At 35.5% G+C, this 57,671-nt stretch carries 58 protein-coding genes, 1 tRNA gene, 1 rRNA gene and 6 pseudogenes (1 of these 66 cut by a window edge); 23 read left to right on the top strand and 43 right to left on the bottom strand.

Going from position 1 to position 57,671, the window contains the following annotated elements; translation table 11 throughout:
- The 3 genes from OPR43_RS00990 to OPR43_RS00980 form a co-directional block, all read left to right on the top strand.
- Positions 1-889, top strand: partial view of a peptidoglycan DD-metalloendopeptidase family protein gene (locus OPR43_RS00990; RefSeq protein WP_410540916.1) — the 3' portion only. It extends 275 nt beyond the left edge of the window; the window shows 889 of its 1,164 coding nt (coding positions 276-1,164); the start codon falls outside the window, past its left edge; its stop codon occupies positions 887-889.
- A 7-nt stretch (positions 890-896) separates the two neighbouring features.
- Positions 897-1,742, top strand: coding sequence for an SPFH domain-containing protein (locus tag OPR43_RS00985; RefSeq protein ID WP_265035614.1), 846 nt, complete (start codon positions 897-899; stop codon positions 1,740-1,742).
- A gap of 307 nt (positions 1,743-2,049) precedes the next feature.
- On the top strand, positions 2,050-2,178 hold the full coding sequence (locus tag OPR43_RS00980; RefSeq protein WP_265035023.1) for a WPE palindromic element domain-containing protein: 129 nt from the start codon (positions 2,050-2,052) through the stop codon (positions 2,176-2,178).
- 74 nt (positions 2,179-2,252) lie between these two features.
- On the opposite strand, the gene OPR43_RS00975 is transcribed toward OPR43_RS00980, so the two are convergent.
- From OPR43_RS00975 to OPR43_RS00965, 3 genes and pseudogenes are all read right to left on the bottom strand, one after another.
- On the bottom strand, positions 2,253-2,393 hold the full coding sequence (locus OPR43_RS00975; RefSeq protein ID WP_265035022.1) for a hypothetical protein: 141 nt from the start codon (positions 2,391-2,393) through the stop codon (positions 2,253-2,255).
- A gap of 604 nt (positions 2,394-2,997) precedes the next feature.
- Positions 2,998-3,982: pseudogene (locus OPR43_RS00970) on the bottom strand (hypothetical protein); the annotation flags it as partial.
- A 113-nt stretch (positions 3,983-4,095) separates the two neighbouring features.
- Entirely contained in the window at positions 4,096-4,218 is a 123-nt protein-coding gene (locus OPR43_RS00965; RefSeq protein WP_265035020.1) for a hypothetical protein, read from the bottom strand.
- An 18-nt stretch (positions 4,219-4,236) separates the two neighbouring features.
- Between OPR43_RS00965 and OPR43_RS00960 the strand changes: the two genes are divergently transcribed.
- Positions 4,237-5,631 (top strand): malonyl-CoA decarboxylase, encoded by a 1,395-nt coding sequence (locus tag OPR43_RS00960; protein WP_265035018.1) that lies wholly within the window; start codon positions 4,237-4,239, stop codon positions 5,629-5,631.
- Positions 5,632-5,706: 75 nt separating this feature from the next.
- On the top strand, positions 5,707-7,503 hold the full coding sequence (gene lepA / locus OPR43_RS00955; protein ID WP_265035016.1) for a translation elongation factor 4: 1,797 nt from the start codon (positions 5,707-5,709) through the stop codon (positions 7,501-7,503).
- Positions 7,504-8,062: 559 nt separating this feature from the next.
- Here lepA and OPR43_RS00950 read toward each other — a convergent pair.
- Positions 8,063-8,260 (bottom strand): hypothetical protein, encoded by a 198-nt coding sequence (locus OPR43_RS00950; RefSeq protein ID WP_265035014.1) that lies wholly within the window; start codon positions 8,258-8,260, stop codon positions 8,063-8,065.
- A 387-nt stretch (positions 8,261-8,647) separates the two neighbouring features.
- On the opposite strand from OPR43_RS00950, the pseudogene OPR43_RS08460 reads away from it, so the two are divergent.
- A pseudogene (locus OPR43_RS08460) lies at positions 8,648-9,511 on the top strand (transposase).
- Here the strand turns inward: OPR43_RS08460 and OPR43_RS00930 are convergent.
- Together OPR43_RS00930 and OPR43_RS00925 are read right to left on the bottom strand one after the other, a co-directional pair.
- Positions 9,467-9,652, bottom strand: a complete 186-nt coding sequence (locus tag OPR43_RS00930) for a hypothetical protein (RefSeq protein ID WP_265025858.1) — start codon at positions 9,650-9,652, stop codon at positions 9,467-9,469. The pseudogene OPR43_RS08460 and the gene OPR43_RS00930 overlap by 45 nt on opposite strands.
- A gap of 42 nt (positions 9,653-9,694) precedes the next feature.
- Positions 9,695-9,931 (bottom strand): hypothetical protein, encoded by a 237-nt coding sequence (locus tag OPR43_RS00925; protein ID WP_265034406.1) that lies wholly within the window; start codon positions 9,929-9,931, stop codon positions 9,695-9,697.
- 514 nt (positions 9,932-10,445) lie between these two features.
- Between OPR43_RS00925 and OPR43_RS00920 the strand changes: the two genes are divergently transcribed.
- The 4 genes from OPR43_RS00920 (at position 10,446) to OPR43_RS00905 (ending at position 12,174) form a co-directional block, all read left to right on the top strand.
- Complete coding sequence (locus OPR43_RS00920; protein ID WP_265035013.1) at positions 10,446-10,577, top strand: hypothetical protein; 132 nt, start codon at positions 10,446-10,448, stop codon at positions 10,575-10,577.
- Between the two features lie 43 nt (positions 10,578-10,620).
- Positions 10,621-11,151 carry a phospholipase D family nuclease gene (locus tag OPR43_RS00915; RefSeq protein WP_265025859.1) on the top strand — a complete coding sequence of 177 codons (531 nt, stop codon included), beginning with the start codon at positions 10,621-10,623 and terminating at the stop codon, positions 11,149-11,151.
- Positions 11,152-11,260: 109 nt separating this feature from the next.
- On the top strand, positions 11,261-11,803 hold the full coding sequence (locus OPR43_RS00910; protein ID WP_265035012.1) for a hypothetical protein: 543 nt from the start codon (positions 11,261-11,263) through the stop codon (positions 11,801-11,803).
- Between the two features lie 224 nt (positions 11,804-12,027).
- A complete protein-coding gene (locus tag OPR43_RS00905; protein WP_265035011.1) occupies positions 12,028-12,174 on the top strand; it encodes a hypothetical protein in 147 nt (48 codons plus the stop codon).
- Between the two features lie 315 nt (positions 12,175-12,489).
- Here OPR43_RS00905 and OPR43_RS00900 read toward each other — a convergent pair.
- From OPR43_RS00900 to OPR43_RS00810, 19 genes and pseudogenes are all read right to left on the bottom strand, one after another.
- Positions 12,490-12,625 (bottom strand): annotated as a pseudogene (locus OPR43_RS00900) (IS66 family transposase); the annotation flags it as partial.
- Positions 12,626-12,706: 81 nt separating this feature from the next.
- On the bottom strand, positions 12,707-13,405 hold the full coding sequence (gene rnc, locus OPR43_RS00895; RefSeq protein WP_265035009.1) for a ribonuclease III: 699 nt from the start codon (positions 13,403-13,405) through the stop codon (positions 12,707-12,709).
- A gap of 92 nt (positions 13,406-13,497) precedes the next feature.
- Positions 13,498-14,565, bottom strand: a complete 1,068-nt coding sequence (locus tag OPR43_RS00890; protein WP_265035008.1) for a quinone-dependent dihydroorotate dehydrogenase — start codon at positions 14,563-14,565, stop codon at positions 13,498-13,500.
- 130 nt (positions 14,566-14,695) lie between these two features.
- A tRNA-Cys gene (locus OPR43_RS00885) sits at positions 14,696-14,767 on the bottom strand.
- A 5-nt stretch (positions 14,768-14,772) separates the two neighbouring features.
- Positions 14,773-15,669, bottom strand: coding sequence for a class I fructose-bisphosphate aldolase (locus tag OPR43_RS00880; protein ID WP_253309992.1), 897 nt, complete (start codon positions 15,667-15,669; stop codon positions 14,773-14,775).
- 64 nt (positions 15,670-15,733) lie between these two features.
- Positions 15,734-18,040 carry an AAA family ATPase gene (locus OPR43_RS00875; protein ID WP_265035006.1) on the bottom strand — a complete coding sequence of 769 codons (2,307 nt, stop codon included), beginning with the start codon at positions 18,038-18,040 and terminating at the stop codon, positions 15,734-15,736.
- A gap of 204 nt (positions 18,041-18,244) precedes the next feature.
- On the bottom strand, positions 18,245-19,471 hold the full coding sequence (locus tag OPR43_RS00870; protein WP_265025864.1) for a DEAD/DEAH box helicase: 1,227 nt from the start codon (positions 19,469-19,471) through the stop codon (positions 18,245-18,247).
- Positions 19,472-19,506: 35 nt separating this feature from the next.
- The gene (locus OPR43_RS00865; protein WP_064124857.1) at positions 19,507-19,758 is read right to left on the bottom strand and encodes a cold-shock protein; all 252 of its coding nucleotides are present in this window, start codon (positions 19,756-19,758) and stop codon (positions 19,507-19,509) included.
- A gap of 174 nt (positions 19,759-19,932) precedes the next feature.
- Positions 19,933-21,267 (bottom strand): TldD/PmbA family protein, encoded by a 1,335-nt coding sequence (locus tag OPR43_RS00860; RefSeq protein ID WP_265035004.1) that lies wholly within the window; start codon positions 21,265-21,267, stop codon positions 19,933-19,935.
- Between the two features lie 18 nt (positions 21,268-21,285).
- A complete protein-coding gene (atpG, locus tag OPR43_RS00855) occupies positions 21,286-22,149 on the bottom strand; it encodes an ATP synthase F1 subunit gamma (RefSeq protein ID WP_265035002.1) in 864 nt (287 codons plus the stop codon).
- A 206-nt stretch (positions 22,150-22,355) separates the two neighbouring features.
- On the bottom strand, positions 22,356-23,576 hold the full coding sequence (locus OPR43_RS00850; protein WP_265035000.1) for a heme biosynthesis protein HemY: 1,221 nt from the start codon (positions 23,574-23,576) through the stop codon (positions 22,356-22,358).
- A complete protein-coding gene (locus OPR43_RS00845; RefSeq protein WP_265034998.1) occupies positions 23,573-24,304 on the bottom strand; it encodes a hypothetical protein in 732 nt (243 codons plus the stop codon). Before OPR43_RS00845 ends, OPR43_RS00850 begins: the two co-directional genes overlap by 4 nt.
- The gene (locus tag OPR43_RS00840) at positions 24,297-25,526 is read right to left on the bottom strand and encodes a lipoprotein-releasing ABC transporter permease subunit (protein WP_265034996.1); all 1,230 of its coding nucleotides are present in this window, start codon (positions 25,524-25,526) and stop codon (positions 24,297-24,299) included. The genes OPR43_RS00845 and OPR43_RS00840 overlap by 8 nt, the downstream gene beginning before the upstream one ends.
- Positions 25,527-25,806: 280 nt before the next feature.
- On the bottom strand, positions 25,807-27,111 hold the full coding sequence (locus OPR43_RS00835; RefSeq protein ID WP_265034994.1) for a hypothetical protein: 1,305 nt from the start codon (positions 27,109-27,111) through the stop codon (positions 25,807-25,809).
- 128 nt (positions 27,112-27,239) lie between these two features.
- A complete protein-coding gene (locus tag OPR43_RS00830; protein ID WP_265034991.1) occupies positions 27,240-28,553 on the bottom strand; it encodes a sugar phosphate nucleotidyltransferase in 1,314 nt (437 codons plus the stop codon).
- Between the two features lie 115 nt (positions 28,554-28,668).
- Positions 28,669-29,937, bottom strand: coding sequence for a hypothetical protein (locus tag OPR43_RS00825; RefSeq protein ID WP_265034990.1), 1,269 nt, complete (start codon positions 29,935-29,937; stop codon positions 28,669-28,671).
- Between the two features lie 76 nt (positions 29,938-30,013).
- Positions 30,014-30,370, bottom strand: a complete 357-nt coding sequence (gene sdhD / locus OPR43_RS00820; protein ID WP_265025874.1) for a succinate dehydrogenase, hydrophobic membrane anchor protein — start codon at positions 30,368-30,370, stop codon at positions 30,014-30,016.
- Positions 30,367-30,744, bottom strand: coding sequence for a succinate dehydrogenase, cytochrome b556 subunit (sdhC, locus tag OPR43_RS00815; protein WP_010963112.1), 378 nt, complete (start codon positions 30,742-30,744; stop codon positions 30,367-30,369). Before sdhC ends, sdhD begins: the two co-directional genes overlap by 4 nt.
- A gap of 100 nt (positions 30,745-30,844) precedes the next feature.
- Positions 30,845-32,348: ribosomal RNA gene (locus OPR43_RS00810) — 16S ribosomal RNA — on the bottom strand.
- A 153-nt stretch (positions 32,349-32,501) separates the two neighbouring features.
- Between OPR43_RS00810 and OPR43_RS00805 the strand changes: the two genes are divergently transcribed.
- The gene (locus OPR43_RS00805) at positions 32,502-33,116 is read left to right on the top strand and encodes a hypothetical protein (protein WP_265025875.1); all 615 of its coding nucleotides are present in this window, start codon (positions 32,502-32,504) and stop codon (positions 33,114-33,116) included.
- Between the two features lie 478 nt (positions 33,117-33,594).
- On the opposite strand, the gene OPR43_RS00800 is transcribed toward OPR43_RS00805, so the two are convergent.
- From OPR43_RS00800 to OPR43_RS00790, 3 genes are read right to left on the bottom strand one after another with little or no spacing between them, the layout of a single operon-like run.
- Positions 33,595-33,780 carry a hypothetical protein gene (locus tag OPR43_RS00800; RefSeq protein ID WP_265034989.1) on the bottom strand — a complete coding sequence of 62 codons (186 nt, stop codon included), beginning with the start codon at positions 33,778-33,780 and terminating at the stop codon, positions 33,595-33,597.
- On the bottom strand, positions 33,735-33,860 hold the full coding sequence (locus OPR43_RS00795; RefSeq protein WP_265034417.1) for a hypothetical protein: 126 nt from the start codon (positions 33,858-33,860) through the stop codon (positions 33,735-33,737). Before OPR43_RS00795 ends, OPR43_RS00800 begins: the two co-directional genes overlap by 46 nt.
- Positions 33,826-34,011: a hypothetical protein gene (locus OPR43_RS00790; protein WP_265034987.1), complete on the bottom strand. Its 186-nt coding sequence runs from the start codon at positions 34,009-34,011 to the stop codon at positions 33,826-33,828. Before OPR43_RS00790 ends, OPR43_RS00795 begins: the two co-directional genes overlap by 35 nt.
- Positions 34,012-34,419: 408 nt before the next feature.
- Here OPR43_RS00790 and OPR43_RS00785 point away from each other — a divergent pair, with 408 nt between their 5' ends.
- Together OPR43_RS00785 and ltrA are read left to right on the top strand one after the other, a co-directional pair.
- The gene (locus OPR43_RS00785) at positions 34,420-34,560 is read left to right on the top strand and encodes a hypothetical protein (RefSeq protein ID WP_265025876.1); all 141 of its coding nucleotides are present in this window, start codon (positions 34,420-34,422) and stop codon (positions 34,558-34,560) included.
- A gap of 173 nt (positions 34,561-34,733) precedes the next feature.
- Positions 34,734-35,657, top strand: a complete 924-nt coding sequence (ltrA, locus tag OPR43_RS00780) for a group II intron reverse transcriptase/maturase (RefSeq protein WP_320157482.1) — start codon at positions 34,734-34,736, stop codon at positions 35,655-35,657.
- 205 nt (positions 35,658-35,862) lie between these two features.
- On the opposite strand, the gene OPR43_RS00775 is transcribed toward ltrA, so the two are convergent.
- The 3 genes from OPR43_RS00775 to OPR43_RS00765 form a co-directional block, all read right to left on the bottom strand.
- Positions 35,863-36,477, bottom strand: a complete 615-nt coding sequence (locus OPR43_RS00775) for an RlmE family RNA methyltransferase (protein WP_265034985.1) — start codon at positions 36,475-36,477, stop codon at positions 35,863-35,865.
- 76 nt (positions 36,478-36,553) lie between these two features.
- Positions 36,554-37,129: a PopZ family protein gene (locus tag OPR43_RS00770; protein ID WP_265034983.1), complete on the bottom strand. Its 576-nt coding sequence runs from the start codon at positions 37,127-37,129 to the stop codon at positions 36,554-36,556.
- A gap of 19 nt (positions 37,130-37,148) precedes the next feature.
- On the bottom strand, positions 37,149-38,384 hold the full coding sequence (locus tag OPR43_RS00765) for a TolC family protein (RefSeq protein ID WP_265034981.1): 1,236 nt from the start codon (positions 38,382-38,384) through the stop codon (positions 37,149-37,151).
- 132 nt (positions 38,385-38,516) lie between these two features.
- Here OPR43_RS00765 and rplM point away from each other — a divergent pair, with 132 nt between their 5' ends.
- From rplM to OPR43_RS00750, 3 genes are all read left to right on the top strand, one after another.
- Positions 38,517-38,975, top strand: coding sequence for a 50S ribosomal protein L13 (gene rplM / locus OPR43_RS00760; protein ID WP_265025881.1), 459 nt, complete (start codon positions 38,517-38,519; stop codon positions 38,973-38,975).
- A 10-nt stretch (positions 38,976-38,985) separates the two neighbouring features.
- Entirely contained in the window at positions 38,986-39,441 is a 456-nt protein-coding gene (gene rpsI / locus OPR43_RS00755) for a 30S ribosomal protein S9 (protein WP_265025882.1), read from the top strand.
- Positions 39,442-39,587: 146 nt separating this feature from the next.
- Positions 39,588-39,899: an HU family DNA-binding protein gene (locus OPR43_RS00750; RefSeq protein WP_265025883.1), complete on the top strand. Its 312-nt coding sequence runs from the start codon at positions 39,588-39,590 to the stop codon at positions 39,897-39,899.
- Here the strand turns inward: OPR43_RS00750 and OPR43_RS00745 are convergent.
- On the bottom strand, positions 39,892-40,599 hold the full coding sequence (locus OPR43_RS00745) for a pyridoxine 5'-phosphate synthase (RefSeq protein WP_265025884.1): 708 nt from the start codon (positions 40,597-40,599) through the stop codon (positions 39,892-39,894). The two genes, OPR43_RS00750 and OPR43_RS00745, sit on opposite strands and share 8 nt — an antisense overlap.
- A gap of 262 nt (positions 40,600-40,861) precedes the next feature.
- On the opposite strand from OPR43_RS00745, the gene odhB reads away from it, so the two are divergent.
- Complete coding sequence (odhB, locus tag OPR43_RS00740) at positions 40,862-42,043, top strand: 2-oxoglutarate dehydrogenase complex dihydrolipoyllysine-residue succinyltransferase (RefSeq protein WP_265034979.1); 1,182 nt, start codon at positions 40,862-40,864, stop codon at positions 42,041-42,043.
- A gap of 38 nt (positions 42,044-42,081) precedes the next feature.
- Here the strand turns inward: odhB and OPR43_RS00735 are convergent, their stop codons facing one another.
- Positions 42,082-45,060, bottom strand: a complete 2,979-nt coding sequence (locus tag OPR43_RS00735; RefSeq protein WP_264736316.1) for a tetratricopeptide repeat protein — start codon at positions 45,058-45,060, stop codon at positions 42,082-42,084.
- Positions 45,061-45,309: 249 nt separating this feature from the next.
- Here OPR43_RS00735 and secA point away from each other — a divergent pair, with 249 nt between their 5' ends.
- The gene (gene secA / locus OPR43_RS00730; RefSeq protein WP_265034977.1) at positions 45,310-47,970 is read left to right on the top strand and encodes a preprotein translocase subunit SecA; all 2,661 of its coding nucleotides are present in this window, start codon (positions 45,310-45,312) and stop codon (positions 47,968-47,970) included.
- Here the strand turns inward: secA and OPR43_RS00725 are convergent.
- From OPR43_RS00725 to OPR43_RS00710, 4 genes and pseudogenes are all read right to left on the bottom strand, one after another.
- A complete protein-coding gene (locus OPR43_RS00725; RefSeq protein WP_265034975.1) occupies positions 47,954-48,502 on the bottom strand; it encodes a hypothetical protein in 549 nt (182 codons plus the stop codon). The two genes, secA and OPR43_RS00725, sit on opposite strands and share 17 nt — an antisense overlap.
- 102 nt (positions 48,503-48,604) lie before the next feature.
- Positions 48,605-49,389: pseudogene (locus tag OPR43_RS00720) on the bottom strand (IS5 family transposase).
- Between the two features lie 93 nt (positions 49,390-49,482).
- Positions 49,483-50,385 (bottom strand): ankyrin repeat domain-containing protein, encoded by a 903-nt coding sequence (locus OPR43_RS00715; RefSeq protein WP_265034973.1) that lies wholly within the window; start codon positions 50,383-50,385, stop codon positions 49,483-49,485.
- Positions 50,386-50,582: 197 nt separating this feature from the next.
- On the bottom strand, positions 50,583-51,290 hold the full coding sequence (locus OPR43_RS00710) for a class II aldolase/adducin family protein (RefSeq protein WP_406832729.1): 708 nt from the start codon (positions 51,288-51,290) through the stop codon (positions 50,583-50,585).
- A 285-nt stretch (positions 51,291-51,575) separates the two neighbouring features.
- Between OPR43_RS00710 and OPR43_RS00705 the strand changes: the two are divergent.
- The 3 genes and pseudogenes from OPR43_RS00705 to OPR43_RS00695 all read left to right on the top strand — a co-directional run.
- Positions 51,576-51,809: pseudogene (locus OPR43_RS00705) on the top strand (hypothetical protein); the annotation flags it as partial.
- Between the two features lie 60 nt (positions 51,810-51,869).
- Positions 51,870-52,702 (top strand): IS5 family transposase gene (locus tag OPR43_RS00700; RefSeq protein ID WP_265029708.1). Its coding sequence is split into 2 segments (ribosomal slippage): positions 51,870-52,236 and positions 52,236-52,702, totalling 834 coding nucleotides; the frame shifts between segments, so codons are not numbered across the junction.
- Positions 52,703-52,725: 23 nt separating this feature from the next.
- Positions 52,726-53,097, top strand: a pseudogene (locus OPR43_RS00695) (hypothetical protein); the annotation flags it as partial.
- Position 53,098: 1 nt separating this feature from the next.
- Here the strand turns inward: OPR43_RS00695 and tsaB are convergent.
- The 4 genes from tsaB to OPR43_RS00675 form a co-directional block, all read right to left on the bottom strand.
- Complete coding sequence (gene tsaB, locus OPR43_RS00690; RefSeq protein WP_265034970.1) at positions 53,099-53,701, bottom strand: tRNA (adenosine(37)-N6)-threonylcarbamoyltransferase complex dimerization subunit type 1 TsaB; 603 nt, start codon at positions 53,699-53,701, stop codon at positions 53,099-53,101.
- Positions 53,701-54,831, bottom strand: a complete 1,131-nt coding sequence (locus tag OPR43_RS00685; RefSeq protein ID WP_265035728.1) for a dicarboxylate/amino acid:cation symporter — start codon at positions 54,829-54,831, stop codon at positions 53,701-53,703. The genes tsaB and OPR43_RS00685 overlap by 1 nt, the downstream gene beginning before the upstream one ends.
- Positions 54,832-54,916: 85 nt before the next feature.
- Entirely contained in the window at positions 54,917-55,045 is a 129-nt protein-coding gene (locus OPR43_RS00680; protein ID WP_265025894.1) for a hypothetical protein, read from the bottom strand.
- Positions 55,046-56,035, bottom strand: a complete 990-nt coding sequence (locus tag OPR43_RS00675; protein WP_265034968.1) for a ribonucleotide-diphosphate reductase subunit beta — start codon at positions 56,033-56,035, stop codon at positions 55,046-55,048. It lies immediately after the preceding gene.
- A 130-nt stretch (positions 56,036-56,165) separates the two neighbouring features.
- On the opposite strand from OPR43_RS00675, the gene OPR43_RS00670 reads away from it, so the two are divergent.
- Positions 56,166-56,504, top strand: coding sequence for an outer membrane protein assembly factor BamE (locus tag OPR43_RS00670; protein WP_265034967.1), 339 nt, complete (start codon positions 56,166-56,168; stop codon positions 56,502-56,504).
- Complete coding sequence (locus OPR43_RS00665; RefSeq protein WP_265034966.1) at positions 56,501-56,665, top strand: hypothetical protein; 165 nt, start codon at positions 56,501-56,503, stop codon at positions 56,663-56,665. Before OPR43_RS00670 ends, OPR43_RS00665 begins: the two co-directional genes overlap by 4 nt.
- Here OPR43_RS00665 and OPR43_RS08360 read toward each other — a convergent pair.
- Both OPR43_RS08360 and OPR43_RS00655 read right to left on the bottom strand, forming a co-directional pair.
- On the bottom strand, positions 56,616-56,834 hold the full coding sequence (locus OPR43_RS08360) for a hypothetical protein (protein ID WP_265034964.1): 219 nt from the start codon (positions 56,832-56,834) through the stop codon (positions 56,616-56,618). The two genes, OPR43_RS00665 and OPR43_RS08360, sit on opposite strands and share 50 nt — an antisense overlap.
- Positions 56,835-56,875: 41 nt before the next feature.
- Entirely contained in the window at positions 56,876-57,511 is a 636-nt protein-coding gene (locus tag OPR43_RS00655; RefSeq protein WP_265034961.1) for a hypothetical protein, read from the bottom strand.
- Positions 57,512-57,671: the final 160 nt, after the last annotated feature.

Raw genomic sequence — 57,671 nt, 5'->3', positions numbered from 1 at the left:
CAACTGGATTCCAGCGTCAAGCGCTGGAATGACAGGAGAGGATTTTGAGGTGACAGAAAGTAACCATGATAGAAAATTATTATTCATATCCAGTACCATAAAGTCTTCCTTTTTTGCCACGGGAATTGAGCAAGGATTGGCGCCAAATACAGTGGTAAAATTGATCAACATATATAAAGATTTTGGTGTTGATTTTAAAAAAGACATTGTGCCAAAGAGTAAATTGGAGGTTCTTTTTGAGAGATTGCCTAATAATCAGAAGACTGAAGAAAAAATTTTATATTCTTCACTGACAATAAACAAGAAAGCTATTAGTTTATATCATTATAAATCGCAAGACGGCAAAGAAAGGTATTTTAATAATGAAGGAATAAGCTTTAAAAATGGCGAAATTTTTGCAAATCCTTTGAATGGAGATTATCGCATATCCTCAAAATTTGGTAATAGAAAGCATCCTGTTCGCGGTAAAATTGCTTTTCACAAAGGAGTGGATTATGCAGCTAAGCTTGGCACTCCCATATACGCTGCTGCAGAGGGTGTGGTAGAATATATAGGAAAGAATGGTGGCTATGGAAATTACATAAAAATAAAACATAAAAATGAGTATTCAACCTGTTACGCGCATATAAGTAGATTTAGTGGCGATATAAAGTTAGGCTCTAAAGTAAAGCAGGGGCAGGTCATCGCCTATGTTGGTAGCACTGGTGTTGCAACAGGACCCCATTTACATTACGAAGTTATATATAACGGCAAACACATCGATCCGCTTACGATAGCGCATAAAACTGAAGTAAAATTGCCTGATCATGAATTAAGAGAGTTTAAACTATTTGTAAATAAGATAAATAAAACGATCAACAGAGAGGGTTCAAGTGGAAAAGAAGTTTAAAGACAATATGGATAAGAATACGATAAACGATAGAAATTTGAGTCAAATTCGGGCTTTTCCTGTATTAATAGCGCTAGGATTAATTTTATCGCTGCTTTTTTTGGCATATGACAGCACAATTGCACTTGGAGTTGTTGTTGTTTCAATTTTGACTTTTCTTCAAGGATTTTTTATTAATGACCCTAATGAAGCAAGAGTGATAGAGTTTTTTGGTCATTATATTGGAACTTATTTTAAGTCTGGAATATGTGTAACGCTTCCCTTTTCAAACAAATATATAGTTTCCCTAAAATTTCAGAATATTAACACAGAAAAAATAAAAGTTAATGATGCAAACGGAAGTCCAATAGAGATTTCAGCAGTGATTGTTTGGAGAGTAAACAGCCCGGCAAAGGCGTATTATAATGTTAACAACTATCACGAATTTGTTTTTGTACAAAGTGACTCAGTAATAAGAGAATTAGCTAGTAACTATCCGTATGACAGCGAAAGCGATGAGGAATCTTTACGTAAAAATTCTGATAAAATTTCGAGTGAATTGCAGTCAATGTTACAACAAAGATTAGATATTGCAGGAATTGAGATTACAGAAGCAAGAATATCACATTTAGCATACTCATCCGAGATTGCACAAGCAATGTTAAGGCGTCAACAAGCACATGCTATCACTTCGGCAAGAAGGCATATAGTGCAAAATGCAATAGGAATTGTCGAGGAAGTAATAGCTCATTTTGAAAAAAACAAAAGCCTACAATTAGATGGCAAGCAAAAAGTTCAATTGATAAATAATTTGTTGGTTGCCCTAATCTCTGAGCAAGATGCACAACCGACGATTAGTTTGGATAATAATTAGCTTAGGTATACTTTTAATTCTTTTTGGTTGATAGGCCAAACTATGTTATTATTATAATTTAGTAAAGAAATTTAAGATTATCAACATTTTAAGCTTGATATAGCTAATGCAAGTCAGGTTTCCCTCGTCATACCGCCGCGGTATCTCATCCGCTAACAAGCAGCGGGACGATAGCAGTCCTACGTCATACCACCGCGGTATCTCTTAGCCGCTAACACGTAGCGGGATGACTTAACCGTCATACCTTAACATAGATCCCGCTAACAAGCAGCGGGATGACGGTTGTCAGGCTAGCTGTCATCCCAGTTTGGAATCCAGGAAAAAGAATGGTGTCATCCCAGTGCCCAGACACTGGGATCCAGAAAACTTAACTCTACCAAGTAAATGTACAATCAATGGCGTCAATTTAAGGGAAAATATCAGTGATTGTGTATAAAATTTCTCTCTAAATTTTTTATCATTAAATTATCCAAAGAGTGCAATAAACAGCACTTTTGTTTCTGTTTTATTTCAACAAAGAAGTCTAAAATGTGTCCTTAAGTTGACGCCATTGAATGTACAATAAGAACTAGATTCCAGTGTCAAGCACTGGAATGACATCATAGGGGCACTGGAATAACACCTCTCTTGGGCTCTTTTAGCTATAAACATTAAGAAATTTACCAAACGAAAAAAAAGGCAAAAGAAGCCCCGTGGTTGGCTAATTACTTACATTATACTTTCAAGTATGGCGTTTTTTTATTCTAAACACTTAATAACCGCGATTTAGCTGCTTTTAAGCCGCAACTAATCTAAATTATAAACGTTAAGAAATTTACTAAACGAAAAAAAAGGCAAAGAAGCCCCGTAGTGTGAGTTTTGACCCTATAATAATTTAAACTGGCGCTGTAATAATGTTCTAACGCTTAAATTAAGCGCGATTTGGCTGAATGTAGAAAAAATAAAAAAGACATGCAGCCGCTATAATTTTATGTAATCCGCCAATAAATACCCTGAGTTTTTTACTGAATTTTGTCATTGAGCCTGCAGGTCAAAAACAAGTTTTGAGTCATAAATACCCTTATTATCATAATAAGGGAGCTGGCGAAGGGTGTCAAGTAAGTTTTTTGTCTCTATTCCCAATAAAAGTTCGTTATATGGTTATGCAAGAAGTCTAATGTTAGAAGGGTTAGTAATTCTTAACCGCCATGAACATGTCCGTTACTGTGGACAGGAGGTTCCACACTTTCCAGGTGACTGTCTACTTTTAGCGAATTGCCCAAATTATATTCTATTTGTGTGTTCGCTTCGAATTTAAATCCTAATTTTTCACAAAATTTTTGGAAATATTCTTTAATAATGTCAAACAAACTCTTTTCACCCTCTTGATAGTTTTTTAGCTCTTCAGGAGCAGTAAGTGATAATTTACCATCTTTATATGTTACACCATCTTTACTATCTTGAGACTCAAGTGTGAATTCTAATGAGCTGGATAGATCACATATTTTTTCTTCTGGATTATCAAATGTGGTTATAGGTATTGCCATATCAGACTTAATTTTTATGTGATTGTGGTCAATGTAGTAGATATTTAGTGCTTTTTCAGGATCATGTGGAGTTAAGCTGTAACTGCTGAGCGCAGCGTGATACTCATTAAATATACCAGCTCCATACCCTGCTTGATTACAATTAGTAACTAGCTCTTCTAAAATGGGGTCACTTGGAACTTTTGCTCCAGCATATTTGAACATTTCCTTAAAAACTTCTTTTGCAAATGGGCGGTGATTTTTATCTCCCTTTTTTGGTAGTAGGTGATTATGCTCCTTTCCTATGTTGTAAAATCTTTCAAACTCTTTTCTATATGAATCAGTTTTCTGATGATCAGTAGTTTCAGGATTATTGAAGTGGTTCTCCCAAATTTTAGGTAATCTATTCTGATTAAGCTCTTTTAACACTGAATCAACAAAAACTCTACCCTGATCTGTATCTATTTCTCTTTCACCAACTAGAGAATCACTATAAATATCATTCTCACTAAGAAGCTTACTCTCATAGTCCTTCGCTCCTTCTTTCAGCGCAATAATAAGACTTTTATCTATTTTTTTTTCATTAATAACGAAATTCATCCTGTGGAAATCTAAGTACATTGTTTCGCCAGAGTTTGCTTCTTTATTATCCTCTGCAGCTCTTAATTTACTGAAGTCAAATTCTTTAGCTTGAGCGTTTAATGTAACGATTGGATTTTTCTTTGCTTCTGCCATAATCTTGCTCCCCATTAACATTCTGAAATTAATTGTATTACTGAATTATTAATAATCTAGTAATAGTGCCTGCTATGTAGCTAAAATTTTCCTTTAACTTAAGCTACATGTAGCTAAAATAACTTGGGTTTACCGACGATTTGACAAACGACAAATTCGTCATCCCGCTGCTTGTTAGCGGTATCTAGAGATACCGCGGCGGTATGACGTGGGGAAACCTGACTTGCATTAGCCATGTATAATAAAGGGAATCTATGACGAAAGAATCATTGGTAAAAACTGATATAGTGAAAGTTGAAGACAAAAAAGCGGTAAGGAGCTTTTTTAAAATACTAGGTGGAGTGGCAGATGCTGTAAGATCATGGATTGGTAACATCGGTCCTGATTTAAGTAACAGTCGCGATATCGATAGTTTAGTCTTGAAGATGAACGAGTGCTTAAATCCAAAGGGAGGGGAGGTTTCAGCACGTAAGAATGCTGTATCTCTTGGTAATTTGTACTTAAGCTTATCAGAGAAAGGTAAAATAAAATTTCTGCAAACCCTGGCAGAAAAATTTAATCCGAATAAAGAGGAAATAGACGAGAAAATAAAAGAGTATCAAAAGAATCAAAATCCTGAGTTAGGCTATAAGTTTGAGCAAGATTTGATAAAAATTCTTGAATCACCGCGTTCTAAAATATTGAAGCAATTTATTTCTTTACCAGAAGGCCTTAAGTTTATTGTTGATATGCGTTCTGACGTGCTTAAGCTAAAGAACCAATATAGAAGCTTGAATCCACTAGAGAACGAATTAAAAAATATACTCTATACTTGGGTTGATGTTGATCTACTCGATCTTCGTCAAATCACTTGGGATTCACCTGCATCATTGCTAGAAAAACTTATAAAATATGAAGCTGTGCATAAAATTTCCTCTTGGGATGACTTAAAAAACAGGCTGGGTCTCTGTTTTGCTTTTTTTCATTACAAGATACCAAACGAACCTTTGATTTTTGTAGAAGTTGCATTAATGGATAAGATTGCAGATAGCATTCAACACCTTTTAGATGAGTCGGTACCTTCAAATGATCCAAGTAATGCAAGCACTGCTATATTCTATTCAATATCAAATACTCAAGCAGGGTTATCTGGAATCAGCCTTGGTAATTTTTTGATCAAAAGGGTTGTAGAAAAGCTGTCACAAGAGTTTAAAAGTATAAAAACATACGCAACTCTTTCTCCAATACCTGGCTTTACGAAATGGCTAAAAAACAATCTAAACCAAGATGTCACTTTATTGGGCAAACTAAATATAAAACAATCTAGTGCAGAAATTTTAGAAAGTGCAGAGCAATTAAAAACTAACGTTGAATGTACAAATGAAACTAAACAATGCATGCTTAAACTATGTGCACATTACTTGCTCAAGGTTAAGAGCAATAATGGAAGTGCCTATGATCCAGTGGCGCATTTTCATTTAAGCAATGGTGCATCGATAAAACAATTAAACTGGATGGCGGATACTTCTGAAAAGGGTATTAGTCAGTCGGCTGGGATGATGGTAAATTATCTGTATGAGTTGCCTAAAATAGATAATAATCATGAAAACTATATGGTTAATAAAGTGATTTCCTGCTCGAAAAAAGTGTCGTCTATGTTGAAGGAGTAAATAGTCTCTTAATAAATAATTGCCCTCACAACACTTAAAATGTAAAATGGTTCTACTTAAACAAAATAGCCATAAATGAACAACATAAGAAATTTTGCAATAATAGCGCATATAGACCACGGTAAGTCAACGCTTGCTGACCGTTTAATAGAGAAATGTAACGGCCTTGAAGCAAGAGAAATGATCAATCAAATACTCGATTCAATGGATATAGAGCGTGAACGTGGCATTACAATTAAAGCACAGACGGTAAAACTCAATTATACGGCAAACGACGGTAATCAATATTGCCTAAATCTCATGGACACCCCAGGTCACGTTGATTTTTCTTATGAGGTAAGTCGAAGCTTAGCTGCATGTGAAGGTTCGCTTTTAGTGGTAGATAGTAGCCAGGGCGTTGAAGCACAAACCCTTGCAAATGTATATAAAGCTATTGACAACAACCATGAAATAATAGTTGTGCTCAATAAAGTTGATCTTCCTGCTGCAGATCCAGAAAGGGTAAAACTCCAGGTTGAGGAAATAATTGGTATTGACGCAAGTGAGTCAGTTTTAATATCAGCCAAGACTGGTCTTGGAATAAAAGATGTACTGGAAGCAATAGTGGCAAAACTTCCAGCTCCTCAAGGTGATGTAAATGCTCCATTGCAAGCAATTTTAGTTGATAGTTGGTATGACACTTACTTAGGAGTAGTAATTTTAGTGCGAGTTAAAAATGGAGTGCTAAAAAAAGGCATGAGAATTGTTATGATGTCTAATAATGCTACATATCAAGTGGACAATATTGGTATTTTCACCCCTAAAAAAGTTATGACGAGTGAGCTTTCAGCGGGTGAAGTTGGTTTTATAACTGCTTCAATGAAGGAAGTAGCAGACTGCAAGGTAGGGAACACTATCACTGAGGAAAAGAGACCTTGTAGTGAAGCACTTCCTGGATTTAAAGAAGTGCATCCTGTGGTATTTTGTAGCATTTTCCCTCACAAAACGGATGATTTTAAATATTTAAGGGAAGCTCTAGAAAAGTTACATTTAAATGATGCAAGTTTTACCTTCGAAGCTGAAACTTCAAATGCGCTAGGCTATGGATTTCGTTGTGGTTTTTTGGGAATGTTGCATCTTGAAGTTATTCAAGAAAGACTCGAAAGAGAGTTTGATTTAGATCTAACAGCAACTGCGCCGAGCGTTATATATAGGGTTACAACACAAAGTGGTGAAGTTTTGAATATTCATAACCCAAGTGATATGCCAGATCCAACGAAAATTGAAATTGTGGAAGAACCATGGATTACTGCAACAATAATGGTCCCCGACCAATACTTGGGAGAGATTCTATCTCTATGTGAAGAAAGGAGGGGAGAACAGGAAGATTTATCTTACATTGGTAACACAACAACAGCATTATTAAGATATAAATTACCACTGTCTGAGGTTGTTTTTGACTTTTATGATCGATTAAAATCAATTTCCAAAGGGTACGCAAGTTTGGATTGGGAAATCTCTAGTTATCGGGAAAGTCAAATAGATAAATTAAGCTTTTTAATTAATGGAGAGCCCGTAGATGCATTAGCCTGTATTGTTCACAAAAGTAGGGCAGAAAAAAGGGGGCGTGAAATATGTGCACGCTTGAAGGATCTAATACCACGTCAGCAATATAAAATCGCGATTCAAGCGGCAGTGGGCGGAAAAATTATTGCCAGAGAAACGATTAACCCATACAGAAAAGATGTAACAGCTAAACTCTATGGTGGAGATGTAACGCGAAGAATGAAACTACTTGAAAAGCAAAAAAAGGGTAAAAAAAGGTTACATTCTATAGGGAACGTAAATATTCCACAGAATGCTTTTATTCAAGCCTTGAAGATAAGTGATTGATCTTAAAAGACTTCTTGTATAGTTTTTGGCAACAACCGTTAGAAACAAAAAACTTCCTTGACAAGCTTCGCCAGCCCCCTTATCATGAAACTGAAGCTATTGTATTTGCTTTCGCCAATCTGCAGATTAAAAGGTAAGGATTACTTAATGTATCGGCGTCTTATGTTCAATTTTTTGCAGTATATAGATACTGTATGTCTTTACAAAACTTCATCTACATCTAGATTTTTATCTAAATAAGCTGAACGCGCTTATAAAGCGTTACAAGACATCAAAAAATGCCAATACTCGACAGAGATAGTAAAAGACTAGCTAACTCGGGGATTCTTTGTCTTTTTTTCTGCTTAGTAAATTTCTTAAACATTTGCAGCGTAGGTTAGTTGCAATTAAAAGCAGCTGAATCTCGCTTGTCAAGCGTTTAAAACATAAAAAACGCCAATATTTTAAAGCGGATAATAACCACGGGGCTTCTTTTGCCTTTTTTTTCGTTTGGTAAATTTCTTAAATATTTATGACTAAAAGAGCCCGTGAAGGGTGTCATTCCAGTGCCCCTGTGATGTCATTCCAGTGCTTGACACTGGAATCCAGTTTTCCATATAATCTCATCGAAAACGTTGTAACCACTTTCTATGCTAGTTTGCTTGTAAACAAGCAAACTTTCCTGGATCCCAGTGTCTGGGCACTGGGATGACAAGAGAAGGCACTGGGATGACAAGAGAAGGTACTGGGATGACAAGAGAAGGTACTGGGATGACAAGAGAAGGTACTGGATGACACCCTGACAACCGTCATCCCGCTACGTGTTAGCGGCTAAGAGATACCACGGCGGCATGACGTAGAGCTCGCATTAGCTATACTTTTATACTCACCAACTCAGCTGGATCCAAGTAGTCAAAGCACTGGAATGACAATGTGGAGTGTCTGCTTCTGTCATCCTATGATAGGATCCAGTCTAAAAAAAAAGACCTGGATTGTATCTTAAAAAAAGTCAAAAGACTATGATAAGCAAAGGAGTGATACTGTGTCTGGGTAAAAACCGTTGCTGGCTTAAAGCAAAATGTAGTACGAACGGTAGGTGGATCTAAAAGATCGAATTACAATCCTGTATACAACATTTGCATTGATTATATTTATAGGTAAAAAAATGGCTAGAATAAATTTTATGGGAGTAGATGTTTCCAAGGGAACATTGAATTAATGGCAAGCATAAGCGCATAGCAAACATGAATGATGCTATATCTAAGTTTATAGAAACAAATATAGTCGATTTACCCATCAAGTTATGTGTAAACCGGCGGCTACGAAAAACTCGTTGCAAAATTGTTACAAGATAACTGTCCATAAAGCTCACCCGAATCGGGTATATGCATTTGCCAAAGCTTGCAATCACTTCGCAAAAACTGACAAATTGGATGCTAAATTACTGGAAAAATACGCTGAATTTATCAGTAAAGACGGTGAAGTAAAAGGATGTACAAAAGCAAGAAGAATTAAAGGAGCTAGGAGCAGTTGAGCGTAATTTAAATCATGCAAATAAGTGTCGTCTGCAAAATGCAACGGGAAAAGCTAGAGAATATATAGAAAGACAGATAGAGTTTGCTGAAAAACAATTGAAGGAAATTAGGCAAGACATAGAAGACGTGATAGCTGAATTGAAAGGAAAAAATGAGCTTTTAATCAGCTATAAAGGTATTGGGTCAAAGACGGCGAGCGTTCTACTGACAGAGGTTTGGTAGATTAGAGAATAGAGAAATTGCATGCTTGGTTGGAGTTGCACCTAAAACTAGCGAAAGTGGAAGAAAAGTTGGCAAAGCTCAAATCAAAGGAGATGCAAGGAAAGCACTATACATGTCAGCTCTTGTTGCTATGCGCCACAACAGAAAAATGAAAGCAGCGTTTGGTTGATTCTGGCAAAGCTGCTAAGGTTGCATTAGTTGCTGTCATGAGAAAAATTATCGTTTGTTTAAATGCCATGATAAAAAATAACAATTTTTATCTTGACTCTTAAGACGGTAGATTCCAGTGCCCACTTTCTTGTCATCCAAGTAGCTCCTTTCTCGTCATTCAAGTAGCTGACACTGGTTTCCATCCAAGACGGCAGTGCCCAGACATTGGAATCCAGAAAAATTGATTGTGCACTATACAACATTTTCGATCAAAAGCTGGATTCCAGACTGGAATGACAGCAGTCCTACGTCATGCCACCGCGAACCGTCATCCCACCACGAACCGTCATACCGCCACGAATCGTCATACCGCCGCGGTATCTCTTAGCATAGATTCCGCTAACACGTAGCGGGATGACGAGGCTTATCGTCATGCCACCGCGAACCGTCATACCGCCACGAATCGTCATACCGCCGCGGTATCTCTTAGCATAGATTCCGCTAACACGTAGCGGGATGACGATTGTCAGGGTGTCATCCAAGTAGCCTCTTTTTTGTCATCCCAGTGCCCAGACTGGAATGACACCCTACTTAACCGTCATACCGCGATTCATTCGCGGTATCTCAGCCGCTAACAAGAGATCCCGCTAACAAGCAGCGGGATTGACGGTTGTCGTTTAGCCATAAATGTTTAAGAAATTTACCAAACGAAAAAAAAGGCAAAGGAAGCCCTGGTCATTGTCTATTTTCAGTATTTGGCGTTTTTTAAGTCTTAAACACTGCAATTTAGCTGCTTTTAAGTGCAACTAACCTTAGCTAAAATGTTTAAGAAATTTACTAAGCAGAAAAAAAGGCAAAAGAAACCCCGTGGTAATTAGTGTTCACTCTCTAATCCTTCAAATTGGCGTACTATACTGTCTTAAACGACTTATAAGCGCGTTTCAGCTTATATAGGTAAAAACCTAGAAATGTTGTGAAGACATAAGGTGCACATAGTGCAAAAAATTAAAAATAAGACGCCAACTACGTTGTTTTTTTGCTGTTTAATCTGCACAGATGAAGATAACTGAATACCTTCAGTTTTATGATAAGGGGGCTGGCAAAGGGTGTCAAGTAAGTTTTTTCGTTTCTATTCCCAATAAAAGTTTGTTATATGGTTATGCAAGAAGTCTATTGACAGGTGATTAAATTATGATGTAGCCTATCGCCGTATATCCTGGGGTGGGTTGTTGTGAGGCTTTTTCACTTTTTATTCTTGTTAATGTGTTTTTCTCTGTATTACTATGCGGGTTTTATATTTTCGCCCTGCCCAAAAGCTACGGTTTGCTTTTCACCTGGAGAAGATTGTGCTATGCCGATAATCAGCGTAATAGATCAGTCTAAAAAATCTATCCTAGTTCAAGAATATACATTTACTCTTGGAACAATTGCAAAATCTTTGATCAATGCTAAAGAACGTGGCGTTGATGTTAAAGTCATTTTAGATAAATCGCAACTCTACTCAAAATATAGTGTTATAAATGAATTATTTTCAGGTGGAGTACCAGTTTGGATCGATGATAAGCCAAAAATTGCTCATAATAAGATAATGATTGTTGATAATCAAAAAGTTATCACAGGGTCGTTTAACCTGAGTAAGACAGCTAAAAAAGGAAATGCTGAAAATTTATTAATTATTACAGATTATCCTGAATTGATTCAGCAGTATGTGAAAAACTGGGAGGCACGAATGTCACAATCTTATAAATATGCTCCCAACTAATCAAGAGCACTTGCTTAAAATCAGCTCTAAAAACAGCAAGGAAGAGCTTTTTTGATTGATTGGCATAATGATTATGATATAATAAACCAAAAGTTTAAGGAATAAAGTAATGGATTACATAAATGATGCTGCCGGTAGCTACACTGCCATTCACGATTTTTTTCAAAACAACGGTGTTGGAGATTATAAAGTTCAATGCAGTTATGGTGGTGTACCGTATGCTACTGACGAATACGTACATTCTGGCGATAAATTTTGGAGCAATAATTTCATAGACTCACATTTTGGCAGGGAAATAAAAATGTATCCTCAAAGTGAACTTTTAGCTAAAGAATACGCTGGAAATACGCTGCCAGTTTCAATATCACTAGATAAGGATTTAATAAAAATAAAGGAATGTCAGAAAAAAACGAAATTTGTAGAACTAGAAAGAGAGTCAGGTGATCTAGTGTATGATAAACAAAAGCATGTAAAGTGTTACACAACAAAGCTATCATATGATGATGTGCATATTTACAATAACGATAAAGTTTCAACATTTAGCATAAAATACGACGTGCCAAATGATCCGAAATACAGTTTAAATATAACATTTACAAAGGTTAATGATAATAAACCAGGATTTTGGCAAAAATTTAAAAACATGTTTTAACCTGACCGTTCACTGGTTTTTACTCAATCAACCAACTACATTCTGTAATATTTGGGACGTCAAAAATTGTATCTGTTCAGATGCATGGCTAATGTACAAATACTGAAACAAAAATCCAGTGCTCCCTTTCTTGTCATCCCAGTGCTTGACACTGGGATCCAGATTGGGCACTAAGTTGGTAAACACGAAAGCGGTTAATCCTTTACAACGTTTTTGATGGAACTGTGCGAAAGGACTGGATGCCAGTGTCACGCACTGGCATGACACCCATTTGTTCCTATAGTTGTCTTTTCTCGTCTACCTTATTTTGCCACTCTGCTGAACAGATACCAAAAATTGACTTTATTTTTCTTGAGCTTTTTTTAATTTAAAATAAATACAGAAGCTTGTATCTTGAAATTTGCTGCAAGTGCAATTGCTTTCTAGCTATCTTTTATGGTATCTGTTCAGCTAAGCAGTGTGAGAGATAATATAGCTAAACTGACTTAGATTTACCGATAATTTGAAAAACAAAAATTCGTCATTCCGCTACTTGTTAGCGGAATCTATGCTGAGATACCGCGGCGGTATGACGTAGGAAAACCTTTCTTGGGTTAGCTATATCAGTTAATATTAAATTTTATAATTAAAAAATATGCTATTTTTTAAAACTTTCATTCTCCTTGACTCTGTCAACTTCACAAAACAACTCTTGGACCAAATGTATCTGGCATAACACCTTTTGGTAACTTGCTACTTCTTTTTTTTCCGCATCTCCAACAACGGCCATTGATATTCCACCACATAAGGCTTAATTTTTGGTAGATCAACTTTTTTATGAATAATACTATGCTTCTCCTTAAATTGACCATTTCCCCTAAACGCTATTAGCTTCCTTAAAACTTACATTAATGCCTATTTTGCCTAAACTGAAGCGTTTTTTCCAATTTTTTCTAGCATCAACTCAGCAGCTTTTTGTTCAGCAATCTTCTTACTAGAAGCGCATGCAGAAACTTTACCATAATCTTCTATGCAAACTGATATAGTAAATTCAGGATTGTGTGCTGGTCCAGTTTGTTTTACAAGCTCATATTCTGGTAAAGGCAATTTGCTTTTCTGAGTCCACTCTTGCAGTGAGGTTTTAGGATCTTGAGGGGGGTCAAGCATACTTTTAGCTAGCTTTTCCCAATATTGGATAATAAATTTTTCAACATTTTCAAGCCCGCCATCAATATAAATTGCACCTATTAGTGCTTCAAGCGAGTTTTCTAAATTTTTTAGGTTACATCTTCCTCCATTGCAGCGTTCACTATTATTCATAATGATAAAGCTGCCTAATTTTATTTCTTTAGCAACATTAGCAATGGTGTTGCCACAAACTAAATCCGTCTTTCTTTTTGCCAATGCTCCTTCTTTTTCTTCAGGAAATAGTTTAAACAGTGTGGCAGATACGACCATATTCAAAACACTATCGCCCAAAAACTCTAGTCTTTCGTAGCTTACAATCTGGTTTTTGCTATTCCTTTTATTTACGCTTGGGTGAGTTAGTGCCTCTTCTAATATTGCATAATTTGTAAATTTATAATCAATGATTTTAGATATTGCATCATTCAAATTTTTCATACCCATTGTTTAAAAGAAAAGCACTTCCTACCACACCTTTATATCAGAGAATTAGTTTAGTTTTACTAAAATAATATCAACAACTTTCAAAATTAATGTATACAACCCACCACCTCACTAATGTTACTAAATCCATCCCTTCTTACTAATTCTGCAAGTTCCAGATTGATTTTATCCACAACTTGAGGCCCTTGGTATATGAGAGCAGTGTACAGTTGCACTAAAGAGGCTCCTGCCTTTATTTTTTTATATGCATCAGCACCACTTGAGATTCCTCCGCACCCTATCAATAATATTTTGCCCTTAGTAAATTTGTACATATCGCCCAATAACTCGGTTGAAAGTTTGAACAGTGGTTTGCCACTCAATCCGCCACTTTCGTTGTGGTGGGAATGCAGATTATCTCTACTTACCGTAGTGTTGCTTACTGTTAATCCGTCAATCTTATATTCCAACGCAAGCTCAGCGATATTTTCTTTCGTTTGCTGATCTATATCTGGTGAGATTTTTAATATTATTGGTATGGATTTAGAATTATCAATTGATTTCCGGATGGATTTCAACAATTCCGATAATTCTTGCTTATTGTGCAGATTGCGTAAATTAGGCGTGTTTGGGGATGAGATGTTCAGCACTATATAATTGCTTTTTCCATATACCATCTTTATTAAATCAACATAATCACGGATTTGGTCTTTCGATGCACTATTTTTTCCTATATTTATACCAAAAATGCAGTCATCAAGCTTGGTTTCATCTATTTGTTTAAGAAAATAGTCTATTCCTTTATTGTTAAATCCCAATCTGTTAATTACCCCTTGATCTTTAATTAACCGAAAAATTCTTGGTTTTTTGTTTCCATATTGTGGATTACGAGTTACAGTACCAGTTTCAATAAACCCAAAACCAAATGAAAGCATAGGCCTTATAACTTCTGCATTCTTGTCAAAACCTGCAGCCAAGCCTACGGGGCTTCTGAGCTTACTACCAAAAAAATTCACACTCAAAGATTCTGGTAGCTCTATAGGATTCTTATAAGGTATTTTCTTTAATGCCATGATTGCCAAAGAGTGAGCAACTTCAGGCGGAAGTAAAAACAATAAATTACGTAATATCATTTTGTAAAACACTTTGCTTATTTTTAGTTTATTTTTTACCATGAAACGCTATAAGAGTATAACCATAACTTAAAAAGAAATTGATTTTACTATGGATAAGCTTTCTCTATAGGTTACACACTTAAAGCTACTGTTGAATTGAGCAACTTTTACAAGATATAGAAAATGAAAGAGGCCGGGACCGGAATTGAACCGGTATAAAAGGATTTGCAGTCCTCCGCATAAGCCATTCTGCCACCCAGCCGTTTTTTATGTGTAGATATCCATTATATCTTTTAGCATAGATAAAGCTTCCTCCCTTTTGCGTTGAAAAGTGTTACGTCCAATGATTGAACCATTACCACCTCCCTGCTTAATTTCTTTCGCTTCATTGCATATGTCATCTACTTCCTTCGATTCGCCACCAGAAAAAACTACTATTCTTTTCCCTGCAAAGCAAGATTTTTTAATATATTCAATTCTTTTAGATAATGATTCAATATTTTCTGTTTCTATCTTTTCTTTTTCCAAATATCTAGTTGGAAGCTTTACTTTGATTATATTAGCGCCAAGTAAAGCTGCTATGTGCGCAGCATAGGCAATAACATCAACTGCTGTTTCACCTTCTTTGGAAATTCCTTCACCACGTGGATAAGACCATAGCACTACTGCAAGCCCATAAGATTTGGCTTCAGCTACGATTTCACGAGCTTCTTCCATCATATCAAAACACTTGGCAGAACCAGGATATATAGTAAATCCAACAGCCAAGCAGCCCAAACGCAGCGCATCTTTCACAGAAGAGGTTATTGCTTGATCAGAAGTCAGATTTTTTGAATGTAAGGAGTTGGAACTATTAAGTTTCAAAATAAGTGGGAGCATTCCAGCATAAGTCGAAGCACCAGCTTCAATCATACCAAGTGGAGCAGCATATGCACTTACTCCCGAATCAACCGCAAGCTGAAAATGATAATGTGGGTCATAAGCATCGGGATTAACTTCAAAGCTTTTTATTGGCCCGTGCTCAAACCCTTGGTCTACAGGCAGAATCACTAACTTGCCAGTGCCACCAAGCTTTCCATGCATGAGAATACGAGTAAGGTTTGCTTTTACCCCGGGGTTTTCACTTTCGTAGTAGCTTAGAACTTGTTTTACTTTATCACTTATCACTATAATTCAAATTAAATTTAAGTTATAAATTGTAACAAAGATGAAGTTCAATACAAGGATTTTAAACTATATCAAAAGCAATTTTATTTGCTACTTTATTCATATAAATTCTTAATTTCTTTCCTTTTGTTAATTTACGATTCAGTATTTCTTCCGCTAAGTAACTTTTTATCTCTTTTTCAATAAGTCTCTCTATCGGACGTGCTCCCATTTCTTTACTATAACCCATTTGTACAAGATAAGATTTCACTTCATCCTCTACCAAGCAGTTTATGCCTTTTTGCGTCAGTTGCTTTTTCAGTTCTAGGACAAATTTATCCACAATATGCAAAATCACATCCGTACTTAAGTCAGAAAAAGAAATAATCGCATCAAGACGATTACGAAATTCAGGGCTAAAAACCTGTTCTATCGCTTTTTCACTATCACCAATGTTAAAATTTTTATGCCCAAAGCCAACAAAACTTTTGCTGCGTTCAACTGCTCCTGCATTAGTTGTCATAATTAAAATTATATTGGAAAAGTTAACTTTACGTCCGTAAGTGTCTGTAACACAACCATAATCCATAATTTGTAGCAATATATTATAGATATCGCTATGGGCCTTTTCAATTTCATCAAGCAACACAACACTATATTGATTGTTAGATACAGACTCTGTGAGTAATCCACCCTGATCATAACCTACATATCCAGGAGGAGAACCAATCATCCTTGATATCGTATGAGATTCAATGTATTCGGACATATCAAAGCGTATAAGATTCATGCCCATGCTTTCTGCTAATTGTTTTGCTAGCTCGGTTTTACCAACACCGGTTGGCCCTGCAAAAAGATAATTTGCTAAAGGCTTATTGTAATTTCTCAACCCAGATTTAGCAATTTTAATAGAACTAACAAGAGATTCTATTGCCTGCTCTTGGCCAAAAATCACCTTCTCTAGATTAGCTTTTAAAGACTTTACTTTCTGCAAATCATCAGATTCAGATCCGCAAGGCACATTTGTAATTCTAGTAATGGTATTCTTAATATCTCTACTATTTACAATTTTACCCCTGTTTCTTAGCAATTTACAATATGCTCCTGCCTCATCAATAACATCAACCGCTTTATCAGGTAATATTCGCCCAGTAATATACTTATGCGAAAGTTCAGCCGCAGACCTAATGGCATTCTTTGTATAATATACTCCATGATACCCTTCATAGTAGTGCTTTATACCATCTAGTATCTTTATCGTTTCATTAACAGAAGATTCTTTAACATTAATTTTTTGAAACCTTCTCGCTAGTGCTTTATCTTTTTCAAAACTAGTGCTGTATTCTCTATATGTAGTTGCGCCTATACAACGCAGTGTACCTCTTGCAAGCGCAGGTTTGAGTAGGTTACCTGCATCAAGAAAGCTACCACTTGTAGAACCTGCTCCAATGATAGTGTGTATTTCGTCAATAAAAAGGATAGCACCTGGTTTTGCCTCAATCGCTTTTATTATAGATTTTATTCTCTCTTCAAAATCACCTCTGTAGCGTGTCCCTGCAAGGAGTGATCCTAAATCCAAAGCATAAATTACACTGGACCTGAGCGCACTCGGAACACTGCCTTCAATGATCTTCAATACCAAACCCTCAACTATTGTTGTTTTGCCAACACCTGGGTCTCCAACATATAAAGGGTTGTTTTTTCTACGCCTCAATAATATTTCTATAGTGCGATTTAATTCATAATCACGACCAATAACATAATCTATTTTTTTGCTTCTTGCATAGTCATTTAAATTTTTACAATAACTTTGTAGAATTTCCTCATCTTTTAGTAGCTCACCTTTATTTACTGTAGTAGGAGCGTCATTATTTTTATCAAGTTTTACTTTATGATTGGTGGTGTATTCATCTATATCGTTAGAGTATTTCATATTAGATATATGGTAAATCAAATTGGAATCTTTCGCACTTTGTTTCTGCAATAGATCTTCAACGTAGAAATCTTGCCCAGACAAAATTTCTACTAGAACACTTGCTCCATTTATTTCTTTTTTCCCCAAGCTATGAGCCCGTATTATTGCTCTGTGTATTATGCATTGAAACATTGAGCTAGGTTTAACTCCACTGATAATCAATTCTGAACTGCTTTGTAAAAACCCTTTTATATTATTATTATAATCATTAGCCTTAATATTGCATCTTGATAGAATGTTATCCATATTGATGATTTCATCGGCTCTGATATTACATCTTGATAAAACGTAATTTACGTCCACGTCTTTAGTTAACGCCAGCAATAAATGTTCTACTTTCGCATATTTTAGATTAAAATTAGAAGCAATGAGTAGCGCTCTATTCAAACTTGCCTCTAAGTTTTTGGAAATCATCTTCTATTCTCTTTAAAAGTGGGAACTCATATATAATGAATAGCACACAATTATTAAAAAAATTGAAATCCAGGAGTTCGCTGTAGCCAATTTGAATCCCCACTATGGATCTACGTCATAGCACCGCGATATCTCAGCATAGATTCCGCTAATGAGTAGCGGAATGACGAGTTTTACGCTTATCAAGTTGTAGGTAAATCCTATTTAATACGCTTTTTCTAGTACTCTGCTTTTCTTCTTAAATGCATTGATCTTTTTTCTACCGTATTTAGTCTTTAACGTACTTGGCCTTTTAAAGACCTTTTTGCTGTTACGTTTTTTAAATTGCACACTACAATCAAAATTTGGCTCTCCTTCTTTGTCTGCCAGTGCAGGCAGTCTTCTCTTATCTTGAGGTGTAACAAAAGATAGCGCATACCCTTCAGCTCCAGCGCGTGCAGTTCTACCTATACGATGAATATAGTCAGCTTGCGATTGTGGTGCATCATAATTGATAACATGTTGAATGTGGGGAATATCAAGGCCGCGAGAAGCAACATCTGTTGCAACCATGATTTGATTATGGCCACGACGAAAAGAATTAATGACCCTTTCGCGCTTGTGCTGCCTTAAATCACCATGAATTGCTAAAGCGCTATAGTCATCTTTGTGCAATCTGCTAGCTAGCTGATCCGCTCCTTGCTTTGTTTTGACAAAGATAATGATTGATCCTTCGCGCTGACATAGTTGTGTAACAAGCTTTTCATATTTTTCTGATTCTGATGCATAAACAATTTCTTGCTTAATTTTTACAGAAGTTGTAGTCTCACAATCAACAGAAATACGTTCTGGTCGATTAAGGTACTTCTCAGTAAGTTTAACTATATCACTAGGAAGAGTTGCAGAAAACATAAGAGTCTGCCGTATTTTTGGCAGATATTTCATGATCCCTTCAATTTGAATTCCAAAGCCCATATCAAACATACGATCCGTTTCATCAAGCACAAGAACGCTAACATTGCGAGTAATCAAAGTTTTACGCTCAATATGGTCTATAATACGACCAGGAGTACCTATTACAATTTGTGGTTTTTTCTGAAGCTGATTTAGCTGCTTAAAAATAGGCTCACCACCTATCAGCAAAGCAACCCTTAGTGCAGAATTTTGAAATAAGAGTTTTTTTATCTCATTTGTTACCTGATGCGCAAGCTCCCTGGTTGGCACAATGACTAAAGCTGAACCAGCGTTAGGCTCATTCAGCAACTTAGCAACCAACGGAATAGCAAATGCCAAAGTTTTTCCAGTTCCCGTTTGAGCAGATCCGAGAATATCTTTACCTTGTAGCGCTAAGGGAATCGCTTGTATTTGAATCGGAGTTGGGACGAAAAGATTATTTTTATCTAGAGCTTGTGTAAGCGAAGCTGGTAGACCCATCTCATGAAAATTATTCACAATACGTTAATCCTGTTAAAAGATTTCATAATAGATTAATCTTCCAATCTTAAATTTATTGCAGATTTTTTATCTTCTCCGTTTCTACCGCGCTCCTCTTTAACCTCATAACTCACCCTTTCTCCTTTTATTCCCTTCTCTTTATTCTCTCCTTTAAGTGTCTCAGGTCTTATTCCTGAACGTTCCAATGTGCTAATATGTACAAAAACATCACCCCCTTTACCTTCTGGCTTGATGAAACCATAGCCTTTTTCGGCATTAAACCATTTTACATTACCAAATTCCATTTAAACAACTCCTAAATTATTAACTAATATTACTAATGTGATGAAAAACTTTGAAATTACGATTGAGAATGCTTTAAGCTTAGCTATTGAAACTAAACCTTTATACTCCATAGTCTATTCTTAACATTACATGACAATAATACACAATTGTTGTACTTGATGCAAATAAATTTTTTAATCGTTAAGCGAACCTGCAACCGTCATTTCGCTAACTTTAATTGTCGGTGAATTAAATTGCCCACAAAAAGTTAGATCATCTGCAACGACTAAATTGCTAAACATATCCTTCAAATTGCTAGCAATGGTAATCTCATGTATTGGATACGTTATTTTTCCATCTTCTATAAAAAATCCGGAAGCGCCTTGGCTGTAATCACCATTGATTAAATTGATACCAAAACCAAATAAATCAGTTACATATACTCCCTTTTTCACTTCCTGAATTAATTCTTCAAACGATACATTACCATTCTCAATATAGAAGTTACTAGCTGCAGGAATAACTGCAGCATTACTTGCACGAGTTGCACTTCCGGTTGTTTCTGAGTCTAATTTTTTAGCCGAGTATAAGTCTAAAATCCAATTTTGTAATATTCCGTTTTTTACAAATATATTTTTTTTGCTAGTTATCCCTTCTCCATCAAATGGTCTCGATGCTATGCCTCTTGGCAACAACGGGTCATCGATAATATTAATTCTATCGTTGAAAATCTGAGCGTTTAAACTACCCCTCAAGAAAGAACTGTTGCTTATAATACTGCTCCCATTTATAGCAGAAGCAAAACTTTTTACTAGCCCTTTTGCTGCTCTTTTTCCAAAAATAACTGGAAATTTACCAGTTTTAATTGTACGTGAATTCAATTGATCAACTGCTCTTTTTGCTGCTTCTTTTCCTATTAACTCTGGCAACTTTAAATCACTAAAATTACATGCTATATCATAATCGTAACCAACCTTCATTTCACTTTCTCTTCCAGCAACAACAGAGACCTGATTAGCAAAGGTTGATTTACTAAACGAGCCAATAAAACCAGAAACAGTCGATAATACTGTATTCACTAAAGCGTATGAAGAAGAGGCTCCTTCAGAATTAGTGATACTCTTATGTGCAAGGGCTGAATTTTCTGCAGCTTCAGCAATTTCTTTTAGGTTATCAACGGTTACAACATTATTATCTGAGATACTTAAATCTGCAGAAGAGATATAATTACTACCATTTACAGCAAAATTAATGCAAGGATCTTCTGGCGCATTCTTTGCCATTTCTACCACTTGGCTTACCGTATCACTAAGATTATTCAAATCGTTTGTAGAAATATACGCAGCTTTGTTTTTACCTGCTATAGCTCTGATTCCTACAGTGCAATTTTTAGATTGTGATATTTGCTCAATTTTTGATAGACGCTGAGAAACTGAAGTTTTATTAGTCTCATATATTGTAACTTCCGCGTCTTGATTCTGCTTTTTTATTAATTTAGTGATATCTGCTGCAATATTTAATATATTCATTTTCTATTCCTTAGATTTTTATAAAGACTCTGCACCACCTATAACTTCAATTAAATCAGTTGTAATTGCTGCTTGACGAGAACGATTATAAAGCAATGCTAGTTTGTTCAGCATCTCTTTAGTGTTTCTGTTTGCTGATTCCATAGCAACCATTCTAGCACTATTCTCACTTGTTGCACTTTCAAGCAAAGCAGAGTAAAGAGCAATTACAACGTAATCTTGAACCAAAGATTTTAAAATAAATTCAATATTTTGTGGTTCATACTCATAGCCGTAATCTATTGTTGGACCAGCCAGAGAGTTGTCAATCAAGGATGAGTCTTCACTCCATGGTTTTATTGTTTCCAACATTGGTTTTTGCGTGAAGGTATTATAGAATTTACTATAAAAAACTTTAACTTTATCGTATTTACTTAAATCTATACCATCAACCAAAGCTTCTACGTGCTTTAACGTGATTCCCTTACTATTTTCAATTTTTAAAATACTTTTAGAGTCAAATCTATTTTTACCTACATCAAAAGCTTTTTTACCAAGAAATACAATATCTACTTTTTTGCCATTTGCGATTAACTTATTTTGACTAAATTTGACAATAGAAGAGTTAAAGTTGCCGCATAAGCCACGATCAGACGCAACAATGAATACTAGATAAGAATTGTCGTTACTGACATTTAGAATTTTTGCCAGTAATTTTTGATCAACTGATAGCATTAATGAAGAAATAATGCTATGCAGCTTAGATATATATAATTTTGAATTTGATAATTTCTTTTGGCTTTGTAATAACTTTGCTGCAGAAACCATTTGCATTATTTTCGTGGTTTTCTGGACAGACCTAATATTCTTAATTCTTAAGGATAATTCCTTTAAGCTCTTCATTTTGTATACAACTCTATTTATTAAAAATATATAACTGTTAGTGTCTAAAAGCAAGTTTTTTTGACATTAAAACCAAGTCTAACTAAGAAACTTGCAGGTTTATTGTTTGAAGATAAGGATTATATTAAGAAAGTGTTCTAACTTCAGCAATATCAATGTGAAAGTAGCCTAATGGTAATTTCTATACCATCACACTTTGTGGAATCTTATAATACATAATAAATACAATTAAAACTATTACAACTTGAACACTTATGATCCCATTGCTTTAGTTCTCTGTTACAATTTTTACACTTCCAGCCTGGATCAGGCAAAGCTTCTGAGCCCATCTTGTTTAGCCAATAAATTACCTTGTCGTGTTCTTGCAATGTAACCTTGAGCTGTATTACAATAAAGTAGATTGACATGTAATTAGCTTTTTTGATAGCAGTGTCTAAATATTGACTTGCAAGATCATATTTACCTGAACTCATTGAGGACAAAGCAAGTAAACAGTAACTAAAATAATAATCAGGGCGTAAGTTGTATAGTCTTTCAGCACCTTTACTATTTAAATTGATGTACATTCTAGCTGACTGAGGAGTAGGATTTACTGCATATTCTATCTCTAGCACTGCAGAAGCTTTTCTGATTTTTCCAAGTTTAATATATAATTCTGCCTTTAAATAATTGATGGGCCGAAAAGTTGCATAATAACTTTGTGCTCTGAATAAAGACTTTATAGCCCCTTTAAAATCCCCTTTACTTTCATATTGTTTTGCCAAAGCACAATAAAAAACTGCAAACATTTCTTTATGGTCAAAGGGAAGAAAAATATTGAACTTAACTGCTTCCTTTAATCTCAAAATTGCATTAATCCAATCTTCTTTCAATATGCAATGCTCTATTTGAAAGGGAATAGATAGCATTTTATCGTTGATTGAGCTAGAGCAATATTCTATAAATTTTTGAAAGACTACCTTTTCTTGTTTGAGGTAAACAATTAGCTTATTGGCTAGAAGTAGAGCTAAGTTACGATTTTTATTTACAATGTCTGTTAAACCATTACTGAAAAAGCTGTAATTTCCCGTCTTACCTGAGTTAAAGAGCTTTATTAAAGACAACCTATCGCTCTTCTCATTTAGACTTTTAACTACCTTTTGGGCGTTCTCTATATTGTCTAAGTCTATGCTAAAGAAAGCTTCAAAGAGAAGCAATTCTTCCCTATCCCTTCTTCTATTTCTTATGTTGGCAAATGTTGATGAAATGGAGGAAAAAAAGCGTACAAGTGTAATTAATAAAAATAACAAAACTACACAAGTAAAAATAATGAAATATAGATCAATACTTATAGTGTAATTGCCTAATTCTAATTTTATTACTTCACCACTTACCTTGACCCATATGCCAAATAAAAACGAAAAAGCGAAAATTATAAAATAAATCATGAGATATATTGTAATAAGTGATGATATATTGTTGAAATATTCTTAGAAGCTACAATAAGACCATTCAATTTATTCAGCCATGGCTTGAATTCTGGGTGTGCTAAATCTCCTATTGTAGTAGCTATGCTCTGCCAATCATTATCGTTTATTGACTCCTCAATTTCTGCGAATTTTGCCCTTAATGGGTCATTTTTATCTTGTATTCTAATCCAGTTTGAAATGATTTTTTTAGACAATGTACTTTTATTGTAGTTAATAACAGCAATGGTCTTCTCAAAAGATAACTTCAACTCACGTAAAGTATCTACCTCTTTCAAACTTTCCAATTCATTTACTGCATTTTCTATCTCTGGATCATCAAGCTCTGATATCAAAGGCTTTATTGAATTTATATGGTTATCAAATTTTGCTTCTCGCAATAACGAATTCTTCATTTTAATCACAAGTAACAGCAATTTTGCAAGGTTCTTACATCTTGAATTATTATCACCTTGCTCACACTGAGTATGCTGACTTCTCTTTAAGTCAAATATCCTTTTTTCCGTTCTAGATTGATTAACTTCAAGTAACATTCTAAGCTCATCCATGCCTTCCATTAAAGTTTTCACGTTATTTTCACTCTCTTGCTGATTTATTTTTAAAAAGATTATGTTATTTATTGTGATGTAACCGGTAAATAACAATACAATTAAGAACCAACCTATGTACTTTTGCTGAGTATCATTCATAACGTAATATCTCCGCAGGATCTTGTGCAGCTGCCTGTAATGCAGGAGCAATTGTCGCTAAAAATGATAAGAATAATGCAAGTGCAGAAATGTTCACTACATCTTGAGGAACTAATATCATTGGTAAACTTGAAAAAAAGTATATCATAGGATCAAACAGCTTGACGTTAGTAATGTTTTCTAAAAACACTCTAATGCTTTCGATATTGAGAGAAAAAACGACACCTATAATACAGCCAAGACAAGTTCCCGTAAAACCGATTAATAGACCACAAGCACAAAATATGCGCATAATGCTTCCACTTGTTGCACCAAATGTACGCATAATTGCAATCGCGGATTTCTTTTCTTGCACTATCATCATTAAATTTGAGATAATATTAAACGCTGCTACAACTATAATCAAAGTAAGAATTAAAAACATCACATTTCTTTCAGTTTTTAAAGCACTAAAATAATGGCTTTGCTGTGATTGCCAACTTTCAGCTTCCATTCCTATTTCTTTTTCTATAGCATCTGCCAGCTTATCAGCTCTAGTAACGTCGTCTACAAGTACTTCTATATTTTTTATGCTATTTTCATAATTAAAAAAGGCTTGTGCTGATTTTAGAGGCATATATATCAAGGTATTATCATACTCAAACATACCCATATCAAATATTGCTATAACTTTATATTTTTTCATTCGCGGCATTTCACCAAGTAATGCATCAAATTCTTCAGATGATATAAACGTAATTTCGTCGCCATAGTCAATGTTCAAAGCTTCTGCCAATCGTGCTCCTATTATTATCCCTTCATCAAATTTTTTTACATCACCTATAATTACATTATTTGTAACGGCAGTACTATCAAGCAAGTCTTTAGTTGACACACCTCGCACTACGCTACCTGCAATTTTACCATTTGCTGCAATAATGACTTGATCATTGGTCATAGGAGTAGCTTTTAATATACCAGGAATTCTCTCAATAGATTTTGAAACTGCGTAGTAATCTGAATTTATGTTCCTATCAAAATAAACGTTAATATGGCCATCAATGCCAAGTATTGAGTCAAGCAACTTTGCTCTGAATCCGTTCATCACAGACATCACCACTATTAGTGTTGCAACTCCAAGGGCAATGCCGATAATAGAGAACAAAGTCATTATAGAGCAAAATCTGGCATTTTTCGCTCGCAAATAGCAAGCAGCCATAGTAATTTCAAAGGCAATGGACATTACAAAATATTTTGAGGTTAAACATTATATTTTTGAAACTTCGTATAATTGTAGACTTTTCTTTATTTGAAAACTAGAGATTTTTGCTTCCTTAAATTTAGTAGACTTATAGAGTATCTTTAACATTAGAATTTCAAAATCTTCCATATACATCATCCAACCTCACTATATCATTATCAGATAAATGCTCTCCTATCTGAAATTCAACTATTTCAAGTGGAGAGCTTGTGCTTCTATAACATAAAAGAAATCAAGAATATTATTGGGTTTATTCAATAAGTTATGATTCTTTCCTTCCATAATTTTCAAATTGTACAACTATTTGCTTTACATTTACATCTGTGAGAAGAGCTCTTTTGCTAACATGAGGTCTCGGATCAGATTTTGCTGATAAGAGATTCATCTGAGATATTTCATCCCCCATTGGAAATAAGCGAGATTGGGAAGCAACTTTTGGTGATGGCCTAGTTTTTTTCTCCACATCTATATTCACTTGTGCAACAGGAGTAGTCCTGCTTTCAATAGTTTGCGCATTAGGATTTTCTTTTGCTTGATTTTGTTTGAATTTTTTTCTTATCTCTTGTACTTTAATATCGATATTATAATTAATTTCTTTTTCCATAGAAGATACTACCATTCCTAGCTTTGTGCTTGATTTTTGATCAGCATGACCTAAATTTTTAAGTTTTGGTGGTAATTTAGGTTTATCTTTTTCCATAGAAGATACTACCATTTCTAGCTTTGTGCTTGATTTTTGATCAGTATGACCTAAATTTTTAAGTTTTGGTGGTAATTCAGGTTTATCTTTAGTTGATTTAGGAACAGTTCCTACTACTTTTGGTTTTTGTCTAACTTCTTGACCAGCAGCAAACATTTTTTTTGGCAATGGGAGTGCTATTGATGGTTTTGGCAATATTGGAGGTTTAGATTGTTGTTTTTGTTTAAGTTCTCTTTTTGCTTCTATATGTTTTTTAGGAACTGTTGCATAAATTGGCTCTTCTTTAGACGATTTTGAACTTTGTGAATTTTCTGTCAAAATTTTACTCTTCTTCTCTTGATAATTTGATATCTCTTTGTATCCAGGCTTTTCATCTAATGAATTTCCATGGCCTGAATCATTATAATTAACATCCACTTGTCTATCTTCTTTTAGAAAACTGCGTTCTGGCTTTTCTGGAGCTATTGCAATATTTCCTCTTTCAACTTGCTCCAAACCTGAAATTTTACGACAAGCCTCTAGATATTCAAAGATTGTCATTGAAGTAGGAGGAGGTAATTTATCAATAAAACTACTTATATTCTTAACTGGAACATTTCTTCCAAAGATTCTATTCAATATTCCCTTTAATATCTTAAGAATTGATGGCCTTCCATTCATCGATTTTACATAATCAATTGAGTCACCACGTATAACAAACTTAGCTACATCTTCTGCCTTATCTGTAAAACGCTTTAATGCCTGAGATAAATCCCTTACCGTTTTATTATAATGTCTAATAGTTACTAACTCATCTCTTGCTTTTATAGCTTCTTTAAGGAAACCGAGATTTTCTCTATAATTGTCACTTTTAAATGGATCCTTCATATTAATTACAACTCATTATTTATTAAAATATGGGTATAGGTTTAAAATATTAAGATTTAGTAAATATTATTTTTTACATAAAGAAGCTATACCCATATTATAAATTGCCAACAAATGCATTTATGGCGTTACCATATTCTTCCATATACATCATCCAATCTCACTATATCATTATCAGATAAATGCTCTCCTATCTGAAATTCAACTATTTCAAGTGGAGAGCTTGTGCTTCTATTTTCAATCCTATGGGAAACTTCCCTTGGGATTTCTATCATATGGTCTTTTGCTATAGCATATTCTTTGTCTTCTAAACTAACATACCCAACTCCTGATAGCACTATATGGCATTCATCTCTATAGTGATGAAATTGCTTAGAAGTGCAGCTTAATGGATTTATAAAAAGATATTTTATAAGAAAATTTTCGCTCATTAAAATTATACTACAAAATCCCCATGGTTTAACTTCTTTTCTTATCGCCTTTACTTCCTTAACTTTATGAATAAATGAAATTAGGCTTTTGTTTAGTTGCTTACAAGCTCCACTTAATAAATTCTTTGCATTACTTTCTGCCACCCAAGTAACTGACACTGGTTCTTTTTTTCTGGTTACTTGCTGAAATGATGCCGGTTCTTTACTAAACTTCTCACTCAATTCTAAAACTGAATTCCAAGTTCCAACATCCAACCAATCGAAATTAGCTTCTATCATTGCAACGTTTTTTGCTTTTTCCATTACCAAGTAATCAATAGATATGCCTTCAATTCCTGCAAAATCTCGTTGTTTTAAATATAGAAATCTCTCTTGCGGTGTGAAATGTTTCACACTTGCAAAACATGAATTGTAAAGATTCGGGGCAGATTTTTTGATCTCATCTATGTAGCGTTTTGCTTTAAATACAAATATTCCAGAGTTCCAATAATGATCGTTACTTAACTTACGCTCGGGTTTTTCTGTAAAATCTTTCACTATATGACATTTTTCTTTCTGATCATATACTGCATTTATATAGCCGTATTCAGAATTGAATTCATGAGGCTTAACCCCAAAAGTTACTATAGAGTTAGTTTCAGAGGCTAACTTAGACGCTTTCTCAATAGAAGCATAAAAATTATTTAAATCGCCTATGAAATGATCTGAAGGCAGAATTAACATTGTCTCGTTTTCATTGCAGAGAAGTGCAGCAATTAATATCGCCGCTGCTGTTCCAATTTTCACTGGTTCGAAAATCACTTTATATTCTCGCAGCGCATGCAACTCCTTCTTCACTAACGACTCGTACTGTATATTTGTGGTAATTATGGGTGGCATATAACTACTTTTTAGCCTCAACAAAGTGTTGTGAAACATAGTGTTCTGACTAAATATTTTCTGAAATTGCTTTGGCTTAGATAAAGGCCAAAGTCTACTGCCACTACCACCACACAATATTACAGGACGCATTTAGTTAAGATATTAATTATTTAATTAATATCTTATACCGAGGGCAAAATGCATGCAAGTTTTTGTTGTGGAATAGTTAAGATAGAGAGTAGATATTCAGCAGAGTAATGGCTAACTAGCGAGAAGATGATTGAATTCTTTCATCTTGCAATGAATTTCGTTTGCTTAGTACTTTATCAGCATGGTTGCTCAATTTCTCCTGAGCAATAGCCTTTTTTCTAGACTCAGCTATGCTTTCATTATTTAAGCTTTTTCCAACACCTGGTTCTCTAGATTTATCTATACTTTCACTACTTTTATTTGACGGCTTCTCCAAGCCTTTTTCAATACCTGGCCTTCTAGCGTCAAGCTCATCCCATGTACCTATAATTGTATCGAGATTAGGGCGCTTTTCTTTTTGTTCTGCTTCTCTTTCTCCACCTTTAATAACATTAAAGTCACTTTTTGCTTCTTCCCAACATCCTTTCAATTGGTGTTTCCACATAGTAAAGTAAGCATCACCATATTTTTTCTCATTTGCTACAAACAATAAAATTGGAGCCTTAAGTATTGTAGCTACCATATTTACTGAATTCTTCACTGCCATCGCAGGGGTGAACAAAAGATAGCCAAAAGACTTTGCAATTGGGTTTTGTTTGCTTATTAAATGCTCCCCTAACTTTATAGGAAGAGAAGTCAACAATTTAGTACAAACTTTAGCCAAGCTTGCAACGAAAATAATAGGAACAGATATAAGACTTTTATCTAGCTCCAAGTTATTATTCTGATCTCTAATTTCTGAAAAATGGGTGCTTAGCTTCTTGTAATCACTAGTGTATAGTAATTTTCCATTTCTTCCTTTTTCATCAACAACTTCCTGAACTTTACCTTCTTTATTTTTTACCTCTTTAGTTAGCACAGAAGAGTTAGTTAATTCAAACGGATATTGAGAATCCTTAGTTTTTTCAGCTTCAAAAATTGGAATATGTTTTTCAAGATCGATTTTTAAAAACCCAAATGGTTTATAATATTTACTATAATAACTACGATTGCTACTGCGAAACTCGCGTGCATCTTTATCTGGGTCAACTAAAAAGTTAATAGTGAAGTAGTGAAATTTTACACTTTTCTCTTTACTTCCAGTGCTTTCAACAGGAGCTAAATCAAAACTTGGTTGTCTTCCATCTTTGTCTTCCTCGCCATATAAAAGTTTATATATAGTCTCATCCTTGCTATTCTTAGCTTCTATAATTTTCCCAGATTTTACAATTTCATCGTAATTTTTTGGGTACTGACATTTCCTTCTATCATACGTAATTACCTTTCTAAGGTCTTTTACATAAGTTGTGCTAGGCTCAGATGAAGTAAATAGGCTCCTTACTCCTAGCGTAAGACTTGCAAGCATATTGTTAAACCAGAATCACTATAACTTAATAATAAAATGAGTACGTTAATAATATGTTAACACAGAACCGGTGATTTTACAAGAAAATATGCCTGTAGAAGATAAAGATTGTAAAAGCAAGGACTATATAAGTAATGCTTGATAAGTACTTTATGCATGTAATTGTAAAAATCCTTAGAGATACGCTGTGTATATAATCTTCACACACTACCTGCATTCCAAGAACTGCGTGCCAAAAAATGCAATACAACAATACAACAAAAAATAAAAGCTCTAAAGGGTGATTAATAAATTTTTCACTAAAAGACAAAGAGCTATCAGTATAAAATGCGCAAGAAAATGAATAGATAAACCAAGGAAACAGGAATAGTAAAATTACCGCAGAAACACGCTGGACCCACCAATGATGTACTGAATTTCCAGATTGACTCATATAAACATAAATAAAAAAGCCATAGTAGAAAGAAGTAGCGTTACTGTCAGCAGTATAGCACTCCTTGAAACGCCAGTAATTTCTAAATTAAGCCCAACATCCCACAATAAATGACGAATACCATTAAGAAAATGATATACAAAACTTATAAAACATAAGACATAAGCTAATTTAGCAACAGGAGTGAATAATAATGCATTTAAGTACCTTACTATAAGTAACTCAGGAAAGTAAACATGTAATATGAAATACCAAGAAAGTATCATTAATAAAAGGAATAGCAAGATACCAGTCAATCTGTGCATAATAGAGAAAAAACTAGTAACTTGTACTTTATATATTTGTAAATGTGGAGAAAGAGGTCTATCACTCATAAAATTCCGTTATCGGGAAATTAAAATAAAGTAGAAGTAAAGACAGCAGTATAGCACATAACAACACCATCATTAAAAATGGTAAGTTATGTGCAAAGCCTAAGGAGGTAATCCAGCTGCAGATTCCCCTACTGCTACCTTGTTACGACTTCACCCCAGTCACCGATCCCACTTTAAATAACTCCCTCCTTGCGGTTAGGTCGTTAGCTTCGAGTGAAACCAATTCCCATGGCGTGACGGGCAGTGTGTACAAGACCCGAGAACGTATTCACCGTGGCGTGCTGATCCACGATTACTAGCGATTCCAACTTCATGCACTCGAGTTGCAGAGTACAATTCGAACTGAGATGGCTTTTAAGGGATTGGCTTAGCCTCGCGACTTTGCAGCCCATTGTAGCCACCATTGTAGCACGTGTGTAGCCCACTCCATAAGGGCCATGATGACTTGACATCATCCCCACCTTCCTCCAGTTTATCACTGGCAGTTTCCTTAAAGTCCCCAGCATTACCTGATGGTAACTAAGGATGAGGGTTGCGCTCGTTGCGGGACTTAACCCAACATCTCACGACACGAGCTGACGACAGCCATGCAACACCTGTGTGAAACCCGGCCGAACCGACCCTATCCCTTCGAATAGGTATAATTTCCATGTCAAGGAGTGGTAAGGTTTTTCGCGTTGCATCGAATTAAACCACATGCTCCACCGCTTGTGCGGGTCCCCGTCAATTCCTTTGAGTTTTAATCTTGCGACCGTAGTCCCCAGGCGGAATGTTTAACGCGTTAGCTGTAATACAGAAAGTAAACTTCCCATATTTAACATTCATCGTTTACAGCGTGGACTACCAGGGTATCTAATCCTGTTTGCTCCCCACGCCTTCGCGCATCAGCGTCAGATTTGAACCAGATAGACGCCTTCGCCACTGGTGTTCCTCCTAATATTTACGAATTTCACCTCTACACTAGGAATTCCTCTATCCTCTTTCAATCTCTAGACTAGCAGTTTTAAAAGCAATTCCAAGGTTGAGCCTTGGGATTTCACTTTTAACTTACTAATCCGCCTACGCGCCCTTTACGCCCAATGATTCCGAATAACGCTAGCCCTCTCCGTATTACCGCGGCTGCTGGCACGGAGTTAGCCAGGACTTCTTCTGTGAGTACCGTCATTATCTTCCTCACTAAAAGAGCTTTACAACCCAAAGGCCTTCTTCACTCATGCGGCATGGCTGGATCAGGCTTTCGCCCATTGTCCAATATTCCCCACTGCTGCCTCCCGTAGGAGTCTGGACCGTATCTCAGTTCCAGTGTGGCTGATCATCCTCTCAGATCAGCTATAGATCATTGCCTTGGTAGGCCATTACCCTACCAACAAGCTAATCTAATATAGGCTCATCTAATAGCAATAAATTTTTCCCCCGTAGGGCGTATACGGTATTAGTTGCCGTTTCCAACAATTATTCCGTACTACTAGGTAGATTCCTATACATTACTCACCCGTCTGCCACTAAGTTATATCATAGCAAGCTACAATATAACTCCGTTCGACTTGCATGTGTTAGGCCTGCCGCCAGCGTTCATTCTGAGCCAGGATCAAACTCTCAAATTTAGACTTCAACCTATAAAAGGTTGAGGGTACATCGGATAAATCCGATAAAAAATAATTTAGCTTAATACTGCTGTCTTTATTTCTACTTTAGAAATATTTTAATCTCCAACTATTCAAACAACTTTGAGAATATTATTATGTGATATAATCACTATGTCAATATGTTTTTGCAAATCAAAAGCATTAATGTATAAATATATAACTATTTGGAATACTACCATGAAAAAATACATCTTTCTGCTTGCACTCGCACCAATGTTAATTGGCATCACATTATACTTATTGCGCAACATTGATAACACAAAACAATCTATAACTGCGGGTGACAAGTTTTACGAAGTATTATTCTTTAAAAAAGATAATAAGCCGCTGCTAGAAGAAATAGATTCAAATTGGGAGTATTTAGCAAATTTTGAACGCGCATTCAATCATATCTCAGATTCAATGCCAACAGACACAGCATCTATTTATAATGATTTGGCAGATAATAAAGATGCTCCTAATGTTTTGCGTGAGTTAGCACAATACTTAGAAGTAATGAGCTTACTTCACTCCAACGGTGAGAAAATAAATAAAGATAAAATTGATAATTTAGAATCAAGCACAGTGTATCCTTATTCAAGCCAAGAAGCTATCGCTGTAGTAAAGATACATAATAACGACATTAAAGGTGCAACTGAAATATTGCGTTCCCTATTAAATGACAGAAAATGCCCTATCCTAATCAAAGCTAATGCACAAGAGCTACTCAGGATATATGGGAGTTAACTCATTAGACTTTTTGCATAGCTTTTGGCAGCGTGTTGAGAAACGAAAAACTTGCTTTACAAGCTTCGCCAGTCCCCTTATCATAAGGATGAAGCTATTTATTTATCTTCTCTGTACAGATTAAATGACAAAAAAACTCAACGTATTTGGCGTCTCATGTTTAATTTTTTGCACTATGTGCATCTTATGTCTTTATCAAATTTCTGGGTTTTTACCTACACAAGCTGAAATACGCTTATAAAGCATTTAAAACATCAAAAAACGCCAACTTAAAAAATGGATAGTGAATAACTAGCTACCCTAGGGTTTCTTTTGCCTTTTTTTCTGTTTAGTAAATTTCTTAAACATTTATAGCTAAGATTAGTTGCATTTAAAAGCAGCTGAATCGCGGTTATTAAGCGTTTAGAATAAAAAAACGCCATACTTGAAAGTATAATGTAAGTAATTAGCCAACCACGGGGCTTCTTTTGCCCTTTTTTTATCTGGTAAATTTCTTAATATTTATAGCTAACATGAACAAACATTTGAGAGTAACTTCCGCTAGTAGGGTGTCATCCCAGTGCTTGACACTGGAATCCAGCCTTCCTGCAATCTCATCGAAAACGTTGTAACCACTTTCTATGCTAGTTTGCTTGTGAGCAACCTGGATTCCAGTGTCAAGCACTGGAATGACACCCACTGGTGAGTCAAGCCAAAAACGTTTGTACAGCTATGTGTCAAGGCACTGGGATGACACCCTGACAACCGTCATCCCGCTGCTTGTTAGCGGATGAGATACCGCGGCGGTATGACGGTTCGCGGCGGTATAGTAACTCGTCATCCCGCTACGTATTAGCGGCTGAGATACCGCGGCGGTATGACGGTCTGCGGCAGTATGACGTAGGACTGCTGTCATTCCAGTCTGGAATCTAGTTCTTATTGTACATTTACTTGGTGTAGAGTTAAGTTTCCTGGATCTAAGTAGTCAAGGTACTGGGATGACAGTGCGCCGTAGAAACACGGGAAGTGTTGAAGCTATGCAATAGATGAAGGTAGGTCCTTCAAAGCCGGTTTGCAAGAGCAGGCTTTAAACTACCATAAGCTGCTTTGGCAAGGTGGTGAGCGTTATGGAAAAGGCGCAATTATGCGTCATGTGTGAAATAGAGAGATGAACGTAAGTGAACCACTGATGAAGTGTCGAAACCTGTTGTATGGCGTCAAAACCAGGGGTTTGTTGTAACCTGGGATAAGGCTATCGGGAGCTTGCTTACTGGGTAGATAACGTCCGGCATAAAGGTGGCATGAATCTATTTTAGGCTATTGTGTGGAACTACGGGAACCTGTCGTTTCGATGATAAGGGAGAAGTCCAAGGAGCTGATCTCTGAGGATGAGAGTACCGATGCGGAAAACAGAGCTCGTAGTAGTGAAGAAGTTTCTGTAATGGAAATGGAGCAAAGGAGCTGAGTTATTCAGTTTTAATTATTTGTCAACTGAAAGGGAGGAGTAAATGAATAAAACAAAGTCTTTTGATATACCGAAGCGACTTATTTGGAGAGCTTATAAACAAGTATCGAAAAATAAAGGTGCTGCTGGTGTGGATGAGGTTTCGATAACAAAGTTTGAAGAAAATCTAAAAGATAATCTGTACAAGCCATGGAATCGGATGTCATCCGGAACCAGAGCCAGTAAAAGCTGTAGCAATACCGAAAGATACGGGAGGAGGACAAAGAATTTTAGGTGTTCCTTCAGTATTCGACAGGATAGGGCAAACGGCTGCTTCTATGTATCTTGAGCCGCTAGTAGAGCCAAAATTCCACGAAGATTCATATGGTTATAGACTAAATAAATCAGCACTGGATGCGGTAGATACAGCACGCAAAAGATGCTGGAAGTACGATTGGACGATAGATCTTGATATATCCGGATTTTTCGACAATCTGGATCACGAATTAGTTTTGCAAGCTATCAAGAAACATACAAACTGCAAATGGGTCACACTGTACATTGAAAGGTGGATGAAAGCCCCTATTCAACAAGCAGATGGCACTAGGGAAGTGAGGGATAAGGGAGTTCCGCAAGGAGGTTCTGTAAGCCCAATCATTTCTAACATATTTATGCATCATGCATTTGATATGTGGATGAGGCAAAACTACCCCACAATACCATTTGAGAGGTATGTAGATGATGCGATAGTGCACTGCAAAGCTAGGAGACAGGCAGACTTTATGAGAGTAACGATCGAAGAAAGATTGGCACAATGTAAGCTAAAACTGCATCCTGAAAAGACACAAATTGTGTACTGCAAGGATGACAATAGGAGAGATGAGTTTCCAATACAAAGTTTTGATTTCCTGGGTTACACATTTAGACCCAGGTTAGCAAGAAATAAAATAGGAAAGCATTTTGTTTCATTTCTTCCTGCGATTAGCAACAAGGCCAAGAAAAATATCACTACAACCATAAGGTCATGGAAAATACTACGCAATACACACAAAACATTAGAGGAAATATCAAAGATAGTGAATCCAATAGTCAGAGGCTGGCTATGGCAAATTCTATAAAATTGAGATATACAAACCTCTAAAGAACATAGAGCGGCATCTAGAAAAGTGGGTCAAAAAGAAATATAAGAGACTCAAGAGTTACGGAAGACTAGCAAGAAAATTTCTAGGAAAGGTGAGAAAGAGGTCTACGAATATTTTCTATCACTGGACACTAGGGTTAGGTCAAAAGGCTGAATAATGGAAGCTGTATAAATCGAGAGATTTATGTACAGTTTTGCAAGGAACTGGTGGGGAAGTTCTGCCGGTCTACTCTCCTGCCAATAAAGCCTAAACTTACCAAATACATTTCTGTAGATTCAGATCTACTTGACTTTGGTTTAAAGTATTTTACTGTTTTAAACATTTTTTTTAGCTCGTTACAAAAATCTTTATCAGATTCCCCTTGGAAAATTTTTACTACAAACGTGCCACCATGGCTCAAGAAATGCTTTGCAAAATTGAGCGCTGCTTCGCATAAAAGCATAATTCTGATATGATCCAACGATTTCAAACCACAAGATTCGGGGGCCATATCAGATAAAATTACATCAAATTTTTGATCCTTGAATTTTTCTCTTAAAATTTCAAGCTCATTGATAATATCGCATTGTATAAACTCTACTCCATTAATTGCATTCATTGGTTTTACGTCAAGAGCAACTACATTTGCACCTTTCTGAGATGTAACTTGTGACCATCCACCAGGAGAAGCACCAAGATCAATAATTTTTTGCCCTTCTTGGAATAATTTAAATTTATTATCCATTTCTACCAGCTTATATGCTGAGCGTGACCTATAACCATCCTTGCTAGTTTTTCGCACATACTGATCATTCAAATGACGATGTAGCCACCTTGTTGAAGATAATTTTCTACCCCTTGCCGTCTTTACTCTAATTTTTATTGCTAATACCCTACTTATTATTGATTATATCTTTGAGCTCTTTTTCAACTACTTCTTTTACCAGTGCATGTAGATATTTATTTAGCCATTCTGAGAGCTGAGGTTTTAAAAGAGATGTAACTAATTCTTCAACAGTAAGGTTGGCTCTTTTTTGTTGTTTATGCTGCAATTCGTTTTGCATTTTTCCAAGCAACGCTTTGATCTCTTCCATATTCTCTTTTAAAATTAGATGATCGTTATTTTGCGCTTGTAAGCCGCTATTACTCGCTTTGTTATTACTCATTTGGATATCATCGTACAAATAAATATCTTTTTTTTCTTCTGAATTGTAGCTATGGCCATTAAATTGGTTATTGTTGCAAGCCATTTCCTCACTTTGGTCATCATTATCAATGTCCTCTTTTTCACTATTTTCTTTTTTGCCATCTTCTTCCATGTCTTCTGGATACTCTTCCTCAAGGTATAGCACATCATCACTTTCATCCTTTATTTCTGCTTTATCGTTACTTGCGTTTTTACCCGATATAGCTTTTTTTATATCTTCTAGGATATCTTTTACAGATTGATTGCCTTGTTCATCATACATAGTGCTAATACCATTAAATTTAGAGATTTATACTATTTATCATAAAAAGCAAATGATAAATACTCGTTACATAATTGCTTTTTGCTTCAACTAAGTCTGAACGTGCTTTAAATAATGCATCTTCAGTGTCCAAAAGGTCAGATGTACTCTTTAAATTTAAGTTTACCTCTTGCTCAACCCCTTCCAATGCTAGAGCTGCTGCTTTTTCCGCTTCTTGACTTGCTTTGATAATGGCCTTTGCTGTCAGCACATTATTCCAAGCATTTACAACTGCTTGTTCTATATTTTTTACCGTTTCATAATAATCATAGGTAGATTTTTTTGCATCCATTTTAGCTTTACTGACACCAAAAGCATTAACTCCTCTTTTAAAGATTGGAACATCAAGAGTAAAAACTACATGAACATCTTCTAATAGATTGTTTAACTGTGTACCATTATTCCCAAAATTTTTGCTTGCGCTTAGATTTAAAGAAGGAAGCCACTTGGAGCTTTCAGCGATCACTTCCATTCCGGCTGCTCTTTTTTGATAAACTGCTGCTTTTAGAGATAAATTATTGGTTTTTGCTAATTGTAAACATTCATTTAGCTCTGGAACAGAAGGTAGTTTATCATTAGCTTCAGAAAGGTCATCAGCATCTTCGCCAATCAAATGATAATAAGCAATATTTGCCAACTTTAATTTACCTTCAGCATCAACTCTTTCGGATATAGAAGACGAAAATTTTGCTTTTGCTAACAAAACTTCAGCATTGGTTACCTCTCCAAGAGAAAAGCGTTTTTTCATAGCTGACAAATGTTCCAAAGAAACGCGTTCTTTATGTTCTCTGAGCTTTAATATTTCTGTCTTTTGTAAAACACTAACATATGCTTTCACAGCATTAAGTGCAAGCTCTTGTTTTGATTGCTGAAATCGTATTTTTTCTGCTTTGAGAAGATGACTTGATCGACTAAATGTGGCAAAGGTGCCGCCGCCATCTATTATCTTTTGGGTTAATATCAGGCGTTTTCCAGATAAATTAGGTTGATTATAAAGATTAAAATTACTATCAAAATTGTACTGCAAACTAATGTCAGGTAAAAATCCAGCTAACCCAGAGGATTTATAGTGTTTTTCTGCGCTTTTATATTGGTAAAATTGAGACTTTATTTTTGAGCTATTTTTGATGGCTTTGCTTATAACTTCTCCCACATCGGTTGCATAGCAACTTATAGTACTAAAAATGATCGCAAGTGTGATAATCAATCGAAACATTCTACTTCCTATGCATATTGGTTGCGCAGCTCAATTACTAACATAAATTACTTTAATAATCAATAACTAATATTGTTGACACTATTGAGAAATTAAGTATATCATAGCTTACTATTGTTTAGTTAAATTACAATGAAGACTTTTTTCTTAAAAGAGAAACAAATCGACAAAAAGTGGTTTGTCATAGATGCAGAAGGATTAGTAGTAGGAAGGCTTGCAGCATTTGTAGCGACACTATTACGTGGAAAGCATAAACCTGAGTATACACCTCATATGGATTGTGGCGATAATGTAATTATTATCAACGCAGAAAAGGTGCATTTTACCGGGAAGAAACTGAAAGATAAAATTTACTATAAGCATACAGGTTATTCTGGTGGTTTGAAAGAAACTACTCCAGATAACATTTTAAATGGCAAATTTCCTGAGCGTGTAATAGAAATGGCAGTGAAAAGGATGCTTGATGATGGCCCTATGGCACGTAGACGCTTTGAAAATTTGTATGTTTATTCTGGTTCAGAGCATAAGCATCAAGGGCAGCAACCTGAAAAGATAGATTTTGCCTCTTTGAATCGTAAAAATAAAAAGTAATGGAGTAAAAATGAAGAGTTCTACAATAAATAACAATGATTGGTCAGAAGAGACAATTAAATCAGCAGTTGATTCGCTTGGTCGTTTATATGCTACAGGCCGAAGAAAAGAATCTGTAGCAAGAGTATGGATAAAGCCAGGAAGTGGAAAATTTAGTGTTAATAAAAAAGGCGATCTAATTTCTTATTTTAAAAGAGAGTCGGTGTGCCAAATAGTGAAAATGCCATTTATAGCAACTTCTATGTTAGACAAATATGATGTATTTGCAACTGTAAAAGGTGGAGGGCTATCTGGTCAAGCAGGTGCTCTAGCTCATGGAATAAGCAGAGCTTTAAGTAGCGTAAGCCAAGATTTGCATTCTATATTACGTAATGGTGAGTTCTTAACTAGAGATTCACGTGTTGTTGAACGTAAGAAATATGGTCAACATAAAGCTCGGAAAAAGTGTCAATTTTCTAAGAGATAGTTATTTCATAGTGGTGTTTTTTTGTAAGTATTATACAAATATTTGCAAAAGTGTATGATATCCTCTATTTTTGTGATGAATTTAGTTGACTATCGGTGTCAACATAATATGCTATTTGTGTGATTTTTTCAATATTAAGGTAATTTATGAGTAAAGAAGATATAATAAAACAATTAAAGGAAGATTGTTCTGGTCAGAATATAGATATAACAAAATCTGATTTGAGCAAGATTCATGATGCGTTTATTAAAATAATAAAGGATGAGCTGCATGGGAAAGGTGAAATACGTTTGCATGGAATAGGAACATTTTCTACTGCTATAAGTCAGGAGAAACAATGTCGCAACCCCCAAAATGGTGAGATCATGACTGTTCCTAAAAAGACAAGGGTAAAATTTAAAGCAAGCCAAACTCTTTTAAGTATTTTAAATGAGAAGGAAAAAGCAGCAGTTAGTTAGACATTATCATTTTCATTGTTTTTACTACGCTGTGTAAGCCATAAAATACAGCTTCGCTAATTAAATAGTGGCCTATGTTAAAAGCTGAGATGTGAGGTATTCTTGTCATCTTCTTAGCGTGTTTATAAGTTATGCCATGTCCTGCGTGGCATTCTATTCCTAATTTATTGACGTACTCTGCAGCATTAGTAATTAACTGTAACTTTTTCTCTGATGGATTATCACAGTAATCCCCTGTGTGAATTTCTATTATGTCAGGTTTTATCTCTAGCTTCTCAAGATATTTTAGTTGATTAATATTTGGATCGATAAACAGTGAGACTTTTATGCTAGAGCTATGCATTTTCTCTATTATATTAGAAAGTTTACTGTGCATATTCACGATATCCAGGCCACCTTCGGTTGTTAATTCTTCTCTTTTTTCTGGTACTATACTAATCGAATAGGGTTTTACCTTTTTTGCTATTTCAAGCATTTCTTCCGTGGCTGCAATTTCAAGATTTAGCTCAGTGCTAATGCTTTTTTTTAGGTTAAATACATCTTCATCTCTAATATGCCTTCTATCTTCTCGTAAGTGTACAGTAATAAAGTCTGCTCCAGCGTCAATGGCTATTTCTGCTGCTTTCAATGGATCTGGGTAGGAAGTTCCGCGTGCGTTGCGGAGGGTTGCAACGTGATCGATATTAACACCTAGTTTCACAATCTACCTCAAAAATTATTTATGGATTATACATGTTATTAGGTCTTTTGTATAGTCATTGTTTGATTAGCAATACCATAGCCGAGAGAAGGGGCTGGCGAAATTTGTCAAGATGGCCTAGCGTCACGCGCTGGAATGACATTTGGGAGTATGTTATCCGTTTGTCACTTCTAAATGATAAGAGCCTCAATGAATTTATTAGTTTATTACATGTCTCTTTTCATGTATAAATCTATAGAAAGTTTTATACGGAAGTTGTTTTATGAGCAAAATTATAGAAATCAGAGCACCAAAAACTCTTGGTGGTGAGTCAGTTACGGAAGGTATAGTAAAAATAAAGAAAAATATTGGCGAAGCAGTAAAAGTAGATGACTTAATCTTTGAAATTGAGACTGACAAAACAGCACTCGAATTAACTGCAGAAACTTCGGGGCAAATAACTGAATTTCTTGTAAAGGAAGATGATGTGATAAGTCCTGATCAATTATTAGCGAAGCTTTCCGTGGGAGAAGTAAAAGAGGAAGCGAGAAAAGAAGATAAAAGCGAAAGTTCTGCTAAAAAAGATGCTCCATCAGCTCGTAAAATTATGGAAGAAAATGCAATTAATGCAGAAAGTGTCAAAGGAACTGGCATGGGAGACAGGATAACCAAAGCAGATGTGATAGGCCATATAAACAAAGATGTAAACGTTGCACAACCCTCAACAAGACAATACGAATTGCCAAAAAGTATAGCAAGTGGAGAGCAAAGAGAGGAACGAGTAAAAATGAGTAAAATAAGGCAAGTAATTGCCGCTCGTTTGAAAGCATCGCAAAATACTGCCGCAATACTGACCACGTTCAATGAAATCGACATGAAAAATGTCATGGATCTAAGAGCGAAATATAAGGACGCCTTTGAAAAAAAATATGGAATAAAACTGGGTTTTATGTCGTTTTTTATAAAGGCAGCGGTGCAAGCACTGAAAGAGATCCCTGAAATTAACGCTGAAATCTCAGGCGATGAGATCATATATAAACATTACTATGACATAGGTGTTGCTGTTGGCACTGACAAAGGTCTTGTTGTACCTGTTATTCGGAGTGCCGATCAGATGTCATTTGCAGAAATTGAGTTAACTTTAGTTGCTCTTGGCAAAAAAGCTCGCGAGGGTAAATTACAAGTATCAGAAATGGAAGGCGCAACATTCACTATCTCAAACGGCGGAGTATACGGTTCACTCCTTTCCACTCCTATAATAAACCCTCCGCAATCTGGAATACTTGGAATGCACTCAATACAAAACAGGCCAGTTGCTGTAGGCAATTCAATTGAAATCAGACCTATGATGTACATTGCCCTCTCTTACGACCACAGAATAGTGGATGGCAAAGGAGCAGTAACTTTCCTCGTTAAAATAAAAAATTATATAGAAGACCCAAACAGATTAGTTTTAGAAGTGTAGCTCAAATGAGTTGTTGTTAGTCTAGTATTGCTAAAAGCCTAAACTTTGCCTAGTTCTGCCGATGGTTTAGCAACTTCCGGGTGATCAGGACCGTAATGTTTCTCGAAAATAGGTAAAGCCCATTCAAGTAACTCCTTTTTTTTCTCATAATTACCTAAATCTCCATGAACGATACTTAGGTTTGCCAGCAGTTTAGCAACTTCCGGGTGACCAGGCCCATAATGTTTCTCAAAAATAGGTAAAGCCCGTAAAAGCAATTCCTTTCTTTTCTCGTAATTACCTAAATCCCTATAAGCGTTGCCAAGATTTGCCAGTGTTTTAGCAACTTGAAAATGATCAGAGCCGTAATATTTCTCTTGGATTGCTAAAGCCCGTTCTAGCAACTTTTTTGCTTTCCGAAGATTACCTAAATTCCCATAAACGTTGCCTAGGTTTGCTAATACCATGGCAACTTGAAAATGATCAAAGCCATAGTGTTTCTCAAAAATGGGTAAAGCCTGTTCAAGCAACTCCTTTTTTCTTTTATGATTACCTAAAGCACCATAAGTGATACCTAGGTTTACAAATGTTTTAGCAAATTCGAAATGATCAGGGCCGTAATGTTTTTCTTGAATTACTAAAGCCCGTTCAAACAACTCTTTTGCTTTCTTATGATCACCTAAAGCACCATAAACGATACCTAGGTTTCCTAATGTTCTAACAACTTGAAAATGATCAGGGCTGTAATATTCCTTAAAGATAGGTAAAGCCCGTTCAAGCAATTCCTTTTGTCTTCTAGGATTACCTAAATCAGAGTATCCATCATCCATCCATATTAACAAATCCACAAGATAATCCTTCTCTATTGCTTGTTTTTCTAAAGATTCTGAAGGTTTTTCTTCTAGCCAATTGTCTATATGTGATAGAAATGCTTCTAAATGTGGTAATAATTGTCGTTTCTTAGCATAATCTTCTAATTTGTCACTGCCATAAGGAAAGCTTTCTTTCAGTAATTCAAAAGTCTTTTTCACAACTTTTTCTTTGCCTTGCTTTTCTAACTCTATTCTTGTTACTTGCTGCACTAACCTGTGAACGTTGACTGAACTTTGCTCTTCTCCTGAGTTGATCATTGAATATTGCTTAAGTAGTTGGATAGCATCACCTAACTTTTCTCTATTGCGTTCTAATCCTAAAAACATTTCTACAGGAATATTGTCAGAGGCAATATAGGCGATAATATCTAAAATTTCTTTGGCTTGCTGGCCATACTCTGCGTTGTCTTTGATTTTATTAATAGTAATTCTCCAGGTTATAAAAGTTGTCTCGGTGTAACTATCATTGCTGTCTTCAGGAAACTTGAAATCAAGCAATTTTTCTGCTTCCTCTTTATACCTTTTTAAATAATCACTGATTTCAAACCTCAAGCCTACATTCTTTAATGCTATATCCCTTTCTTTTATGTATGCAACTGCCTGCTGCAGGGCTAAAGGAAAATGCTGTAATGTCTCTGCTAAATTCTTTATTTCATTTTCTTGTGATCCATCCTTTATATCCAATGCTTTTCTAATGAAGTCTATGGACTCTTTAAATATACCCAATGTTAATACTTCTATATCTCCCCACTTTTGATTACGCGAGGTAATCAAAACACTAGGTTTATTATCATCAGATGATAAAAAGTGGGACGGTAAAAATTGACTAATACCAGCATCTTGACCTTCACTTCTATATTTTTCTGCATTATCGAAAACAAAGAGACTTTTTCTCTTGGCAAAAAAAGCATATATATCTCTTACAATAGATTCAATATCCCTATCTTCTGTAGGAATGCCTAAAAGACCTTTAGCTAATCTGAAAAAAGACTGCACTATAGTTTCATAGGTTGCAGCATTTATCCATATAATATTGTTGTCATAATTTTTACTGTGCTTTTCAATATATTTTCTGGCTAGTTCAGTTTTACCTATTCCTCCCAAACCACAGATAGAAACTAGTTGTGATATTACTGTGGCTACACCTTGACTTTTTTGTATTAATTTGTGTAGTTCTCGTAATTCTTCTGTCCTTCCAGTGAACGATCCTACTGGATTTCTCACCTCAAATCGAAAGCCTCCTAAGATTTCTTCTTTCATCTTGCGAAAGAATTCTCTTCCGTCTTCATGTGTAAGAAAACGTCTCCCTTTTTCTTTCAACCAATCTAGCATTTTTTCTTGGAAGCGAGCGTAAACATTCTGTCTATCAATATCATTAAATTGCTCGCCTAGCTCACTTTTGATAATATCCGCTAGTTTTATTTCATTGGGCTGATTTACTGCAAATACTAACTTATCAAAAAATTCTTTTATATTGTCTTCCAACCTACCTTCATTCATCATTCGTCCAAATTCACGTTGCCACGTCTGATTTCTTTCCAATTTCCTTTTTGAGTTCTGATCTGGCTTGTTTTGGAGTTTTTTTATCTCCTCTTCTAATTCTTCCATCGCTTCTTCTACAGCACTTTCAAATGCTGGTTGCACTACTGAAATCATGTTATTGTGAATATAAGAGAACTTATATCTAGTGCCACCATCTTTAAAAAAGACATCACTAGTGTCGATTACTTCAACTAAAATTTCTATTTCCTCGTTTGGTCCTAAAGTTTTTACCCTCAACTTCTTCACTGTGTTTCGTGCTGTGCTTTGATCCAGATCAAAATCGATATTAGTACAGATAATAAAATCTTTCAGGTTACCATCTGCAAAATCTTGATTATTTTTGATCTTTAGGTAAGAAACAAAATACTTTGCTAATCCAAACTCACCACTTTTATCTTTTGTAAGTAAGTTCCCTACTCCAATTTTCTTGTTATCTTCATCTTGTGTGTGTTTAGCCTGCAAAAAACGGTATACTTTCTTACTACCTTGGGTACATTCAAATACTAAATCATCGAACTTTCTGGCCTCTTCTATTTCTGTACCTAAGCGAAAAGAGTGCTGATAGAGCACTCCTCGATGCAAAAATAGCATCAATACCTTTAGCTGGTAGATATTACCGTGCATAACTAGTTACCTCATACAGGCTGCTATAAATTTGTTTGATCTAGAATTAAAGATTACCAAACACCTAAAATAATGCAATAGAGTCTTTATGTGTTGATAGAAAGGCCTTCGAGGGTAGGAATTGCCTGGCAAACTCTTAATTCTTGATTTAAAAAAGACTTTCCAAAGACTCCCCGAATCTAATATGTAATTGCTGTAGGCTGCATTTAGTAATATAATCTCATATTAAATAAGACTTTACTTAAGTTTATGCTAGATTCTCCGCTAATTTTGACAGCCATTCTTATATTTTTCATTTTTACGTTGTCATTCTTTTTTATAAGAAAGATATTTGGGTCAACAAATAAGAAGATAATAAAATCCTTTAGGAAAATTGTTCAGCAAATAAATGCATTAGAAACAGAAATGCAGAGCTTATCTGATGAGGAGCTTGCTGGTAAAACTGAAGAATTCAAACGAGAATTGAAAAATGGGAAAACGTTAAATGATCTTCTCGTACCTGCATTTGCAGTTGTGCGTGAAGTCTCCCGAAGGTTTCTTAACATGAGACATTTTGATGTTCAGCTAATTGGTGGAATGGTGCTCCATAATGGCATGATATCAGAAATGAAAACAGGAGAGGGAAAGACACTCGTTGCAACTTTAGCAGCATATCTAAATTCCTTAGAAGGGAAAGGCGTGCACGTCGTAACTGTTAACGACTACCTTGCAAAACGAGACACAGAATGGATGAGCAAATTATATAATTCTCTTGGGGTTTCTGTTGCGTTTATTACGAATAACTTGACAGACGAAGAGAGGAAAGAGGCTTACAGCGCAGATATCGTGTATTCCACAAATAACGAGCTTGCCTTTGATTACCTGCGAGACAATATGAAATTTTCTCAAGAAGACATGGTTCAGAGAGGCTTTCACTACGGAATAGTTGATGAAGTGGACTCAATACTCATTGATGAAGCTCGCACTCCGCTTATTATTTCTGGCCCGGTTGAGGAAAACAATCAGATATATAAGCACATCAATAAAATAGTGACCAAATTAGTTGACTCTGATTATGAAGTAGATGAAAAAGGTAGAACGGTATTCTTGACTGAAGATGGTATTTCACGAGTGGAGGAACTACTCAGGTCATACAATCTCATTCCTGAAAATTCCTCGCTCTATGATACTGACAGCATGATAATGACTCATTATATAGACCAAGCATTACGTGCACATAAGCTGTTCACTGCTGATAAAGATTATATAGTGAAAGATGGAAAGGTAGTGATTATTGATGAATTTACTGGGCGTATGATGGAGGGCAGGAGATATTCCGATGGTCTTCACCAGGCGCTTGAAGCGAAGGAGAATCTTGAAATTCAGCATGAAAACCAAACTTTAGCATCGGTCACATTTCAGAATTACTTTCGTATGTACAATAAACTTTCTGGAATGACTGGAACAGCAGCAACAGAGGCAGAAGAGTTTCATGATATATACAGACTAAATGTAGTAAAAATTCCAACCAATGTACCTGTAAAAAGAGTTGATATTGATGATGAAATTTACGGTACAGAAAAGGAAAAGTTTAATGCTGTGTTGAAGTTTATAGAAGAATGCTACAAACGCCTTCAACCGGTCCTTGTTGGCACGGTGAGCATCGAAAACTCTGAGAAGCTTTCTGCGCTTTTGCAAAGCCATTCTCTTAAGCATTCAGTATTGAATGCTCGTTATCATGAACAAGAGGCGTACATAATAGCACAAGCTGGAGTGCCAGGTAGTATCACTATAGCAACTAACATGGCAGGACGTGGAACTGACATTCAACTCGGTGGAAACGCTGAAATGATCGCAAAGGTAGAGCTAAAGAAGATAAAAAATGCTGATGAAAGAGAAAAAAAATACCAAGAAATAGTCGAAAGAGTAAAAAAAGATAAGGAAATTGCTATAAAAGCTGGTGGTTTATGTGTGGTTGGAACCGAAAGACATGAAAGCAGGAGAATAGATGATCAATTACGCGGCCGTTCTGGCCGTCAGGGTGATCCTGGACTTTCTAAGTTCTTTTTATCACTTAAAGATGACCTGATGAGAATATTTGGTTCTGATAGAATGAGAAGCTTTTTACAAAAAGTAGGGTTAAAGAATAACGAAGCTATTCATCATCCATGGATCAATAAGGCACTCGAGAAAGCGCAAAAGAAAGTTGAAGCTAGAAATTATGATGTGCGGAAGTCTTTGCTTAAGTTTGATGACGTAATCAATAACCAACGTAAAGTTATTTTTAAGCAGAGAAACAATATCTTAGGCAATGAAATCAATGATTTGTTTGAAGTGTATAGCGAAGTAAATGAGAGCGTAGTAGAAGGTATAATCCAAAGTGGCTATTATGAGGATTATATTGAAGATATAGCCAAAGAATTTCATACAAGGTATGGAATAACACTTGATAAAGAAGATTTAGCAAAGTTTTTAAACAAACAAGAAGCTTTGAATTATATAAATGATAAGATACAAGAATTTTTTACTGAGAAAGAAAAATATTTCAACAGTCAGCACACTACAGATTTGTGGAATACGATCGTGAAGCAAATGATGATAATGACACTTGATCATTTATGGAGGGAACACCTTTCAACTTTAGAAAGCTTAAGACAGAGCATAAGCTTACGTGCCATGGGGCAGAAAGATCCACTGAATGAATTTAAACGCGAAGCTTTCTTGATGTTTGAGTCAATGCTTGAAAAATGGAAGGAGCTCACCATTCACCGCTTAGCACACTTTAAGTTGGCAGACAACCAAGAGATAGGCAATAGGTTACATTCTGCTAGAAATAGCAGACTTTCCAAAGTCTCAAGAAACGACAAATGTCCTTGCAACTCCGGAAAGAAATACAAGCACTGCCACGGCGCGGTTACTGTGGTGAATTAGCTGTGGTCTTACGTACTTTATTACAGCTAATCTCTTTTAACTCGTTCGATAAATTCTGTAACTCCTCTTCTGTTAGTCGAGAAGGCTCTTTCTCTGATGACTTCATTAGTCTTTTAATTTTATCCAATGCAATAGCTATTCCAATTGCAGCTACAATTGGCAGTACTGGTGCTGTCACTCCTATCATCAGTAAAGAATTCATCGTAGTTGATAAAGACGATAAAGAATTTACTTTAACTATTGGAGCGACACTACCAAGGCCAACTCCAACTGCAACACTTCCAATAAACAAACCAGCTAGACATGCAATTTCTTTTAATGTTAAATCACTTACACGACGATCATTGTTGGATAAGGGCGCTTTTATGAAAGTTACAATTAATGGCGCTACAGAAATAGCACCAACAATTCCACCTATCATCAGAGGTGAAAGACTAGTCAAGGTACTGAGTGCAAGACCTGTTAAAATACTTACTATAGCCCCTATTACTACAGCTATTCCCAGAATTGCTAAATAAATTATCCCTAGCATTTTGCTCCTTTTTATACTTGCAGTCTTTCCAGACTTCAGAATTTTATCATGGCGTATGAAGTGGATTATGTCAATCTAGACGTTGTTTCTCTAAGAGCCTGTTCATAATCTTTTCAGAAGTAAGGCAGTGAAAGCCAGAACGACCATTTGTAGGCTAGTATTGAGTTTTCGCTCACAATTTTTCCACAATCTTCTACATTTTTCTAACCAAGCAAAAGATCGCTCCACAACCCATCTTTTGGGCAATACAACAAAGGAATGTAATTCATTTCTTTTTATCACTTCAACGGTTGCACCAATAATCGTTTTTATTTGAGTTGCAAAATTCTCTCCAGTATAGCCTGCATCAACCAGTACATTTTTAACTCCCGAGAGGTTTTCTTTTGCATTTTCGACCATTCTCACAGCACTGCTACGGTCAGTTATCTCTGCTGTTGTTATATAAATTGCATGCTTGCGTATCTACTGCAATATGGCGTTTTATTCCTGAAATCTTTTTGCCTGCATCATAGCCTTTTTCTTCAGCAGTATCTGCATTTTTTACACTCTGTGCATCAATTATGCAGAAGCTGGTTTTTTCTTTCCGACCATTGTTTTGTCGGACCACGCCAACTATTTTTTTTTAACACCAGCTCCAGAACACTTTCTTTATCTGCATCTGGTTTTTCACTCCACTTCTTAAAATAGTCGTAACAATTGCGCCATTTTGGAAACTCTTTTGGTAGCATTCTCCACTGACAACCGCTTTTCAGAACGTATAACACTCCACAAAATACATCATACAAATCAAGTTTTCTTGGTTTTGTTTTTTTTCTACAGGACTCTAGATCTGGTAACATAATCTCAAATCTTTCCCGACTTATATCACTTGGGTATAAACTCCTCATATATCCTAACTTATATACATTATCTCTTAGTTTATTCCTTTCTTGAGATCATGTACAGGTTCTAAGAAAAATACAAACACTGCCATGGCGCGGTTACTGTGGTGAATTAGCTGTGGTCTGTTCACCTACATTACTGCAGCTAACCTCACTTAACTTGCTATTTAACGAATGCTCTGACGACTTATACGCAACACCATAGGTAATACCACCAACTATCAGTACAGATGCCACAGTAATTCCAACTATTGCTAGTGCAGGTAATGCAGTAGCATAAATGAGTGCTAATGGAGCAACAATGGCAGCTAATATACCCACAGTAATTCCTGCTTTTGTAGCTTTAGGTCTATGAATAAATGATGGGTCTGCACCATAATTTAGCAGAAGTTTTGCCATTTCTGGATATTTACTATGCCAAGCACAACTCAAAGGGGTATATCTATTTTTATTTTGTAGATTGATATTAGCTCCATTTTTTAGTAGAAGTTTCACTGTCTTTATATGCCCGTGCTCAGCAGCATAATGCAAAGGAGTTCTTCCACCTTCATCTTGTAGATTGATATTAGCTCCATTTTTTAGTAGAAGTTTCACTGTCTTTGTATGCCCGTGTTTGGCAGCATAATGCAAAGGAGTCCCTTTATCTTCATCTTGTGCATTAACGCCTGCTCCTTCTTCTAGCAAAACTTCTACTACTTGTGTATGCCCATGCTGAGCAGAATAATGTAAGGAGGTTTTTTCCCATTCATCTTGTACATTAACATTAGCTCCGTTTTTTGTTAAGTATCTTACTACTTTTTCATAGCCATTTTCAGCTGCTATAAGTAATAAATTGCACTTGAGTATTATAAACGTGTAATTTATATCAAATTCGCTTTTTTTCCACTCATCATATATAAGTTGATTTTCCTGCTGCAGCTTATCTTTAATTCTATCAATTAAATTTTCCTTACTCAGATCTGGACTACTGTTGACTTCTTGTAGTATTAACCTTAATGTCATTTCCTTCTCCAAGATATAAAATTTTATTATGGCATATGAAGTGGATTATGTCAATGAAGAACTAAGAAACTGGTTCTTCTTTTTTTCTATAGCTTTAGGTTTACCTACAATTTGAAAAACAACAAATTCGTCATTCCGCTACTTGTTAGCGGCGCGGTGGTATCTACTTGGATGACAGATAGTAGTGCGAAAGCCTCTTATAGCTTACTTTTAATTAGTCTAACCCATGCGTGCCAATCTCTCTCACCAAGATTGCTTTCAAAAGATAGGAGATCCTTTACAGCTTTTGAACAAATTTCTTCACTTGGAACTGATAACTCCTTATTCATTGCTAACGTTAAACATTGAGTTTTGCACGCTCGTTCTAAATGATACGTGTAAAACATTGCTTCTTGTATAGTCCGACCACACGTTATAGATCCATGATTACGCATTAACATGACAAAATTTTCTTTCAGATCAGCTATTAACCTCTTTCCTTCTGTATCGTTAAGTGCTAGGGAATTATAATTATGGTAAGAGATTTTATTGTAAAGGTGCAGTGCCCATTGACTTATAGGAAGCAGCCCATCTTTGAGAGAAGAAACCGCTACAATAGAAGGTGTATGCAAGTGAAAAATTGCTTGAATATCTTTCCTTGCTTGATAAACAAAACCATGAATTATATAGCCAGTTCTATTATATTGATATTCTTTGCCTTCAATTACATCCCCATCAAGTGATACTTTCATTAACGAACGTTCATCTACTTCATCAAAACGCATACCAAACGGATAAATATAAAACGACTTTTGATCTTCAGAACGCACTGAAAGGTGAGTATATGTATGATCATCGAACTTAAGGTAGGACAAAATCTGATAGGCATAGACTAGATCCTTTTTTACTCTGCTCTTTGTTAACAACACAATCCTCCGTTAGAATATCTTCTGAAGGTTTATACGCGAAAAGAGACTTGTAGTAAACTAATAAGTCTATGCCACTCTGTCTTGCTTTCTGAATACCAAACACTTTTGTGTTGTAGCTTGCTTAAAAATAGTTATCGTTATTATAGAGTTTATATACAGAATTTATGTTTCTAAATTACATAATATCTTAACTATAAAAATAATTTTCTATATAATATTTCATATGTTTTAAAGCTTCATTTTTATGTTATTATAAATGTAGGTTTTAAGATTGAAAATAATATGGTAAATATTAACACAAAAAAGCAGCCAGCAGGATTTTTCATATATCTCTCTGGTCTTTCAGGAAGTGGTAAACTTTCCACAGCAATAGAATTATCCTATATGATAAACGCATTAATTGTAAATAGTAAGTTCTATAACAATATTCAAGTTTGCTCTATATACAATGGTGTCTTTGAACGTGATCAAATACCTAAAGAAGTTCAAGATAGAATATATGGCATTATGCAAATTAGAGGTTGTCCGGAAACAGGTAAAAGGCTATGATATTTGAAATTTTAGTATGGGGTAAAGATGAGAAAAAAGTATCCAACAGATCTAAGTGAAAGGGAATGGGCACAAATAGAGAAGTACTTCAGAGTATCATACAAAAAAGGAGGAAGACCGCCAAAATATAGTAAAAGAAAAATGTTAGAGGGAATTTTCTATGTATTGCGTACAGGGTGCCAATGGCGGTATTTACCAAATGATTTTCCGCTATGGAAGACTGTATATGAGCAGTTTAGGCAATGGAAGAAACAGAGGATTTTTGAGAAAATGAACTATGATATCACTAAATATAGTAGGTCAAAAATGGGAAGAAATGAAGAGCCGAGCGCATGCATAGTGGACAGTCAGTCGGTAAAAACCACGGAAAAAGGGGGGTCAAAGGTTATGATGGTGCGAAAAAGGTAAAGGGGAGAAAAAGACATATAATTACAGATACTCAGGGTTTTATACTAAGTTGTTACGTAGGAGCTGCTAATGAAAATGATAGAGATGGTATTAAAATAGCATTAAACAATATGAGAACAAAATATACTAAAGTAAAAAAAATGTGGGCTGATATGGGGTACCAAGGAAAAGATTTAAAAACCCATATAGAGGAAGAATATGGCATAGATATTGAAATTGTGAAAAGGCCTCCATGTAGGTTTTGGGTGCATAAAGATACACCACTAGAACTATTGCCACAACGGGATCCTGGATTTTTAGTACAGCCGAGAAGGTGGGTGGTAGAAAGGACTTTTGCTTGGATCAATAGGAATAGAAGACTATCAAAAGAGTACGATTTACTTACAACATCTACTGAAAGTTTCATATATCTGGCTATGAGTAGGGTTATGTTACGGAGGGAATATGCCTAAGTTTACTAGTTTCCGGACAACCTCTTATGCTTCAGGTAATAGAAAATTATCCAATTCACTCAAAAAATTACATATTTATTGATGAGTTGATGGAAAATAATGACCAGAACATGAGGATGTATGATTCAATAGTAAGGCTTAGTAAAAAAATGAACACAGAAATCCTTCCTGTGGTACTTAGGTGTGATCTGCCGACATTACAAAAGCGTATTGCATTAAAAAGGCAAAGAAAAAATAGGAAGGCGATTAATGTAAATAGCATGATAGAGCAATGTAGAATTAACAATTTATTTATACCACCGAGTGCCATAGAGATAGAAAATTCAGATATGAGTATAAAAGAAGTAGCTCAAGAGATAGTAAACCAGATGCACAGGCTTTACGCAAAAGAATAGTCTATAGCAATTTCATATACTGAGGCTCATTTAAATATAGAGCTTCAACTTCTTTTAATTTTTGCTTGTTCTTCAGTCTATAATGAACTAATAGTCCTGCATGGCTAGCATTTAAATTGTAGTCCATATATGTAATGCAGTCACTGCTTGTAGCGTGACACTGGGATCCAGGGTCACGTGCTGCAGTTGGACCAGATAGCGGCAATAAATTGAAATCAAATAACTGCGTATAAAACCCTTGAGCATTTTTGATTATAGCTCTGATATTTTTTTTGCTATTCGTACAAAGCAAAGATATTGTGTAAGCTTGAACTTCCAGCGCATTAACTCCGTATAATGGCTTATCTGTAGCAAGATTTATACCTTGTGCAGCTGATATACCAACTCTAATTCCAGTGAAACTTCCTGGTCCAACTACTACCGCCAAATGATCTATTTTATCATAATCATAGTTGTGCTTATCAAACAAAGTATTCAGTATTTGAAAAAATGATTCTGCATGACTATTGCTGGCGGAATTGCGCTCTACAAAACAGTTACCATCATAATCAACTATTGCTATTGAACTACCAATACCTACAGTATCAATCGCCAAAATAGACATTACTTAAGCTTATCATGGAGTTTTGAAAATATTATAGCAAAGGCACCATTACCCATAACATTTGCTGAAGTGATTATTGGATCAAACACTATATACAATGCTGTGATTAACGAAAGCATTTCTGGAGAGAATTTAAGATATTTCTCAAGAATAGGTAGCATTACCATAATTCCTCCTGCCGGCACTGCAACAATAGCAAACTTAAATAACAAAAAACAGAGAAGGAAAGTCACATAGTCTGTTGTGCACAATGAATAACCGGAGGCAATTATCATCGATAATATTATGATAAAAAAGCAATCACCTACTAAATGAAAGCTAGCAGTTATTGGTACAACAGACGATGCTATGTCAGGTTGCTTTACATTTTTTTTGCTTCCTTCAAGAGTAAGCGGCATAGTTGCATTACTAGACATTGTGCTCATTGCAGTAATAAATGCCGGTATCATATTGCCTATACTAGCTATCCAGCTTGTGATCTTGAATGAATTTGCTGCTCCATATAAGAGAAAAACATAAAGGTAGGTTGCAGATGCTATAATAATGAAAATTATTGAGTAATCCTTAAATATTATAGATAAAACTTGATCATGCTGCATTTTTAAAGCAAGCCCAAGTACGAATATTGGAATAATCGGCGTCAAAAACGTCTTCAAAATAAAGAGAGTTAAATCTAACATTTTGTTCGAAAGCTCTTTGCTTTTCTTAGGTAGCAGTATAGACACTACTATGCTGGACACAAATCCACAAGCAAGGGCATAAAAATTAGAAAGGAGTAGCGGCAGCCTAAATGACCATAAAGGAACAATTGTTTCTTCATACGTTATATCTTGTATTGAATAAGTGTTTTGTATGATAAAATGCCCAACAGAATAAGCTATTAAACTTGAAGCCAGATTCGATAAGAAGATCATTATAATAAGTAACAATATAAACTTTATAGCTGACTGCTTAAGATTGTTAACACTGCTAAAGATTAACGCAAAAACAATAAAAGGCATTATAAATAGCAAAACCTCTTTTATACTCAGGCTCGTTGAGTACAAAAAGGTTTTTACTTCCATTGGAACTAAATGACCAAAGAATGCAACTGAAGTGATGACCGTGAGTAAGATTAATAGTTGTAGCACGTTCTTATATACCAATGTCCTATGGACATATATATGGTAAGTTAGTTGTTAAGTAAAGCACAACTGTCTAAACTGCTGTGGAACACTATGAAAAACCAGCTGCTTTTGTTGCTCCCGCGCGTACTGTACGAATATTGTCTATCAGATCCCAGTGCCCTCTTCTTGTCATTCCAGTGCTTGACACTGGAATGACAAAGAAGAGTGAAATTAGCACTCACTTATTATTCGTGTCGTTTTCAGTAAAAGCCTCCTCCCATGTGCCTTGAGTTGCTGCACGGCTATACTCTGTTACTCTATTTTCAAAGAAATTCGTATGTTCCACGCCATTTAGTATTTCATCGAGCCATGGAATAGGATTATCATTGACATCATATATGGATTCAAGACCTAATTGCATTAACCGTCTGTTTGCTACGTAGCGTATGTAATTGCGCACTTCTTCTGCAGACAGTCCTTCAACGTCTCCGAAATCAAAAGCAAGCTTTATAAACTCATCCTCAAGCTCAACAATAGTGCGGCATGCAGAATATAATTCCTCTTTAAACTCATCGTTCCAAATTTCATTATTCTCTTTAATAAATGTATTAAATAACATAATAATTGAATTGGTGTGCAAAGTTTCGTCACGTGCTGACCAGGCGATTATCTGCCCCATTCCTTTCATTTTTCCAAAGCGTTGGAAATTGAGCAAAATTGCAAACGATGCGAATAACTGCAACCCCTCGGTAAATGCACCAAACACTGCTAGGGTTTTAGCTACATGTTTTTTATCGTGTTTTTTACTTTCCTCAAATTCTAGCATATACTCATACTTCTTTCTCATAGCATCATACTTTAAGAATGCTTGATACTCGCTTTCTGGCATGCCAATTGTGTCTAAAAGATAAGAATAAGCTGCAATATGTATAGTTTCCATATTGGAAAAGCTTGCAAGCATCATGCATATTTCTGTTGGCTTAAATATATTTGAATAATGCCTCATGTAGCAGTTATTTACTTCAATGTCCGCTTGAGTAAAGAATCTAAAAATCTGAGTTAGTAGATTTTTCTCTACGTTTGAAAGTTTAGTTTTCCAATCTTTCACGTCATCAGCAAGCGGAACTTCTTCAGGTATCCAATGGATTCTTTGTTGCTGCAGCCACGCATCATACGCCCAAGGGTAATTAAAAGGTTTGTATATTGGATCTGCTTCTAACAATGACATAAGACACCTATTATTTTCTAAAGTAAATATTATATTAAGTGATATTGAGAACTAGTCAATTTAACTTTTTGAAATTTGACGTCAGGTAGTTTATTAGTGTATTATAGCTTCAAGTAATTTATCAACAGAAATGCGAGTATTAATATCTTTTATTTTATTATTTACAGTGAGCTGTACTCACACTATTCACAATCACGGAGCTCCTGGCATTAGTGTTGAATTGTGGAGCAAGATAAAAGTAGGTGACGATAAAGAAAAAGTGGTTCACACTTTAGGATCACCAACATTAGTATCAAAGTTCGATGGTAACGTTTGGTACTATGTCTCATATAAAATTAAACAAGCTAACTTCTTAGGAAAAAGGAAGTATAGCAGTAAGTCTCTGCAAATTTCATTCGATCAGAACGGTAAAGTTGCAGATACAAAAGAAACTGACATCTTAGAGAGATCTTTGGCTGTTCCTGATTGAAAATCTGTTCAGATCTTCCTACGTCATACCGCGGTTCATTCCATAACTGTACGAACATTGCGATTTGGGCCTACCAGAAGGGTGTCATGAAAGTAGCTGACACTGGTTCCTTTATGACGGTGTCATCCCAGTGCCCAGACACTGGGATCCAGGAAACTTAATTGCAAGTAATGCATTGGGTTTGGTGAGTATGGGTTTTGCGTTATAGAATGAAGCACTTTTGGTGAATTTGTAAAGAAAACTGGATTCCAGTGTCAAGCACTGGAATGACACCTTCCTAGTGGAAATTGCTCTCAAATCACAATGTTCGTACAGTTGTGGTCTGGACATTAGGATGACAGGAGGTAATATAAGAGGTCTATTGTAAGATTTTACCCATTTAGAATAAAGTCTAGTGTTACTTCACGCCAAATGTGGTGGTGCTGAGTAGGCAAGCCAGTCAATGGGCTACATTTATATACTGCACGCATTGCGTTATCTGCTATCGACCTGAAAAGTGGATTATTTCGATAGGAATCACTGTCTGCTACATCGGCCATAATTATCTCGCCTTGACTGGACAATAATAAGTTAATTTTTATATTAAAATTTTCTTTGTAAGCTATGCTTTCAGGAATGCTCCAGCATTTTGTGAGCTTGTCTCTTATAGAGTTAATAATTTCTGTTACAACTAATTCATCCTTTTGACTCTCAACGCTTTTTTCGTTTCCTATTTCATTTTTTGCCTCTCTAACATCCCTTCTTAGTTTTTTCTCTACACTTTTTTTTCTTTTTGGAATTGGAATGAACTCTTTACCCTCGTTAATAATGACTTCTTCTTGCATTTCGATAATTTGCCTCGGTTGTGCTGTTTTTTTCACAACAGTGTGCTCAACTATTTCTTTTTTCCTTTGTGGTATAGGAACAGCTGACGTATCATTCGTTTGGGCTTTTGTTGAAGATAACGAAAAAAGCAAAAAACAACATAAAGACAAAAAAAGAATATAATTAGAATAGAAAAAACGCATATGTTAAGCAGCTTGTTTTACTGGTTTAAAGCTAATATTGCACGTAAAGTCAATATATTTTAGTTGATGGACGAGTTTGAAGTAAATAAGGAATCCCTTCAAAGCTGAAGGCAAGCGAAAGATTGCCTTCTCGACAGACAAAGGAATTGTATAATGGATT

The organism is Wolbachia endosymbiont (group A) of Apoderus coryli (assembly GCF_947251615.1).
Taxonomy (GTDB): Bacteria; Pseudomonadota; Alphaproteobacteria; order Rickettsiales; family Anaplasmataceae; genus Wolbachia.
This window is presented reverse-complemented; position numbering and strand designations above follow the sequence as displayed.

What these genes read in the sequence shown, in the direction of transcription:
- sdhD (WP_265025874.1), bottom strand. Translation starts at nt 30,370, where the DNA reads ATGAGTCAATCTGGAAATTCAGTACATCATTGGTGGGTCCAGCGTGTT.
- lepA (WP_265035016.1), top strand. Translation starts at nt 5,707, where the DNA reads ATGAACAACATAAGAAATTTTGCAATAATAGCGCATATAGACCACGGT.
- OPR43_RS00765 (WP_265034981.1), bottom strand. Translation starts at nt 38,384, where the DNA reads ATGTTTCGATTGATTATCACACTTGCGATCATTTTTAGTACTATAAGT.
- OPR43_RS00830 (WP_265034991.1), bottom strand. Translation starts at nt 28,553, where the DNA reads ATGCGTCCTGTAATATTGTGTGGTGGTAGTGGCAGTAGACTTTGGCCT.
- rplM (WP_265025881.1), top strand. Translation starts at nt 38,517, where the DNA reads ATGAAGACTTTTTTCTTAAAAGAGAAACAAATCGACAAAAAGTGGTTT.
- OPR43_RS00910 (WP_265035012.1), top strand. Translation starts at nt 11,261, where the DNA reads ATGGATTACATAAATGATGCTGCCGGTAGCTACACTGCCATTCACGAT.
- sdhC (WP_010963112.1), bottom strand. Translation starts at nt 30,744, where the DNA reads ATGAGTGATAGACCTCTTTCTCCACATTTACAAATATATAAAGTACAA.
- OPR43_RS00875 (WP_265035006.1), bottom strand. Translation starts at nt 18,040, where the DNA reads ATGATTTCCAAAAACTTAGAGGCAAGTTTGAATAGAGCGCTACTCATT.
- odhB (WP_265034979.1), top strand. Translation starts at nt 40,862, where the DNA reads ATGAGCAAAATTATAGAAATCAGAGCACCAAAAACTCTTGGTGGTGAG.
- OPR43_RS00865 (WP_064124857.1), bottom strand. Translation starts at nt 19,758, where the DNA reads ATGGAATTTGGTAATGTAAAATGGTTTAATGCCGAAAAAGGCTATGGT.
- OPR43_RS00930 (WP_265025858.1), bottom strand. Translation starts at nt 9,652, where the DNA reads ATGTTGTATAGTGCACAATCAATTTTTCTGGATTCCAATGTCTGGGCA.
- OPR43_RS00805 (WP_265025875.1), top strand. Translation starts at nt 32,502, where the DNA reads ATGTCAATATGTTTTTGCAAATCAAAAGCATTAATGTATAAATATATA.
- OPR43_RS00960 (WP_265035018.1), top strand. Translation starts at nt 4,237, where the DNA reads ATGACGAAAGAATCATTGGTAAAAACTGATATAGTGAAAGTTGAAGAC.
- OPR43_RS00790 (WP_265034987.1), bottom strand. Translation starts at nt 34,011, where the DNA reads ATGACAGCAGTCCTACGTCATACTGCCGCAGACCGTCATACCGCCGCG.
- OPR43_RS00725 (WP_265034975.1), bottom strand. Translation starts at nt 48,502, where the DNA reads ATGCTAGGGATAATTTATTTAGCAATTCTGGGAATAGCTGTAGTAATA.
- OPR43_RS00735 (WP_264736316.1), bottom strand. Translation starts at nt 45,060, where the DNA reads ATGCACGGTAATATCTACCAGCTAAAGGTATTGATGCTATTTTTGCAT.
- rpsI (WP_265025882.1), top strand. Translation starts at nt 38,986, where the DNA reads ATGAAGAGTTCTACAATAAATAACAATGATTGGTCAGAAGAGACAATT.
- OPR43_RS00715 (WP_265034973.1), bottom strand. Translation starts at nt 50,385, where the DNA reads ATGACATTAAGGTTAATACTACAAGAAGTCAACAGTAGTCCAGATCTG.
- OPR43_RS00670 (WP_265034967.1), top strand. Translation starts at nt 56,166, where the DNA reads ATGCGAGTATTAATATCTTTTATTTTATTATTTACAGTGAGCTGTACT.
- OPR43_RS00675 (WP_265034968.1), bottom strand. Translation starts at nt 56,035, where the DNA reads ATGTCATTGTTAGAAGCAGATCCAATATACAAACCTTTTAATTACCCT.
- OPR43_RS00825 (WP_265034990.1), bottom strand. Translation starts at nt 29,937, where the DNA reads ATGCTTGCAAGTCTTACGCTAGGAGTAAGGAGCCTATTTACTTCATCT.
- OPR43_RS00920 (WP_265035013.1), top strand. Translation starts at nt 10,446, where the DNA reads ATGAAGATAACTGAATACCTTCAGTTTTATGATAAGGGGGCTGGCAAA.
- OPR43_RS08360 (WP_265034964.1), bottom strand. Translation starts at nt 56,834, where the DNA reads ATGTCCAGACCACAACTGTACGAACATTGTGATTTGAGAGCAATTTCC.
- secA (WP_265034977.1), top strand. Translation starts at nt 45,310, where the DNA reads ATGCTAGATTCTCCGCTAATTTTGACAGCCATTCTTATATTTTTCATT.
- OPR43_RS00845 (WP_265034998.1), bottom strand. Translation starts at nt 24,304, where the DNA reads ATGAATGATACTCAGCAAAAGTACATAGGTTGGTTCTTAATTGTATTG.
- OPR43_RS00985 (WP_265035614.1), top strand. Translation starts at nt 897, where the DNA reads ATGGATAAGAATACGATAAACGATAGAAATTTGAGTCAAATTCGGGCT.
- OPR43_RS00750 (WP_265025883.1), top strand. Translation starts at nt 39,588, where the DNA reads ATGAGTAAAGAAGATATAATAAAACAATTAAAGGAAGATTGTTCTGGT.
- OPR43_RS00890 (WP_265035008.1), bottom strand. Translation starts at nt 14,565, where the DNA reads ATGGTAAAAAATAAACTAAAAATAAGCAAAGTGTTTTACAAAATGATA.
- OPR43_RS00975 (WP_265035022.1), bottom strand. Translation starts at nt 2,393, where the DNA reads ATGTTTATAGCTAAAAGAGCCCAAGAGAGGTGTTATTCCAGTGCCCCT.
- OPR43_RS00840 (WP_265034996.1), bottom strand. Translation starts at nt 25,526, where the DNA reads ATGTCCATTGCCTTTGAAATTACTATGGCTGCTTGCTATTTGCGAGCG.
- OPR43_RS00850 (WP_265035000.1), bottom strand. Translation starts at nt 23,576, where the DNA reads ATGATTTATTTTATAATTTTCGCTTTTTCGTTTTTATTTGGCATATGG.
- atpG (WP_265035002.1), bottom strand. Translation starts at nt 22,149, where the DNA reads ATGAAGAGCTTAAAGGAATTATCCTTAAGAATTAAGAATATTAGGTCT.
- tsaB (WP_265034970.1), bottom strand. Translation starts at nt 53,701, where the DNA reads ATGTCTATTTTGGCGATTGATACTGTAGGTATTGGTAGTTCAATAGCA.
- rnc (WP_265035009.1), bottom strand. Translation starts at nt 13,405, where the DNA reads ATGAAAAATTTGAATGATGCAATATCTAAAATCATTGATTATAAATTT.
- OPR43_RS00770 (WP_265034983.1), bottom strand. Translation starts at nt 37,129, where the DNA reads ATGTATGATGAACAAGGCAATCAATCTGTAAAAGATATCCTAGAAGAT.
- OPR43_RS00860 (WP_265035004.1), bottom strand. Translation starts at nt 21,267, where the DNA reads ATGAATATATTAAATATTGCAGCAGATATCACTAAATTAATAAAAAAG.
- OPR43_RS00835 (WP_265034994.1), bottom strand. Translation starts at nt 27,111, where the DNA reads ATGAAGGATCCATTTAAAAGTGACAATTATAGAGAAAATCTCGGTTTC.
- OPR43_RS00655 (WP_265034961.1), bottom strand. Translation starts at nt 57,511, where the DNA reads ATGCGTTTTTTCTATTCTAATTATATTCTTTTTTTGTCTTTATGTTGT.
- OPR43_RS00965 (WP_265035020.1), bottom strand. Translation starts at nt 4,218, where the DNA reads ATGGCTAATGCAAGTCAGGTTTCCCCACGTCATACCGCCGCGGTATCT.